We start from the raw sequence: 56475 nt of genomic DNA, 5'->3' as shown, positions 1-56475 counted from the left end.
CGGGTTGAGCATCTCTGCCCAGATCGCCTGTCGGAACGCGCGCCGCGGATCGACCGGCTGCGATGCCGGCAAATGCAGGTCGTTATTCTTCTCGAACAAGGCGCGGACGCCGAGCACGATCAGGTAGATCACGCCGGCGTATTTGACGATCGAGAACGCGAGCGCCGAGGTCATCAGCACGGCCGAGAGGCCGAACGTCGCCATGGCGGTGTGGACGAGGTCGCCGAGCGCGATGCCGAACCCGGTCGCGACGCCGACGCGCGGTCCGCCGGTGACCGAACGCGCGAGCACGAGCAGCACGGCTGGTCCCGGGATCAGGAACAGGCCGAGCACGACGGCGGCGTAGGTGAGGAGGGTGGTGATGTCGATCATGAAACGTGTCCCGGATGTCAGGATGCAGGGATGGCGACCGCCGCGAAGCGTGGCTTCGGATCAAGCATCAGCTCAGCGCTTTCGACAATGCGCATTTCCTCGGTTGCTCGCTCCGCCGTGCGCACCAGCACGCCGTGGATGCCTGACGCGGCATGGCTGAGCGCCTCCGGCGTCGCCAGGCCACGCACGCGGGCGGCGACGAACAGCGCGGCAAACAGGTCCCCGGTGCCGGACGGGCTGATCGGCACGCGCGGGGTGCGCACGCGCCAGGCGCAAGTCTTGTCGGAATGAACGCGCTCGATCGCCAGCGTCTCGATCTCGCCGTCGGGCGTGCCGGCAAGCTCGGCGCTGGTGATGACGATGGTCGCAGGCCCCCGCGCCATCAGCGCGCGCTCGCCTGCGCGATGACGTCATCGGTCGTCGTCACGCGCGCGCCGCAGAGGAATTCGAACTCGAAATGGTTGGGCGTGATGATGTCGGCCAGCGGACAAAGCTGATCGCGCACCAGCGGCGGGATGTCCGATCGCACGAACATGCCGCGATCACGGTCGCCGAGCACGGGATCGCAGCAATAGAGCAGGGCCGGGTTTTCCGCTTTTGCGCGGGCGACGAAGTCGGCGACGTCCAACGCGATGTCGGCCGAGCCGAGATAGCCTGAGAGGATCATGCTTGCGCTTTCGATCGCGCCGCGCTCCTCGATGCCGCGCAAGAGGTCGGCGACCAGCTGCACATCGAGCACCCGTCCGCGGATCGTCGGATAGCCCGGCCGGTTGCTGAGCAGCGTGGTCGGCACCGCGACGACGTCGATACCGTGCAGCTGGATCGGAAAGGTGGCAGCGCTGTTGCCGACATGGCCCCAGGCGACCTGTGACTGGATCGAGATGACGGTCATGTCGTCCGCATTACCCGAACAGCGCGGCGTAGATCACGTAGAGCCAGCCCAGGATACCGTGGATGATCGCCCACAGGATCGAATGGTTGTTGGTGTAGGAGATCGCAATCGCCAGCGCCGAGCCAAACCCCACGCCGTATTTCGCGCCCTCGACGCGGACGCCATAATATCGATTGCCGTTCATGGTGATCCTTCCAGCGAGAGGGCGTGAGATGGACGACAGCGTAACCCGCGAGTTGGCGCGAGTTCAACGGCGGATGTCAGCCTTCGAGCTTCGCGATGCTCTATGCGACCGTCATCCTGAGGTGCGAGCGGAGCGAGCCTCGAAGGATGTGCGGCCCCACTCTGGCCGATTCATCCTTCGAGGCTCGCCGAGGAGGCTCGCACCTCAGGATTGCGGGGATAGAGCGCAGCACTCATCGGCATTCTCGCGACACGATTTGTTCGAGTCTTGCCTTTCGTTTCGCCCTCTCTCGAACGGAGGGCGCAGGGAAAGCCGGGTGCAAGCGCCAAGCGGAATATTTTCTTAGTGCGGGCTTGACGTTCTTGCTGATTTGCCGGTCCGGGTTGTTTTTTGTCGCAGCTCTCGCACCGGATTTGACTTGCGCGGAGGCCAACTCGGTTGCGGTCGCCCGGGCCTCCGGTCCCGGCGGTCACGCTTCGATCAATCGAATGTGTCGGACCGAGCCGCAGGACAGGCAAATTCGCTGCGTCGTCGCGGAATAATCCGGTCGTGCCGCCCGTCATGGTAGCAGCGAAAATGCTTCAGCAGGCCGGCGAGATGGTCCCATCCTGTTGAATCCAGCAGGAGATGCTCGATGACCACGATCAAACACGTCGCGGCCGGCTTGCTCGCCCTCGGCATGCTGACGACATCGGCCATGGCGCGCGAAGTCCCGGCCGGCCCATCCGCGTTCGTGAAGGGACATGCCGCGGCCGCCGGCCGCTGGGGCGGCGGACCGCCGCGCATGGCCGTGCCGCGCTACGGCGAGTTCGAAACGCTGCCCCGGGATCAGCCCGGCGGCGTCTGCGATCACGGCGACAATGCCATGATCTGCTGAGCCGGACGGTGCATGGCGGTGATCTCCGGCAAAAGTTGCGCTAGCTTCGCTGGGTCGTCTCCCTCCAGCCGCGAGCGCCGCCGCCATGCACATCCTCCGTCCCCAATTTCGCATCGAGGACGACCACGCGCTGGCCTTTGCGGCGGCGCGCGGCTTTGGCGCCATCGTCGCCGCCGATGCGCGCGGCCCGCGGGCATCCCATGTGCCGTTCGTGATCGCGCGGCGCGACGATCGCGTGATCGTGCAGATCCATCTCACCGCGAAGAATCCGCTGGTCGAGCTCGCCGACGATATCAGGCGTTTTCTGCTGATCGTCTCCGGTGACGACGCCTACATCTCGAACGACTGGTACGTCTCGCGCGATAACGTCTCCACCTGGCTCTATGAGGCGGTGCACCTGTCGGGCGTTGCGCATCTGCGCGATCACGGGGAGAACCGCGGCCACGGCGACGCGCTGCTCGCGGTCTCCGAGGCGCGGTTGCCGAAACATCCGTGGGACCTCACGCAGATGGAGCCCGGCAAGCGCGAACAGATGCTGGCAGGGATCCGGGTGATCGATATCGTCGTCGATCAGATCGAGGGCCAGTCGAAGCTCAACCAGCACAAGAGCGATGCAGACTATGTCGCGCTCGTCAACCGGCTCGCGCATGCGGAGGAGACCTCAAGCCACAGGCTGGCGGAGAAGATGCGCGCGCTGCGGCCGGAGCTTGCGTATGAGGGGGGACGGTAGGTGGGGCGGGTCAGCGAAGCGTAACCCGCCGCTCAGGTGTTGCGGACCGACGGCGGATTACGCTTGCGCTGATCCGCCGTACAAAGTCGATTGGTGTGGAGGCCGCAAACGTGTTGTTAAGATTTGCTTCGCGCCGATTTTGTTCGATTCCGATTCGTTCTTTGCGAACAAAATGGAGTCGGATGGAGAACAGTTAGGGTGCGCCTTGCAGGAAGCTCGCGACCTCATCGTTGAATCGATCCGCCTGCTCGACGTTGAGGATGTGAACGCCGGGCAGCAGAACGAGCTTCGCATCGGGGATCGCCGCTGCGATCGCCTCGCTGTGACTGGCCCGCGTGACGGTGTCGCTCTCACCGCCGATGACCAAGGTCGGCGCTGCGATCAGCGAGATGATGCGGCGAAGATCGACATCGCGCAGTGCGGCGTAACAGCCGGCGAGGCCGCGCGCCGGGGTGGCGCGCACCATGCCGCGGAATTCGTCGACAATCTCGTTCGGCGCAGCCAGCATCGTTGCGGGAAACCAGTTGCGCATGAAGCCGTCTGCGATTGCGTTCATATCCGGGGCGGCCAGCACGGCGCGGATCTGGTCGTCGAACGGCAGCTCAGACGCGAGGTGGGGCGCGGTGTTCGAGAGGATCAGGCGATCGATGCGTTCAGGCGCGAAGATACCGAGCCACTGCCCGATGAAACCGCCGAGCGACAGGCCGAGGAAATGTGCGCGATCGATCTCGAGGGCGTCGAGCAGTTCGACCACGTCGCGGCCGAGCCGGTCCATCGAATAGGCGCCCACCGGCGCGTCTGAACTGCCGTGACCGCGGGTGTCGTAGCGGAGAATGCGAAACGACCGGGTCAGGGTGGGCATTGAGGGATCCCACATGTGCAGGTTGGTGGCGATCGAGTTCGACAGCGCGAGCACCGGCCGATCATCGGCACCGTCGATGCGGTACGCAATCCGGCAGCCGTCCGCCGTCGTGAAGTGTCGAACGCCGCTCATGTCGTCATTCCCTTGTGCTGGTCGAAGCCGACGGCTTCGCGTCGCGCCAGCCTAGGGCTCGCGCTCCGTAGAGAAAATTACTAAGATCGATCAGTCTCTGTAGGATTCATGGACAATGGATCGGATCAAGCTCCACGATCTGCGCTGCTTCGACGCGGTCGCGACCAAGGGCAGCTTCCAGGCTGCGGGCGCCGCCCTGAACCGCTCGCACCCGTCGGTGTTCGCGGCGGTCGCCCGCCTCGAACAGCAGCTCGGCCTCACGCTGTTCGACCGCAGCGGGTACCGCGTCGGGCTGACGGATGCAGGGCGGACGTTTCACGAACGCGCGCGGTTGACGCTGCGCGAACTCGATCTGCTGCAGACCTATGCGGACCAGCTTGTCGGCGGCGAAGAGGTTGTGCTGCGTGTCGTCATCGGTGACCTCTGCCCGCGGCCGCCCGTCCTGCAAATGCTCTCGGGATTCTTTGCCAAATATCCCAACACGCGCCTGCATTTGGAATATGAGGCTGTCGGGGGGCCTCTCGAGCGCTTGATCGATGATAACGCCGACCTCGTGTTTCATCGCGCGGACCCGTCCGATCCGCGCTTCGAACGGATCGAGCTCTCGACCACGGCCATGGTGCCGGTTGTCGCTCCCGGGTTTCTGCCATTCGCGTGGACGAAGCGGATCACTCCGGAGCAGATGCGCCCCTTCACGCAGTGCGTGATCCGTGACACGGCGCGGCGATCGTCGTCGGAAAGCTTCTTCCTGATCGACGGCGCCCATCGCTGTACCGTGCCGGATCAGATGATGAAGAAGGAGCTGATCCTGCATCGTCTCGCCTGGGGCCATCTGCCGGCGTGGCTGATCGAGGATGAGCTCAGGGATGGCCGACTGGTCAGCATCGCGGGCCCGAATTTTCCGGGTCGCGAGGAAAGTCTCGCGGCAATCCGCCATCGGCAGCATGCGCACGGACCTGTCGCGGAAGCGCTTTGGCTTCACCTTGAAGCGTGGCCGCTCACGCGGCGCGCAGGGCGGGTTAGCCAACGGATGCGCGCGAAGCGTCGCCGATGACGCGCGCGCCGTAGCGCGCCGGCACGACGATGTCGAGCGAGGGCGGATTACGCTTGCACTGATCCGCGTTAAGAGCGCATCCGCAGCAAGTTTACGCAAACGCGTTGTTAAGAATCGCTTCGCGCTGATTTTTCGATTCCGATTCGTTCCTCGCGAACAAACTGGAGTCGGATGGGGAACGTGGCTGTGATGCGAGTCGTCGCTTGATAGGTGAAGCGATCGACCGCAGTGCGCCCGAAATGCGCGGAGATATTCCATACCGGGAGCAAATATCCCATCTCGGTACAACATTAGCTGCTCGGACACGTCGGGCGCACACGTCTTCTTAATGCTTGAGCCGCGCCGAATTTCTCGATTCCGATTCGTTCCTCGCGAACAAACTGGAGTCAGATGCAGAACGGAGCTGTGGCGCGCGATGCGTTTCTCTGCTCCACTCGGTGGACACAAGAGAGATCGCACCGATGGCCAAGAAGACAGGCAAGAGGACAAGCAGGAAGACAGGCAAGAAGGCGAAAAAGCCCGCGTCGCGCCGGACGGTGCTGGCGATCGACATTGGTGGCACGCATGTGAAGGTCATGACCGACAAGGAGCGCATCAAGCGCGAATTCGAGTCAGGTCCAACTTTGTCCGCCACCGAGATGGTGCGGCAGGTCAAGGCGCTGACCAGGGACTGGTGCTATGATGTGATCTCGATCGGCTACCCCGGACCGGTGGTTCACAACCGTCCGCTGGCGGAGCCGCACAATCTCGGCCGCGGCTGGGCCGGCTTCGATTTTCACAGCGCGTTCGGCCGGCCCGTGAAGGTGGTCAACGATGCGCTGATGCAGGCGATCGGCAGCTATCAGGGCGGGCGGATGCTGTTTCTCGGCCTCGGCACCGGGCTTGGCTCCGCGATGATCGTGGAGGGCGTTTACGAGCCGATGGAGCTCGGTCATTTGCCCTATCGCAAGGACGGGACGTTCGAGGATTACGTCGGCGCCGCCGGCCTCGAGCGGCGCGGCCGGAAGAATTGGCGCAAGAGCGTCGACGACGTCATCGCGCGGCTGTCGGCGGCGCTGGAGCCCGATTACATCGTGCTCGGCGGCGGCAATGCCGACAAGGTCGACAATCCGCCACCGAAGGTGAGGTTCGGCGACAACGCCAACGCATTCGAGGGTGGCTTCCGGATGTGGAAGAGGGCAACGCGCAAGACGCTCGGTGCGCGTCGGTGAAACTGGAACCGCCACCAAATTGCCGCAACTGCCGAAGTTTCGCGCTGCTCGTCACCCCTGTTGCCGGAACTGATTGGGTGCGCCGCTCGTTTTATGCGGCATGACATCCCGTTCCATGAGGAGTGACTGATGCGAAGCTATATTATTCCCGCCATTGCGGCGTTGGCGATCAGCGCAGCGACGCCGGCGATGGCCTATGATTCCGGCAGCCAGATCTCGATGGAGGCAGCCCTCGACGTCGCGACCAATCTCGGCATCGTGACGGTGTCCAACACCCAGTTCCTCGGCGACGAGTGGGAAGTCGAGGGCCGTGACCGGCTCGGCCGCTGGATGCAGGTCGATGTCGATGCGCGGACCGGCGAGGTGCGCAATGTGGATCGCAGCTGGTAGCCGTATTCACCGCAGCGTGAGCGCCGGCGATCGGTCCTGATGTCATCGGGTAGGTGACATCGCGCACGCACGGCGTGGGTTACGGTTTTCGGACGGCCGGCGGCGCAGGGCGCACGCCGGCCGTTCGTTATCCAGAGTGTTCGACGCAGTGTTTTGGCGGAATGGCACAAAGGTGGAGTATGCTTGCGGCAGATTCTTATGGATCAGCCGATGCGGCGATCCCTCGAGACAAGGAGACTAGCCGTGGTCAAACCGTTTCCGTCCAGAACCCACATCGGCAACCACCTGCTGCATCCGGAAACCCAGATGCTGAACTACGGCTACGATCCGCAGCTGTCGGAGGGCGCCGTCAAGCCGCCGGTATTTTTGACCTCGACCTTCGTGTTCAGGACCGCCGAGGACGGCAAGGACTTTTTCGACTTCGTCTCGGGCCGGCGCGAGCCTCCGGAAGGCATGGGGGCGGGACTGGTCTATTCGCGTTTCAATCATCCGAACAGCGAGATCGTCGAGGACCGGCTCGCGATCTATGAGCGCACCGAGAGCTGTGCGCTGTTCTCCTCCGGCATGTCGGCGATCTCGACCACGGTGCTGGCTTTCGCGCGGCCCGGCGACGTCATCCTGCACTCGCAGCCGCTTTATGGCGGCACGGAGACGCTGTTCAGCAGGACGCTGGCGGGGTTCTCGATTCAAGCCGTCGGCTTTGCCGACGGCCTCGACGAGACCATCGTCCGCGCTGCTGCCGACGAGGCCATGAAGAAGGGCCGCGTCGCGATGATCTTCATCGAGACGCCGGCCAATCCGACCAACGGCCAGGTCGATATTGCGCTTGTCAGGCGCGTCGCCGACGCGATCGGCAAGGCGCAGGGTTTTACCCCGATCATCGCCTGCGACAACACGCTGCTCGGGCCGGTGTTTCAGCGCCCGATCGAGCACGGCGCTGACCTCTCGCTGTACTCGCTGACCAAATATGTCGGCGGCCATTCCGACCTGATCGCGGGCGCGGCGCTCGGCTCGAAGAAGCTGATGAAGGACGTCAAGGCGCTGCGCGGCGCGATCGGCACCCAGCTCGATCCGCATTCCTGCTGGATGATCAGCCGATCGCTGGAAACGCTCAGCCTGCGGATGGAGAAGGCCGACCGCAATGCGCACATCGTCGCCGACTATTTGCGCGACCATCCCAAGGTAGCCGAGGTGCATTATCTCGGCCATCACGACGCGGCGTCGCCGGCGGGGCGTGTGTTCGCAAGCCAAAGCTCTGGCGCCGGCTCGACCTTCTCGTTCGACATCGTCGGCGGGCAGGCGGCGGCGGAGAAATTCCTCAACAGCTTGCAAATATTCAAGCTCGCGGTGAGTCTCGGCGGCACCGAGTCACTCGCGAGCCTGCCTGCGACGATGACGCATTCCGGCGTGCCGGCCGACATCAGGAAGAAGATCGGGGTGCTGGATACGACGATCCGGCTCTCGATCGGGATCGAGCATCCGTCCGATCTGGTCGCCGACATCGCGCAGGCATTGAGCAGGGTGTGAGCAAACGCACAGGGCAGGAGAAGCGGCACGTTGAGGATGCGGTCCGCTCATCCGCCGACGCTTGCTAAGCCTTCTTCACGAACTCGGATTTCAGGTTCATCGCGCCGATGCCATCGATCTTGCAGGCGATGTTGTGTCCATCGCTCCCCTCGGTGAGGCGGATGTTCCGGACCTTGGTGCCACCCTTGACGACCGATGACGAGCCCTTGACCTTGAGATCCTTGATCACGATGACGCTGTCGCCGTCCGCCAGCGGATTGCCGTGTGCATCACGCACGCTTGCCTCCTGCGAGGCTACCGCGATCGCCTCGCCGCTCCATTCATGGGCGCATTCCGGGCAGACCCAGAGAGCCGCGTCCTGATAGGCATGCTCGGAATTGCATTTCGGGCAGTTCATGGCCGCGTCCATCGTTGAGATCGTCTCCGTCGTGACGGGCGCACCGTAGGGGTGCACGCGGGCAAAGCAAGAAAAAACCGTCGCGTATGCGGCTGAGCGGCGAGCGCGCAGGACGGACCAGCCAGACTTGAGCCAGCTAAATCTGTGCCTTGAGCGCGGTGGCCAGGAAATCGATGGTGGCGCGGACGCCGGGCAACATGCCGCGGCGGGACGGAAACACGAGATGGATGATGCCTTCCTTGGCGCTCCAGTCCGGCAGAACGCGGACCAGTTTGCCTTCGCTGAGCGCGTCCTGACATTGAAGCTCGGGCAGCAGCGCGATGCCGAGCCCGGCCTGGGCCGCGTGAATGAGGATGGTGAAGTCACCCGCGGAAATCTTCGGCTCGACGGCGACCGAGGCCTTTTGCCCGCGCGGGCCTGACAGCTCCCATGTCCGCGGGCCCGGCGTTTCCGTGGCATCGAGGATCGGCAGCCCGGCAAGATCGCCCGGCGCCTTGGGCGTGCCGTGCTCCCTGAGCAAGGCCGGGCTCGCGACCAGCAGCCTCCGACTGGTCCCGATCCTGCGCATCTGCATCTCGCTGTCGGTATCGAGGCTGTCGCGGATGCGAATGGCGACGTCGACCTGCTCCTCGATCAAATTGATCGGCCGGTTGGTGATGAGGAATTGCGCCCTGAGGCGTGGATATTTGGCAAACAGCTCGGGCAATTTCGGCGCCAGCGCCCGCTGGACGCCGACCGGGCAGCCGATGCGGACGAGGCCCTGCGGCTCGGACTTCATCCGCAGGGCGACTTCGTCGACCGCCTCGGCGGCGTCGACCACGGTCTGCGCATGGCGGTAGACGTCGCGGCCGATCGCCGTGATGCTCAAGCGGCGCGTCGAGCGTTCGATCAGGCGAACGCCGAGCTGCTCCTCCAGCAGCGCGACATGGCGGCTGATCCTGGACTTCGGCAGGCGGAGCGCGCGTGCCGCGGCCGAAAACCCCTCGTGCTTGACCACTGCCGCGAAGAAATAGAGGTCGTTGAAGTCCCGCATGAAAGGCGCTGCCAGGTCAATTCCGCCCGCATCGGGCGGGACCAGATCATTCATCCGCATCATAGTTCCCTTCGATTTTCAACGTCGAATCGCCGCCTGTCGACCGGAAAGCCGTTCGACGGGCAGCGCGGCGGCGCCCGGCGTGCCGCCATGTCGGGCGCGATATCGGCGCGCCGCTGGGTCTGCGGATGGCCGGCGAGGGCGCCTCGCGAGCGGCTTCACCAGCCGTCGTCCAGGCTCGTCTTCGGCGTTGCGATGTCGCCATCGTCCTCGTCGTCGTCCCGGATGGCCGGCGTGAGGCAGGCGTGCTGGAAGCTGCGCAGGGCCTTGATCAAATTGTTCATCAGGATATCGCACATGGTCCGTCTCCTTCGATGCAAGGGATCATAGGCGCGACCGACCAGCCGCATTAGCCGATGTTTGTCAGACGGAGCGTTCCACAGACTGAACGACGCTGCGTGATCCCGGCGCTGCGTGGTCCGGCGCGCCGTCGTCGCATGCCACGCGATCGTTCTTCTGATGGAACGATCCGTCTGAAACTGGACGACTAATCGATCGGCGGCTGCGGGGCGATAACAGAGACGAAGCGGACAGCAAGACGGTTCGCGACCGGCGAGGCCACGGACGGTGGGGCGCCGCATTCATCCACGCAAGAAAGGTGCACGACCATGAGCGCTACCAATTATCTTCCCTTCGCCGGCCGGCTTCTGATCGGCCTCCCGTTCGCCATGAGCGGTCTCAGCAAGCTCGGCGCGTATGCGGCCACGACTGGTCTGATCAGTGCGGTCGGCCTGCCGTTTCCGCCGCTCGCCTTTGCGGTGGCGGTCGCCGTCGAGCTCGGCGGTGGCTTGCTGCTGATTGCCGGCTATCAGGCCCGCGCCGTGGCGCTGGCTCTGGCGGTGTTCTCGGTCGCGACCGCGATCGCGTTCCACAGCAATTTCGCCGACCAGAACCAGATGATCCACTTCCTGAAGAACGTGATGATGGCGGGTGGACTGCTGCAGATCGCAGCGTTCGGCGCCGGCGCGCTCAGCCTCGACAACCGCGCCAAGCAGGTGGCGCCGCAAGCCGTCGCTGCGCATTGAATGGCGCGAGTTGGGCGGGTTAGCGCCAGCGTATGACGCAGTAAGACTAATCCGCCCTACGCTTGCGGCTTGATGCCGCCGGCCTCGGCGATCAATTCGAACGATCGCAGCCGCTTCTGGTGATCGTAGACGTCGGACACGATCATCAATTCGTCGGCGCCGGTCTCCGCGACCAGCGCATCGATCCCGGCACGCACCGTCTCGGGCGAGCCGATAATGGAGCGGGCGAGCATCCGCATCGCCTGAACCTTCTCGGATGGCGACCAGTAGGTCTCGATGTCGTCGATCGGCGGCTGGCTGAGGCCGCGCGCGCCGCGGAAGATGTTGGTGAACGACATCTGCTGCGTGGTGGCAAGCCGCCGCGCTTCCGCGTCGGTGTCGGCGGCGATGATGTTGACGCCGACCATGGTGTAGGGATGCTGCAGCTGCTCCGACGGCTTGAACCGCGCGCGATAAATCTGCAGCGCCTGGATCAAGAGCTCGGGGGCAAAGTGCGAGGCGAAGGCGTAGGGCAGGCCGAGCTCGCCGGCCAGCATCGCGCCAAAGTTGCTCGATCCGAGGATCCACAGCGGCACGTCGGTGCCGGCGGCCGGCACCGCCTGAATGCGTTGGTTGGGGCCGGCGGCGGCGAGGAAGGCCTGCACTTCGAGCACGTCCTGCGGAAAGTTCTCGGCGGATTCGGGCGTCCGGCGCAATGCGCGCAGGGTGAGCTGATCGGTGCCCGGCGCGCGGCCGAGGCCGAGGTCGATCCGGTCGGGAAACAGCCGCGCCAGCGTGCCGAACTGCTCGGCAATCACGTAGGGCGCATGGTTCGGCAGCATGATGCCACCGGCGCCGACCCGGATGGTCTTCGTTCCCGCCGCGATATGCCCGATCACCACCGACGTCGCGGCGCTCGCAATGCCCGCCATGTTGTGGTGCTCCGCCACCCAGATCCGGCGATAGCCGAGCGCCTCGGCATGGCGAGCGACATCGCGCGCATTGTAGAGCGCACCGCGCGCGTCGGTCTCTTCGGTGACGCGGACGAGGTCAAGGATGGAGAGGGCGGCCACGGCGACTCCGGAATGCTGGGGACGGGGAGCCGATGGTATCTGGCTGTGTCCAGGTGGATGCGAAACGGCGCGGGTAGCCGGTTCATGCAGATGCATATGGATACTGTCCGCGTGCCGGTCAATCTGCCGGATGCGACCGAGGTATTGCTACCGACGAAGCAAGGCCAGGAGTCCCAAAATATCGAAAACAACCCCATGCAAAGGAGCAGGTTGCCGCCGCGACCCGGAAAAGCGACTTGACGCGTCGGGCAAATCAGCGATACATTTCCATTATTCCGAAATAATGCGGGCGCCCGCCGTTCGCCGGCCACCGCCGGCGAAGCGTCGCGTCACGCCCCAGACAATTGCGGCGGTGGCCGCGGTCGCGATCAGATGCTTCAGGGTGTGGCCGCTGACGAACTGAAGCGTGTTTGCGATCTGATGGTCGAGCACCTCAGTGATCTTGGCCACGACGTACAGCGCCATCGCGGTGGCGAAGGCGATGCGCTCAGCGCGCGGCGCGCGATGAATCGATTGCCAGAGCGGGATCAGGATGAGCGGCAGCACCTGCAGCAACAGATACGGTCGCAGGTCGCCCGCGCCGTGCCTGTCGGTCGTGACCCACCATGCGACGCTGGCGGCGGCGTAAAGCGCGAGAGCGATCGCCTCGATGTTCGTCTTCGCTTCCGGTTGCGTGTCGCCGCGGACGCCGATGAGAAGGCCGGCGCCGGCGAGCGCGATCGGCAGCATGTCCCAGGTCAGCCGGCCATTGCCGGGGGCAAGGTGAAAGAACGCGGAGCCGAACGCGGTCAGCAACAGCCCGATCAGGAACAGGCGATAGCCCGGCCATCCGGCGCGGAGCCGGTCGCTGTCGCGGTGGGGCCGCAGCGCCAGCCAGCCAGAGATCGCGACCAGGGCGAAGCCGATGTTGGACAGCACGTCGCCTGCGTGGGGGAGGCCGAAGACGGCCGAGTGGTCGGCGAAATCATTGTAGTGGGGCGGCTGCGCGATACGCCCGTGCACCGCGAATGCCGCAATGATGCCGATCGTGATGATCGTCGGGGCGCATTTCATCCACGGCTTCACGGGCCGATCGGGCCCGGTCAATCCGTCCATCCGGAAGGTCGTTTGCATCGTCGGCTCCAACAAAAATGAACAATGTTCAATAATAGCCAGAAAGATGAGCAATGTTCAAATTCTTTTTCGTGACGAGGCTTTGGCTTTGAGCGTGGCCGCAATTGAGTCATAGGCAGAGGCCGCTCGTTGCAGCCGCCTCTGTGATCTCAGTCGCGCGACGTGCGAAAGCATTGCACCCGACGGCCGGCGGTCCACATCTTGGTGAATTGAGTGGCTGATCGTGCGGGTCGAGCAGCGTCGAAAAGGCAAACCGATGAGGCTGGCGGATTTCGTCCCTAAAGCAAAACGGTCCTTCGCCGATGCCGTCACGTGGGCGGTGGCTTACGTTTGTGCCGAGGCGTTTGGGTGGGCCGGCGGTTTTCTGATCGTGTTGGCGGGAAGCTTCAGTATCTACGCTGGCCTGGCCGTACTTTTATGTCTTGCGCTGTTTGTCACGCTGATTGTGCGGCGAGAACTCAAACTGGACATCAGAGCCCTCGATGATCCCGGCGACAATCCCCGTGCGAACCGATTGGTCGGCAATGCATCCGCCAGCGCCTCAATCGGAACGCATCGGCGCGCGCTTCGCCCGGCCGCCCTTCGCTCGAACAGTCGGATGACCCGCGCGCTCGACGCGTTGGAAGATATGGCAGTTCGATTTGCGATCGAATTTTCCAAATCCGTCGCAATCATCATCGCACTGACGCTGGGGATGGGCTTTGTCGCTGAAGTGGTTGCGTTCGTTCTGTCCGACCGGGATGTCAGCGGTGCCTTCGGTTCTGGTCTGGCCGGAGTTGCCGGCGGCGTGTTTGGCTTGGTCCTCGCCGTCGTGATCGTGCTCAGGCGCATTGCCGATATCGAAGACTGATCGGGCGCTTCCGGCGTTTGCGCCATACCACAGGGGCGGCTTGCGCGCAGGGCGTCTTGGCGAAGCGCCACATGCCGAAAATGTGCTGATCGGCGGCTTACGCCCGCGTCCGATCCACCCTACCTTCGCTCAGCGCCCACCACACAGCCGCCGATCCAAATCCGGAGCGAGACCCATTCCTCAACTCATCTTTGGCCTGACCAGCCTGCTGATCCTGGCCCGCTTCATCTGGCCGCTCGACTGGCCGCTTCCGGCAAAGATCGTCGCAGCGTTGCTGGTGCTGGTCGCCTTGCAGTTTCACCGCTGGAACAGGTGGTCGTCGGGATCGGAATTCTCGCCGGAGTTTCCGCGTCCGGTGGTCGTCCTCTTCAACTGGGCGTTCGGTGCGATCGTGCTGCTGGCGCTGCTGCAGCTGGCGCTCGATGCTGGGCTATTGGTCGCAGCCCTGATCCACGGCGGCTTCGTCGGCGCGCCTGACGGCGTCCGCTACGCACTTGCTGCGCTCGCGGCCGCAGCCGCCGCGATCGGCGTCCATCAGGCCATGCGCATTCCGCCGCTCAGGGATGTCGAAGTCGGCATAAGCGGGCTTCCGCGCCAGTTCGACGGCTACACCATCCTGCAACTGACCGACCTGCACATCAGCCGGCTGTTTCCTGCGCCGTGGGCGCGCGAGGTCGTCGCGCGATCGAACAAGCTCGGCGTGGACCTGATCGCGATCACGGGCGACCTGATCGACGGCACCATCGATGCGCGGCGCAAGGACATCGCGCCGTTGCGGGATCTTGTGGCCGCCGACGGCGTCTACGTGATCTCGGGCAATCACGAATATATCTTCGGCTACGACGGGTGGATGGCGCACTACGAAGCGTTGGGCCTGCGCTCGCTCGAGAACGGGCACATCGTGCTCGAACGCGGCTCCGGCCGCCTGGTGATCGCAGGAATTACCGACCGCGCGTCGCGGCACCGAGGGCATTCCATCCGCGACCTTGCCGCGGTGCTCCGACGGCGCCCCCAAGGGCGCGCCCATCATCCTGCTCGACCATCAGCCGAGCGACGCCCGCAACGCCGCCGCGCTCGGCGTCGCCCTGCAACTCTCCGGACACACGCATGGCGGAATGATCCTGGGGATCGATCGCCTCGCCGCGCGCGCCAACGCAGGCTTCGTCTCGGGCCGCTACGACGTCGATGGGATGACGCTCTACGTCAACAACGGCACCGCGCTATGGCCGGGTTTTGCCTTGCGGCTCGGCCGCCCGTCCGAATTGACGCGGATCACGTTGCGGGTGGCGGGCGACGCGTGAGCCAGCAGCGAAAGTGAAGAGGCGCGCGATGAAGCGTTGCGAAAGAGAAAGTCAGGCGCGAGGCTCCAGTTGCTCCCCATTGAAAATATGAAGCATCCCTGCAAATCCCGGATGATCGGCCTCCACGACGTAACGCACCGCACCGGCGCGAGTCGTAAAAACTGAAACGATAATGCCGGGATACTCATAACCGGCACGCTTCCTGACAAGATCGCCGACTTTGAAAGACTGGGACATTGTTCCTCGTAAAGTTGCGAGCGGCCGTTGCTGAATCACTCAAGTAAGCTGCCATGATAGCAGGTCACAACGGCATGTCCCGGGCATCAAAGGTCAGCAGCGGGTCATTTCCGACGGCAGGTGAGACGCCGCGGAGCGCGCGCGGCTTAAGACATTGGTCATCTCTTTGCTTTCATTTTCACGACCTCATTCAGCAGGAGGCACCATGTCTGACATCACCATTCCCGGCGGAAAAATTCGCTCCTTCGTCGAGCGGATCGAGAACCTTGACACTGAAATGGCGGAACTCAGCGAACAGAAGAAGGAAGTCTTCTCGGAGGCGAAGGGCGAAGGTTTCGACGTGAAGATCCTCAAGGAGATAATCAAGCTGCGCAAGCAGGACCAGGACGAGCGCGACGAGCGTGAATCACTGCTCGATCTCTACATGCGCGCGATGGAAACCGCGCCGGCAGAAGAAAAGACCGCGAAAGCGGCCTGACGTCTGCGGAGGCAGCAGGGCGGGTTGGCGACGTGTCCGCGGTAGCTCATTGAGCGAAGGCGGAAGCGCAACCCGCCGCGACCGCTGCCAGCGAAGCGGCGGATTACGCCGGAGCCTGTCATCGGGCCGCGCTACGCGCGGACCCGGTAGGCTCTCCGCCCAGCGCTTGCTTTGAAGGCTGCAAGTCCGCTTTCGGAAGGTGAGCCGACCTGGGCAAGGCGCGCCGCCACGGTCGGATTTTGACCCAAATGTATGGTCCGGCCGCGCGTTGCAAGAAGATTTGGTCGAGCTGGCGATGAGCGGTCTTGCATCAATGTATCCGGCCTCTGATCGGAGCGTGTGGTGCTCCGGGCCATCATGGATATCAGCGCGCGTACGTTCTCGTTAGCGGACAGGCCTCGATCGGGCCATTCGGGTCACCAGTGTTCGCACGCGCTCGGAAGACCGAACCTCCATCTCGTCTCATCCTCTCGCAGACCTCGGCTGGAAGCTGTTGATAGGTTACGTCATCGCTTGCTCCTCAAATTGCTGAGTTCCTTTGTTCGAGCCAGGGGCCGTTCCTTCGTCCCGACCTTGCAGAACGTCGATCGCGTCGCGCGCAGGGGCGGTCAAGGCCGGCCGTCGCGCCTGACTTGCGGCGGGCTCTGGCGTCGCCAGGCTGCGCCTTGACCGAGCCGAGCACGGCGCGAGGATCAGGCGGGTCGGACGCTTGTCTCGTCGGTCCTCGTCAGCTCGAAGGCGCGTCCCTTAGCCAGCACCGCCCAGGCGATCCGGGCAAGCTTGTTGGCGAGCGCGATCGCCAGAACGTTGTGGTGCAACCGCCTTTTGGCGGCTTCGATCCAGGATTTGAGCCCGTAACGTTCCCAGTCCTTTATCCTGACCAGCACAACCCATGCCGCCTGCACGAACAGAACGCGCAGGTAGCGATTGCCGCGTCTGGAGATTTTGCCGAGGATGGTGCGGTCTCCGGTCGAGATCTGCTTGGGCACCAGTCCGAGCCAGGCGCCGAAGTCGCGGCCTTTGGAGAATACGTCTCCAGTGCCGATCGCAGCCACCATGGCGCTGGAGATGATCGGCCCGATGCCGGGCACCGTCATCAGGCGCGAACATGCCTGATCTTGACGGGCCAGTGCTTCGATCTCGCCGGATAGGCCATCGATGCGCTGATCCAGCCGGCGCCAGTCGCCTGCCAGCTCCTCGATGACGCGCAACATGCGTGGCGACAGGGCATCGGTGCGCGTCGCAAGGATGGTGGGCAGTTCCGTGCGCAGGAAGCCGATACCCTGGCGCACGGCGATCCCGCGTTCCAGCATAAAAGCGCGAATCTGGTTGATGATGCCAGTGCGTTGCGACACCAGCCGCTCGCGCACCCGATGCAGCGCCTGCAGATCGAGTTGCTCCGCGGTCTTGGTCGCCACGAACTTCATCGTCGGACGCTGCACGGCTTCGGCAATCGCTTCGGCATCGTTGAAGTCGTTCTTCTGTCCCTTGCTGTAGGGGCGAACATATTTGGCCGGCATCAACCTGGCATCGTGACCAAGCGATGCGAGCTTGCGGCTCAGGTGATGTGCGCCGACGCAGGCCTCCATGCCGACCAGGCAGGGCGGTAAGTTGGCGAGCCGCGCTTCCACTTGGCCACGCGACCACTTTTGCCGTAGCACGATGGCGCCGCGCGCATCGTGGCCCACGACGTGGAACGAGTTCTTACCGATATCGATGCCGATCACGGCGAGTGCGGTATTGGGTGTCTCAGACATGGCGTGCTCCTTGTCTTTGGCGCCCCTTGCCAGCTTCGCTTGCTGGCAGGGCAGGAGCACGGCCGGACCATCCCATTATCGGACATCAGTCGTGAACAAGGTCGCACAGTGGACTGACATGGCACCGACGCCAGCATATGCCGCGCTTCGTCCCAAAGCGGCTTCATGCTATAAAAATGGATCGTAGCAGCACAATGCTGCACGGGGACCGTATGAAGATTGGTGACCAAGTTCGAGTACAAGGGATGACCGGTCTAGTAGTGGCGCTAATCTCTGAAGGTAAGTTCGCCGAAAGTCACCCGGCCGAGCACTGGGCGCGCTTGAACACGGGAACGCTTATCCTGACCGATGAAGCTGGCCTGATCCATTATCCGACCTTCGACGGCATCGTTGTCGAGAAGCTATCGAAATGAACTGCGTCCGTTTGCGGCCCAAAGCAAACGCTAGCAGGTCAGTGTTTGATGCCATCCAGATCGGGATGATCTTTATATATATTATCCCGAAGCATGGTGTCTATCAGAGCGATGATATCGGCCACCGGGGTCTTCAATCTGAGAAACTCATCTGTTGGCGAGGCGTCCTTGGCGAGCGTGAGCGCCGAGGACAACTCCTCAATGGCCCGCTCTGCGTGTTGATTAAATCTTGCGGCTGACTTCGCGTCCATAAGGCCATCTCGTTCTCTTGCGGGAAATACTCTATCCATCTCAATGAGCATGACCAGATATCTTTGGCTTACGACTCTAAACGTAGGGTCAGGGGTTAAAGGACCATCTGAGCGAATATAGAAAGCTTGAGCAATCTGGTGATGTCTGAGTTTGGCCCATCGCGTCAGTTGGCGCAATGCAGCGACATGTCCGGAGTTGAGGGTAGACCAGAAATAGCTGGCTGACTGCAAAGACGAATGAGCGGCTCAGGATTGCTGCTGTGCAAACGCAGCGCTGAATCCCATTTCGCCGGTCGCATTTCCCTGCTCTAATCAGATCGTTGCAAACCGCGGGCGTGGTTCTGAGCCACAGCCAATGCGGCGACTTTGATTGCTCGGCGCAAATTATACTTTAGGGAGATCAGTCATGAGAACCTTACTAGCGAGTGCCGGTTTAGCGCTGTTGTTGGCCTTGGCAACGGAACCAAGCGTCAGCGCTCAGGAGGCTCCTGAATATTTGAAGCAGACACTTCCCGAGCAGGTCCTGAAGCCGCATTGGGACGAGCAACTGGCTGTGATGGATCCCAAGGGAGCCTTGGACGCGAAGACCAAGCAACTCATTGCGCTCGGTGTGGCAGCACAAATTCCGTGCGTCTATTGCGTTTACGGTCACACCAAATTGGCGAAAGCCGCTGGCGCGACCGATGCTCAAATCAAGGAGGCCATCGCAACCGCCGCGCTGGTCCGTTTCAACAGCACGATGCTGCAAGGCGCGGGTTACGACCTTCAGAAACTCCAACAGGAAGTCGATAGACTGACCGCATCGAAATAGCCTTGGCAAGTCGCCCGCATGAGCGAAGTGATATGCGGGATTGACCTTGCGACCTGCGCGCAGCTCCCGGATGTCGCGGAGCCTGCCATCGGGCGCGCGTTCGCGCGACCCGTTGGCTGATCCGCCTTACGCTTGCTGAGCAGCCCCGCCAGATAGCCGGCGCATCATTTCCTTGATCTCAATTCGGACGCTTTTGTGCGGCGATGGTTGTCGAAAGACGCTAGGCGGGGTGATCTGGACGTGGTGATGCTTTCGCGAAGGCTTGTCATTGTTGCGGCCATGCTCGTGCTCGGGACCTTGTCGGCCCGCGCGCAGCAAAGCACCGAGTATGATGCGTGCATGGACAAGGCCGAAGGGGTGTCGACGAAGATGCTCGATTGCGGCAAGGCCGAAATCGACAAGTGGGACACCAGGCTCAACGCCGCCTATCAAGCCCTTCTCGCCAAGTCGAAGGGCGAGGCGCACGCGCAATTGCAGGTCGAGCAGCGGGCCTGGCTGAAGCATCATCTCGGTGAAACCCATCGCCTCGCCGCGGACCCCGACAACGGGTCCGTCGCGTTCCTCGACTCCCAGGCGTTCGAATTGAAGGACATCACCGACCGCACGCTGCTTCTTGAAAAGCGTGCCCACGCCTTGCGATAGACGGTGCCGTTTTGCGAGCAGGGCGGGCGAGCGACTTGTCCGCCGTAGCTCACTGAGGGCAAGGCGGAAGGGTAACTCGGCGGGACTGTTGCGGGCGAAGTGGCGAATTACACCTCCGGTTGATCCGCTTTGCGCATTGCTAGTCACATGCGGGTCAGCCCGCCGGTAAGGCCATCGATCGCCCAGTCACAGCTACGCCTGCCGCCTGATGTCCGCACGCAGCCCGTGTGGCTCTCCCAGAGCACGGGTGGCCTACCTACTAAGGGACGATTTGATGCATTGCACGTAGAAGTGGCGGCAGCAACGGTTGGATGATATCAACCAGGCTAACCCCACGACAGATGGGACAGGGGGCCTCATTTGGCAAAGCGTACGATCCAAGATTCGGAAATCGCCTTGATCAAGGCGATGCTGGATCGGGGAATGAAGAACAAGGACATCCAGTTCTATTTCAACCGTCCAGAAAGGTCGGTCAACTCCGGTCGAATTTCGACTATCCGAACAGGCGCCTATAGCAACTCCGGCAAGATTCTTGCCGCTTCCTCCGATGAGCTAGACCGCTTTTTAGAGCGTTTCGCGTCACAAGAGCGAAACCAGAGTTCACCGAGTGACGATCATGATGTTCGCAAGTTCTTTCGACGGGAGAGCGATTCTCTTTGGTATCTGCATCGAGGAGAAAGTGAAGAGTGCGAGTGCAAGCAGGATTTTGATCCGAAAAAGCTAACTCCCGTTGTGAGAGCGATTGCTGCTCTCGCGAACAACAGGGGTGGATATATCTTTTTCGGAGTGGGAAACAATCAGTGCCGAGTTGACGGGGCTGCGCGTGCGATCAGCAAAGAGATTTCCGCAGGAAAGTTGCGCGTTCCGAGGGCGCGAGAGGACGTTGCGCCATTTGCCTATGGTTTGACGGCGGTAACTGCGATGAAGGTGCCCCTCCAGGATGTACTTAATGCCCTGCAAGTCGGACGAGAATTGGCCGAGAGGGCGGGCGACAAGAACGCGCTTGGAGCAGTTTGTAAGGCGGTGTGTCGAGTTGATGAGTTGTTCTTCGGAAATGAAACGTTAGGTCCGGCAACCGAGCGAGCGGCGAGCGGCGAATGACGAACGAAACTCCTTTGGCAAATTCCAGATCGGATATTGACGCTTGCTATTGGTGCTCTAGCGCAAGCGAATATGCATGCCGTGTTCGCCGATCCGGGAAACGAGCATTGGGATTTTATCTCGGTGACGAACACCGCCCATGCCGGTGAGCTATTCTTAAAAGCAATAATCGCAAAGGAGCATCCGCTCCTGATATTCAAGGATTTGTTCAGCCTCGATGATAATCGGGCCGATGCGCTCGACCTGCTAAGCCTCATTAAGAGAGGTAAGACGCACGACTTTGAGAAGCTTCCGCAGGTGTTGTGGGTTACAACCGGCCAGCGTTTGCCCAACCCCGACTGTTTTGAACGTCTTCGCCGTGCGAGAAATTCGATTCAGCATTTTTGCGCACCGGAAGATGAAGATTTCCGCGCGCTGTCGTTAGAGTTTATCTATACGATTATTGATCCCTTGATACGGAAGAATTTTGATCTCTACGCGATACAATATCACGAAGATCATCACGTTGGTTATGACTATGTGGTCGGATGTGTTGTCCGACATAGACTGAAGTTCTCGATGCCGAGCGACTTTGACCTCGGAGAGATTCAGCTTCGCTATGAGCTTGAGGGGGCTGATGAAGAGTATCGTGCTTGGCTTGCTCAAGAATTGAGGAAGGTCGGAAAAGAGAGGTTGCTAGCAGAATGAAGGGCGGCCGATCGGCCGCCCTCCGTGGATACCCAAGTGCAGCGCCGGGCATAACGCGTCCCCTAGCGCATCTACAAATTATTGAAATCGCGAAACGCGGGTCCCGCACGACGAGGGGCGAGACGGTCCTTGTCGGGCAAAGCACGTCCCCTAAAATCGAACTCGTCGCCAATGCACGAAGCCCGGCCGGACCAAGGATTCTCGCGTCTAGCAATCAGCCATGAAAACGGTGGCGCCTGCTGCAAGCGCGCCGGAGTCGACCAGGTATTGCCTTTTGCGCCGTTTCAGTTCTCGCAGCCGCTCGGCTGGCTTGGAAGGCCCTTCGAAGAGCGGGATGACATGTTCAGGAAAGCGGGACCCACAACAGAAGTTGTGCCTGCCGCTCAACCATAGCGATCACGTACGCGATCTCTCTGTCAGGTATTCGGAGACGCTGCTGTCACAGGCTCAGCAAACCGTTGGCGTCTACACAACCGTCTTTCAAGCAATTTAGGGGCTGTTCTCCGACGCATTTGGCGCACGAAACGTGGCTTGGAAGCCAAGCTGCGCCTTCAAGACTAGGTCGAAGCTGGGGCGCGTCTTTCCGTCCTGGAACACCACGCCGTTCGGGCTGAAGGTGACCTTGTCCGGGTTGTTGTTCAGCGTCTGCCATTTGTACGATATAGCGACGATACCATAGGCCGAAACCGGCTTGACCTCTCCGGGGTCTGCCACGCCGTTGCCGTTGGCATCGCGCCACAGGGCGAGGCCGGCCAGTTCTTTGCCGGTCAAAATGCCGTCGCGGTCGTCATCGAGTGCGGCCAGCGGCGCGTATCCGTTGTTCCAAAACATCCAGAACGTGACGTTGCCGAACAATTGCCGGCCGCTGTTGATTTTGCCATCGAGCTTCGGGTCGCTAACCAGCCAGGCAGCTTTGGGGGTAATCCAGCTCCATTCGCGACCCAACCCGCTGCCGTCCACGTCGAACGTCACCCGCGCGTCGGGTGCTTCGAGGTCGGTGGTAGTGAGCCCATCGGCCAGCGGCACTGCGATGGGAGTGACCGGGTACGGCAGCTTTCCCATGGTGGCGGCGTGGTCCTTCAGCGTCTCGATCTCGCGCTTATCCTTCTCGGCGTCGAGAAGCGGGACGAGGTAAGAGGCGACTTCGCCGGTCAGCGTCCGCCCGCCGAGACCAACCATCGTCAGGCTCTTTTCCTTCTCCCAGGCGTCGGTTGCGATCGTTCGATACTGCTTCACCGCATCGTCCTTCCTGCCGGCCTGCTCGGTCAGCCAGGCGAGGCCGAGCTGGATGACAAGGTTATCCTTGTCCAGTTCCAATGCCTGCTTGTACGCTTTCAATGCGGCTTCCAGATGCGCCTGGGAGGCGGTACTCAAAGTGGGGTCAGCGGCAGTCGTTACCGTACCGAAAGGAACGGCCGGCGGCTGAACGCCATGGTAGGCCTTCGGTACCGTCAGTGGGTCGGACTTCTGGGCGTAAGCCATGCCATGCGCACGACCAAGGTTCAGCAACGCCTCGACGCTGGTAGGATCGTCCTTGGCGATCTTCTCCAGGTTTTCGATGAGCCTGGCGACCGGGATCCGCTCCTCTTCCACGCCCACCCACCTGCCGAGCGCCGGCGAGGTCGCGGCAAGGAAAACCACCAGCAACAGCAACCGCACGGCGCAACTCCGTCTTGTAAGGGAAGATGGTGGGCAATCTATCCGGTGCACACTGACGGCGCCAGGGTGTGGATGGTGCTTGTGCCGCATACACTGGTTAGTCGCGTGGTAGGAAGAGTGTTTGTCGCCTGCCATTGTCGGTCCATGGCCCTTCGGCGAAGTGGCAGCATCGCTCCGCGAGGTCCGCTTATTGAGGCAGGGCGGACAAGATTTGCTCAGGCTGAGTTCTTTGCATTTTGACCTGACGCGGACGAGGTCCACTAGCCGTTGCTGATCATCGCACCCCTCAGTAAGCTTGCCCTATTGGCAAAGGCAGGAGCGTCCCCATGAACAGACGTTATGCACTCGGGCTTTCCGTGACCGCGATGATTTTAGTTGTCGCCTTTCCGAACAAGAGCTTTTCTCAAGCAAAGTCTCTCAAAGAGAGATTGATTGGCACCTGGATTTACGAGTCCAGCAAGGCCACGCGAGAGGATGGTAGTGCTGTTGAGCGCCCGAAGTTACAAGGGGCCGTCACCTATACTGCCGAAGGCCGCTTCCATTTCATCACTGTGCGCTCTGATGCGCCCAAATATGCGTCAGGCGACTCTGCGCGTCCCTCCCCAGAGGAGGCAATGGCTATCGCATCAGGTGTCGTTGCTTATACCGGAACGTACACCGTTGACGAGAGTACAAAGACCATCCACGTCAGTATCGAGACAAGTTCATTCCCCAACTTGGTTGGAGCAGCAAATCAGCGCCGGATCGTGACATCCATCACCGACGATGAATTGAAGTTTACAAATCCAAGGACGCCGGCCGGCATCACATTGGAGCTGGTGTTCAAGCGGGCGAAATGAATGTCAGCAAGTCCGTTTATGGCCCAGGCCGTGTGACAACTTGGGGCGCACTGGCGCATTACGTGGCCGCCGAGCTTCTCATTCGGTGGAATCGACCTCCTGTCATCTCAGTGGCAACGAGGAGGTTCAAGTAGGCGCTGATTTGGTCGCGCAGAGGCGGGCCTCAGGCCCGCATCGCCTCCAGCAATCCGTCTACGCCCATGATTGTCATCACGCGCTTCATGTTGTAGGCGAGCACGGTGAGTGCCATCTCGGTGGCCACCTTTGGCAACCTTTTCGTGAGAAAGTGCGTTGCTCCCATCCAACACTTCATCGTACCGAACGGATGCTCCGCTGTCTGACGGCGGAGCCCCATTGCATTGGGGTTGTGGTCGAGCCGATCTTGAACTTTCTCCAGAACGGCCTCGTGCTCCCAGCGTGAGATGCGGCGCTCGGGGCCTGTCGTGCACTGAGCCTTTAGCGCGCAGGTTTTGCAGGCGCTTGTCCAATAGCGGCGCAGCGTCTTTCCGTCCTCTACGTTCGTATAGTGATAAGTTAGGCGCTCGCCGGCGGGACAGCGATAAACATCGTCGGCGGCGACATAGACGAAGTCCTGTTTGCCGAAGCGGCCAGCAGCTTTGGCGCCCGAAGTCATCGGCTTCGGCAACGTCACCGTGATGTCGGCTTCCTCGCAGGCCCTGATCTCCCCTCCATCGTAATAGCCGCGGTCTGCCACGACTTCGAGCGTCTCGACAGCCATCTCGTCGCGCGCCTGGCCGGCCATATTGGTGAGTTGGTGGCGATCGGTGCCCACGTTGGTCACCTCGTGAGCCACGATGAGATGATGCTGCGTATCGACCGCAATCTGCACGTTATAGCCAACGATCCCGGTGTCCTTGCCGCTTGTCGCCATCGAGCGCGCGTCAGGATCGGTCAGCGAGATCTGCTTGTCTTCGCTCTTCATCATCTCCGCATTGATCGCATCAAGCCGGACGGTCTCCTCCCTGAGCTTCTCGATCTTGCCCTTCAACTTCGCAACTTTCGCCGCCGGCACTGCGTCGCCGTGCCGATCGGCGGTCGCGAGCTGCGAGAGATAGCGGGCGATGCTCTCGTCGATCCGCTCCAGGCGCCGCTTCATCTTCGCCTCGGTGAAGTTCTTGTCCCGCGCATTGACGGCCTTGAACTTCGATCCATCAATGGCGACGCTCGCCGCAACAAGCAGATCAAGCTTGCGGCACAGCGCGACGAACGCGCGGCAGACCTCACGAATGGCCTTGCCATTGTCCTTGCGGAAATCCGCGATGGTCTTGAAGTCCGGCGCCAACTGCCCGGTCAGCCACCAGATCATCTCGATATTGCGCTGGCATTCCCGCTCCAGGCGTCGGCTCGACGGCACGCGATTGAGGTAGCCGTAGATATAGAGCTTCAGCATCATGCCGGGGTGATAGCTGGGTCGGCCGGTGGCGAGTGGCTGGACACCGACAAACCCGAGCCTGTCGAGATCGAGACCGTCGACGAACACGTCGACCGCTCGCACCGGGTTATCTTCGGTCACATAGTCGTCGAGCAGCGCGGGGAACAACGTGCTCTGTCCGCGATCAACCCCTTCCACGAATCCCGCCATCGCTCGTCCCCGCCGATTCATTGGAGAATAATAGCAGAGGCGGAGTTTTCACACGGCCTGGGCCCGTAGCTGACGATCCTTTCGTCCATCCTGGATGCCGGCTCTTCGAGGAAAAGCGGACATAAGGTCCGGTCGATCGAGGTTCGTCCTCGACTCGCTACAGCTGAAACGAAAAGCCCCGCCGTCGCCGGCGGGGCTTTTTTGGATCTCAGACTAGGGGACCTACTTTACCCCGATTAGGGGACGTACTTGTAGGGGACCAACTTTACCCACGGCTGCACCAAGTCTAGGGACGATGCCGATCCTCGTCTACTGCCTCACGAACACCCCGTCGTGCTGCCGCACGTATCGCACTTCATGCAGGTCCCGTTCCGCACCAGCGTGAAGTTGCCGCACTCCGAGCACATCTCGCCTTCGTAGCCTTTTGCCTTCGCTTCGGCGCGACGCTCGGCCTTGGACGGGGCGGCGGCCGCGGCGGTGCCGGGCTTGCTCCAGTTCAGGGCCTCGAGCTTCTCGGTCGGCGAGAGGTCGTGGCTGACCTCCTGCTTCAGGGCGACTGCGCCTTCGATGGTGTCGGAGGCGCCGCGCGCGGTTGCGCCGTGCGAGGCCAGCGACGTGACGCGGCTGCCGCCGGCGGGGGCGTTGTCGGCGCTCGCGCTCACCGCGGCCGAGCCGCCGCGCATGACGACGAGGTTGTCGGTGCGCGAACGGGTCAGGCCCTTCGAGACGTACTTGGTCGCCTGGTGCTGGGCGGGGGCCTCGTCCGGCTCCTTGCCTTCCTCGACGCCCTTGCCGAGCGCGTCGAAGCCCGACTCGTTCGGATCAACATGGGCGAGGTCGAAGCGGCTCATGTAGCTCACCGCGAGCTCGCGGAAGACATAGTCGAGGATCGAGGTCGCGTATTTGATGGAGTCGTTGCCCTGCACCGGGCCCGCGGGCTCGAAGCGGGTGAAGGTGAAGGCGTCGACATACTCCTCCAGCGGCACGCCGTATTGCAGACCGAGCGAGACCGCGATCGCGAAGTTGTTGATGAAGGAGCGCAGCGCCGCGCCTTCCTTGTGCATGTCGATGAAGATCTCGCCGAGCCGTCCGTCGTCATATTCGCCGGTGCGCAGGTAAACCTTGTGGCCGCCGACCACCGCCTTCTGGGTGTAACCCTTGCGGCGATCCGGCATCTTCTCGCGCTCGCGCATCACGATGATGCGCTCGACCAGCTTCTCGACGATCTTCTCCGAGACCTGGGCGGCACGCGCCGCCATCGGCTTCTCGTAGAGCGCTTCGACCGCATCGTCCTCGTCCTCATCGTCGGAGATGAGCTGCGAGTTGAGCGGCTGCGACAGCTTCGAGCCGTCGCGGTACAGCGCGTTGGCCTTCAGCGCGAGCTTCCACGACAACAGGTAGGCGGACTTGCAGTCCTCCACCGTGGCGTCGTTCGGCATGTTGATGGTCTTGGAGATCGCACCCGAGATGAACGGCTGGGAGGCCGCCATCATCCGGATGTGGCTCTCGACCGAGAGATAACGCTTGCCGATCTTGCCGCAGGGATTGGCGCAGTCGAACACCGGATAGTGCTCGGCCTTCAGATGCGGGGCACCTTCCACCGTCATCGCGCCGCAGATGTGTACGTTGGCGGCCTCGATCTCGCGCTTTGAGAAGCCGACCGCCGAGAGCAGGTCGAAGCCCGGCGCGGCGATGGCCTCGGAGCCGATGCCGAGCGTATCGCGGATGAAGTCTTCGCCGAAGGTCCACTTGTTGAAGGCGAACTTGATGTCGAACGCGGTCGGCAGCGCCTTTTCCACCTTGGCAATGGCTTCATCGGTGAAGCCCTTTGTCTTGAGGGTCGAGGCGTTGATGCCAGGCGCATTCGACAGCGAGCCGTGGCCGACGGCATAGGCCTCGATCTCCGCGATCTCGCTCTCGCGATAGCCGAGCGCGCGCAAGGCCGCCGGCACCGCCTGGTTGATGATCTTGAAGTAGCCGCCGCCGGCGAGCTTCTTGAACTTCACCAGCGCGAAATCAGGCTCGATGCCGGTGGTGTCGCAATCCATCACGAGGCCAATGGTGCCGGTCGGCGCCACCACGGTCACTTGCGCGTTGCGATAGCCGTTGACCTCGCCGAGCGCCAGCGCGTCGTCCCATGCGAGCTTGGCATGCGCGACGATGTCGGCCTGCGGGCACGACTCGTGGTCGAGCGCCACCGGATTGACGGCGAGCGCCTCGTAGCCGCGGCTTTCGCCGTGCGCGGCGCGGCGGTGGTTGCGGATCACGCGCAGCATGTGGGCCGCGTTCTTCTTGTAGCCCGGGAAGGTGCCGAGCTCGGCCGCCATCTCGGCCGAGGTCTTGTAGGAGATGCCGGTCATCACAGCGGTCAGCGCGCCGCAGAGCGAACGGCCTTCCTTCGAGTCATAGGGCAGGCCCATGGTCATCAGCAGGCCGCCGATATTGGCGAAGCCGAGGCCGAGGGTGCGGAACTCGTAGGAGAGCTCGGCGATCGCCTTCGACGGGAACTGGGCCATCATGACGGAGATTTCGAGCACGATGGTCCAGAGCCGGCAGAGGTGCTCGTAGGACTCGATGTCGAACCGCTTGGTGGTCGAGCTGTAGAACGTCAGCAAATTGGCGGAGGCGAGGTTGCACGCCGTGTCGTCCAGGAACATGTATTCCGAGCACGGATTGGAGGCGCGGATGTCGCCGGACGCCTTGCAGGTGTGCCAGTCGTTCATCGTGGTATTGAAGTGCAGGCCGGGATCGGCGGAGGCCCAGGCGGCGTAACCGATCTTCTCCCAGAGGTCGCGCGCCTTCAGCGTCTTCGTTACCTTCTTGGTGGTGCGGCCGACCAGGTTCCAGTCGCCGTCGGTCTCGACCGCGCGGAGGAAGTCATCCTTCAGCGACACCGAGTTGTTGGAGTTCTGGCCGGAGACGGTGAGGTACGCCTCGGAATCCCAGTCGGTGTCGTAGATGTCGAACTGGATGTCCTTGTAGCCCTGCTTGGCGAACTGGATGACGCGCTTGATGTAGTTATCAGGCACGAGGCTGCGGCGCGCGAGCTTGATCTCGCGGCGGAGCGCCGGGTTCTTCTCGGGATCGAAGCAGTCGTCGCCACTGCCTTCGCAGTTCACGCAGGCCTTCATCACGGCCTTGAGGTGCTTCTGGTTGATCTTGGAGCCGGTGACGAGGGCGGCGACCTTCTGCTCCTCCTTCACCTTCCAGTCGATATAGGTCTCGATGTCGGGGTGATCGGCATCGACCACGACCATCTTGGCGGCGCGGCGCGTGGTGCCGCCCGACTTGATCGCGCCCGCGGCGCGGTCGCCGATCTTGAGGAAGCTCATCAGGCCGGACGAGCGGCCGCCGCCGGACAGCTTTTCGCCTTCGCCGCGCAGGCTGGAGAAGTTGGAGCCGGTGCCGGAGCCATACTTGAACAGGCGCGCCTCGCGCACCCAGAGGTCCATGATGCCGCCCTCGTTGACGAGGTCGTCGCCGACGCCCTGGATGAAGCAGGCATGCGGCTGCGGATGCTCATAGGCCGACTTCGACTTGGTGAGCTTGCCGGTCTTCCAGTCGACATAGTAGTGGCCCTGGCCGGGACCATCGACGCCATAGGCCCAATGCAGACCGGTGTTGAACCACTGCGGCGAGTTCGGTGCGACCATCTGTTTTGCCAGCTGGAAGCGCAGCTCGTCGAAGAAGGCCAGCGCATCTTCTTCCGTGGAGAAGTAGCCGCCCTTCCAGCCCCAATAGGTCCAGCAGCCGGCGAGGCGATCGAACACCTGCTTGGCCGAGGTCTCGCCGACGATGCGCTCGTTCTCGGGCAGCAGGCTAAGCGCCTCGGTGTCCGGCACCGAACGCCACAGCCAGGACGGCACGGTCTCTTCCTCGACCTTCTTCAGGCGCGCGGAGACGCCCGCTTTACGGAAATACTTCTGCGCCAGCACGTCGGAGGCGACCTGCGACCAGAACTCCGGAACCTCGACGTTCTCGGCGCGGAACACGACCGAACCGTCCGGGTTGCGGATCTCAGATGTGGTCAGGCGGAAATTGATCCCGGCATAGGGGGATTGTCCGCTGGTGGTGTTGCGTCGTTCGATTCGCATGGTCGAGCCCCGTCTCTTCTTCTGCCCGGTCCCACGTTATTCGCAGGTTGCCGGAATGTTATCTGTTCGCGGACTCAGGGAAAACGCGTCAGCACGCCTCCCGTCATCCGCAGCTCAGCCGGTGGACCCGGCCTGTTTCTCTCATCCGCCCGGCGCCGGTTTGACCCGGCCCTGGCGGCGGCACGATCCCGGCGTGGACACCGATGTTTCGGGTCCTCCGGGTCATGCATTCAACGCCCCAAACGCTCACGCGACACGTCACGCGTACGCTTCTCGTGGGCCGGTTACGGCCTCTGTTTCCGGGTCCTTCTCGGCCCGTTCTGTCGTCCCAACGGCGGCCCAAAATCAGGGCAGACAAGCCCTTCACCCGCGGCCCGAAGGCCTGGCGGAGTGGTCATTTTGGAACCCTTGTGGGAGCGACCGGCGGGGACCCAAACACACTCGCGCCGAACAGGTTGAAAGCTAGGCCATGTCCGTTGCGCCCGTCAAGGACTAGTACGAGTTTCTGAATCAAACACTAAATATGGTGGAAGGAGGGGGATAACAGGGGGCGGTGCCGCGCCTGTGATCGAGCCAACTATCGGTGAGTCCTCAGGGATTCCCAAGCCAAAAAAATTCGCTCCGCCTGTGGATTGAAGGTTCGCCCCGCTGTTCACAGGCGAAGTTTTTATTCGCCGTGGCGGATTGAATTTTGGGGACTCACGTAGGCCTACGGGCAAAGTATGGATCAGGCATGTCAGAGGCGTGATGGTCGGGCGACAAAATCGCGGGCAAGCTGCGGCCGACTCACATCCTGTTCACACCCTTGCCGGGTTCCATGACAGACCAGAAGCCTTCCGCGCGGCCGCGCCTTGCGCCCGCCGGCCTGATGTTCCTCGCCATCACCTCGGTGGGCTGGGGGTTCAACTGGCCGTCCACCAAGTTCCTGCTCAGCGAGCTGCCGCCGCTGACCCTGCGCGGCATCACCGGCGTGATCGGCGCCGTGCTGCTGGCCGCCCTCGCGCTGCTCCGCGCCCAAAGCCTGCATGTCGAGGCAAGGCTGTGGCCGCGCCTCGTGCTGTATGCGGCGCTCAACGTCTCCGGCTGGATGGTGCTGATGGGGCTCGCGCTCTTGTGGCTGCCGGCGAGCGAGGCCGCATTGATTGCCTACACCATGCCGGTATGGGCCTCGCTGCTGGCCTGGCCGGTGCTCGGCGAGCGGCCGACGTGGCTGCGGACCATCGCGCTGGTGATGGCGTTCGCAGGCCTTGCCGCGATCATGGGCGGCAACGGGATTTCCGCGAGCAAGGAGAAGCTGCCGGGAATCATCATGGCGCTCGGCGGCGCGTTCGGCTTTGCGCTCGGCACCGTGCTGGCGAAGAAGTATCCGCTGGTGATGCCGCCGATCCCGGCCGCGGCCTGGCAGATCGGGCTCGGCTGCCTGCCGATCGCGATCATCGGCCTCCTGATCGAGACCACGCATCTCGATCGCGTCACGACGGTCGGCTGGTGGCTGCTGGTCTATTCGACGCTGATCCAGTTCTGCGTCGCCTATGTCGCGTGGTTTGCCGCGCTCGCCCGCTTGCCGGCCTCGGTGGCGGCGATCGGCACCATGGCGGTGCCTGTCATCGGCGTGATCGCCTCCGCCGGTCGCGCTGCACGAGCCGCTCGGGCCGACCCAGATCACAGCACTGCTGTTTACGCTGGCCGGCGTCGCGCTGGCGACGCGGTGATGGCCGGCCAACGATGGCCCTTTGCCAGTTAGGGCTTGGCGCCGATCTTGATATGGATCGCGTCGGGGCTTTCTTGATTGTTCGGGATCTGTTTCGCGAAGGCGGTCAATCCCTCGTTCCGCATGGCGTGCAGAAGGACGGCGGCTGGCTTACCGGCCGCTCCCCAGTCCGACTGCCGCGATTCGACGATCTGGACTTCGACTCCCTTGAGCACGACGATGCCGGCCGCCGGCTTTCCTGGCGGGATATATCCGGAGCCCTGCGCAACCGCCTGCCTCTTCCAGCCGGCGGCATCGAGCGCCGCTCCAACGTCTTCCATCAGGGTCACGGCTTCGGGGTCGAGCTCGACCGAGAAATCGAACGGCGTGCCGCGAAATTCCTTGAGAGCATCGGCAAGCCGCTGTTGGGATGCGGGGCCGAAACTCCTCGGGCTATCAGCCCAATATTCCAGACCGCAGCCGAGCAGGACGAGAACGGCAAATGTGATCGCCAATCCTCGCTCCCAGGCGCCTTTGGAAATCCCGAGCACCAGGAGAGCGACTTCGCCGCTCAAGCCTATCAGAAGCAGGATCTCTCCGATCTGCCTCAGCCAGCTGAAGAGGACAAGCGAAAATGCTTCGGTATGTAACATCACGTTCTCCAGGTCGCAGGCTGGCTGGCGGTTCCGGGGACCACATCATTCGCAGCCGGTCGGGTGGCGTTGGAAAACGTGGGGCAGGGACGGAGGTATCGACGAGCTGCCGGATGGCGGGACGTGTTCTCCCGGCAACCGGCGCCCGCGGGCATCGTGAGGCCCGCCGCGCGGGCCTGCGCAAGACCACCGCATTTCGCCCTACTCGCCGAGCGCCTGCTGCAGCATGCTGGCGAGCTGCGCCTTGCGATAAGGTTTTGCCAGCAGCAGCACGCCTTCGTCGAGGCGGCCGTGATGCACGATCGCGTTCTCGGTATAGCCCGAGGTGTAGAGCACCTTGAGGCCGGGCCGCCGCTTTCTCACTTCGTCTGCGAGCTGGCGGCCGTTCATGCCGCCGGGCATGATGACGTCGGTGAACAGGAGGTCGAACTTCTCGCCCTTGTCGACCAGCGCCAGCGCGGCGCGGGCGTCGGGCACGGCAATGGTCTTGTAGCCGAGGGCGCCGAGCTGCGTGACCACATAGTTGCGCACCAGCTGGTCGTCTTCGACGACCAGGATGACTTCGCTGCCGCGCCGCGGCGGCTCCGGCGCGGGCGCCTCCACCTCGACCTGACCGCGGGCAGGGGGCAGATAGAGCTTGATTGTGGTGCCGTGGCCTTCCTCGCTGTAGATCTTGATATGGCCGCCGGACTGCTTGACGAAGCCGTAGACCATGCTCATGCCGAGGCCGGAGCCCTTGCCGACCTCCTTGGTGGTGAAGAACGGCTCGAACACCTTGTCCTGCACTGCGTGCGACATGCCGGTGCCGGTGTCGCTGACCGCGAGCAGCACGTAACGGCCCGGCGTGATGTCGGGATTGACAGCCGCATAGGCGTCGTCGAGCACGATGTTGCTGGTCTCGAACAACAGCTTGCCGCCGTTCGGCATCGCGTCGCGGGAGTTGATCGCCATGTTGAGCAGCGAATTGGCAAGCTGCGACGGATCGATATGAACGCTGGCGACGTCGGGCGCGAGCACCTGATCGATCTCGATCTGCTCGCCCAGCGTCGGCCGCAGCAGCTTGGCGATATCGACCACGGTGCCGTTGATGTCGACGGTGCGCGGCTCCAGCGGCTGGCGGCGGGCGAACGCGAGCAGATGCTGGATCAGCTCGCGGCACCGCTCGGCGGCGCGGTCGATCAGCTCGGCGGTTTGCGCAAGCGTCGGCTGGCTGCGCAGGCTGTCGACCAGCGTCTCGGTGGTGCCGGTGATGACCGTCAGCATGTTGTTGAAGTCGTGCGCGACGCCGCCGGTCAACTTGCCGATGGCGTCGAGCTTCTGCGCCTGCTGGAGCTTGTGCTCGGTTTCGCGCGAGGCGGTGATGTCGTGATAGATCAGCGCCGCGCCGGTGATGGTGCTGTCGTCGTCGCGCAACGGCCGGCCCGACACCACGAGGTGAATCGGAGGGGCGCCACGGACCGGCTTGGCGACGAATTCCAGCCCGTCGAATTCCTCGCCGCGCAGCGCCCTGGTCGACGGCATGTCGTCGGCCCGCATCGGCGTGACGCCGTCGGCCTCGAAGACGTTGCTGAGGTCGCGCAGCTGGCGGACCGTCATGCCCGGCTTGTAGCGCAGCATCTTCTCGGCGGCCGGGTTCGAGAGCAGCACGGTGCCGCTGGTGTCGATGACAAGCACCGCCTCCGCCATGCTGCGGAACGTGGTTTCCATCACCGAGGTGGAACGGCGGAGCTCTTCGAGCGCGGTGCCGAGATCCTTGGTGCGTTCGGCCACCTTGCCCTCAAGCGACAGGTTGGTTGCCTTGGTCGCGCTGAGCGCGCCCTGCAGTTCGCGGCTGGCGCGCCGGGCCGCCAGCGTCAGTGCGACCGCGAGCAGCAGGATCATCACCACGCCGGCAAGGTCGACCGCCAGCAACAGCCGACCGTTGGTCTTCGACTGTTCGGTGCGAATCCCGAGCAGGCGGCGCTCCTCGGTGACCAGGCGGTCGAGCGCCGCACCGACCTTGTCCATCAGCGCGCGGCTCTCGCCCGCGGAGATCAGCGCCGCAGCGCCGGCCGTGTCGCCCGCCGTGCGCAACCTGATCAGTTCGGCACCGAGCGCAATGGCGCGCTCGACCTGTCCCTTGGTCCCCGCGATCAGTTGCGCCTCGTCCGGGGCCGACTTCAACGCAGCCATCAAATCGTCGAAGGCGGCGGTGAGGGTGGTGCTCTGCTCGCGAAACTCGTCGGCGAAGGAAGCATCGCCCGTCAGCGCGAACCCGCGCGCCGCGCTCTCGACGCCGCGCGGCAGCGAACGCGCATCCGAAATGCGCTTGAGGATGGCGAGTGCGTGATCGACCGAATCAATCTCGCTGCGCGACTTGACATCCAGCCCGATCGACGCCGCGCTGATGACGAGGAGGATCGCAAGGCCGCTGCCGAGGATGAGACGCTGGGAAGCCATCGACGATTAGTACGAGCAATTATTTGGAAAGACGAGCAGAAGGAGCGGACTTCGCAAGACATTCGTTAACGGCGGCAATCAGCGCCTGCGGGGTAAACGGCTTGCGCAGGCAGGCTGACGCGCCGAGTTCGATCGTCATCCGCAGGAAATCCGGCGCACGGTCGGCATTGGCGAAGGCATAGCCGGACATCGCGATCACGGGAATATCGGGCGCACGCTCGTGGAAGACGCGGATCGCCTCGAAACCGCGCATATGCGGCATGAAGACGTCGACCAGCATGACGTCGAACGAAGCCTTGTCCAGCGCGCGCATGCCCGCTTCGCCGCCATCCGCGACGGTGACGTCGAAGCCCTGGCGCTGCAAACACACCTCGATGGCAACGCACACCATCGGATCGTCATCGACCACGAGAACGCTCGGCACGATGCATCCTCTTCCTGCGGCCTCGCGTGCCGGCGACTCGCTTGGCCCGTCTGCCGATTAAGGCGGAACCTAGATGGAAAGTCTGTATCATAGAATGCATATGCTGTTTGCTGACAAGCAGATTTCCAGCTAGCCCTGACACCATCACTTGTATTTGTCCGCCCACATTACGACGGGTCCATGACCGCAGTTCCACTCGCCGGCCGCGCCCCGCTGTCACCGCTCGGCCTCGCATTCCTGGTGGTCGCGTCGACCGGCTGGGGTCTCAACTTCCCTATCATGAAGTTCCTGCTCACGGAGTGGCCGCCGCTTTCGTCGCGCGGGCTCTGCGGCGTGGTCGGCGCGATCGCACTCGGTCTGGTAGCGGTCGCACGGGGCGAGACGCTGCGCGTACCTGACGGCATGTGGACGCGGCTTGCGCTGGTGTCGACGCTTTCGATCGGCGGCTGGGTCGCGTCGATGGGCCTGGCGCTGATCTGGTTGCGGGCCAGCGAGGCGGCCGTGCTCGGGATATCGATCCCGGTGTGGGTCGCGCTGGTGGCCTGGCCGGTGCTCGGCGAGCGTGTGTCGTTGCCGCGTGCGCTCGCGCTTGGCGTGGCGCTTGCCGGCATCGCCGCGCTGATCGGCGGTGGCGGTCTTGACGCGAGCCTCGGCAAGTTGCCGGGCATCCTGTTTGCGCTCGCGGGCGCGCTCTGCGTCGGGCTTGGCACGGTGCTGACCAAGTTCTTCAAGCTCGCAATGCCGCCGCTGTCGCTCGCGGCCTGGCAGCTCGCGATCGGCTGCGTGCCGATCGCGATCGCCGGCGTCCTGATCGAGCAGCCGCAGCTTGCTGCGCTGTCGCAGTTCGGCTGGGCGTCGATGATCTACATGACGCTGATCCAGTTCTGCCTTTGCTATGTCTGCTGGTTCGCGGCGCTGGAGCGGCTGCCGGCGGCGACCGCGTCGATCGGCACGCTGCTGGTTCCTGTCGTCGGCGTGCTGGCGGCCGCGGCCATGCTTCGCGAGCCGCTCACCACGAGCGACATCGCGGCGCTCGTGGTGACGTTCGCAGCCGTCGCGGTGGCGTTGCGGACATGAGACTTGCACACATGAAAAAGGGCGGCGTTGCCGCCGCCCTTCGCCAACTCAGGCATTGAGGCGTTACGGGCAGGGGTGCCGCAGGCCGTCAAAGCCGAGATAGGTGCCCGAACCCGGGTCGTACGACCTGTAGCGCTGCGCGCAGTAGCTCGCGTCGCCGCCCGGAGCGGCCTCCACGGCGACAGGCGCACTGTCGTCGTAATAGCCGTAGCTGTCGTCATAGTAGCCGTATCCGGGGCCATAACCGCCGTAATACGCGCCCGAGGCGAGCGCTCCGCCGACGACTGCGCCCGCAACCGCGCCCGGCCAGAAGCCGCCGCCGCCACGGTGATAACCGCCGTGCCAGCCGCCACCGCCGCCGCGCCAACCACCGCCGCCGCCGCCACCGGCCCACTGGCCGCCGCCACCACCGCCATGCCAGCCGCCGCCCCCGCCGCCCATCGCAGCACCACGGCCGCCGCCAAAGCCACCACCGCCGCCGCCGCCGACATGGCCACCGCCACCGCCGCCGCCGCGCGCACCACCGCCACCGCCCATCGCGCCCATCTGTGCGGCAGACTGGGCGAACGAGACGGTCGGCGCCACAGCCAACGGCAGCGCAAGCGCCAGCGCCGCGGCGGTGCTCAGAACCTTCATATTGATCATTTTGGACTCCATTGAATCGGACAATGTCTAACCATCTCTGCGATCGGACGTTCCTGCGCTCGACATTGATTGTCCGTCATCTTTGCTTGACCGGCGGCGCATGTATGGCGGGTGAACAAAACTCCCCGTGACCGCGTCATTTGGTCGCCAAAGGGCCCGTCACCCGGGCCTATTCCGGGAGTGCCGGGCTACCTTGGCGGCGGCTGGACATTTGGAGATTCAGGTGGCATCAGAGCCGGACTGCCTCGAACCGACCGGCCACGCATGAAACAATTCCTGCTGAAATTCTTCACCTGGTGGAACGGCCAGACCTTTGGCACGCAATTGTGGACCTCGCGCTACGGCGAGCTGGTGGGCGAGGACGAGCAGGGCAATCGCTACTACCGGACCAAGGGCGGCGAGATCGATCCGACGCTGCATTTCGAGCGCCGCTGGGTGGTCTATAACGGCTATGCCGAAGCGTCCCGGATCCCGGCCGGCTGGCACGGCTGGCTGCATCACACGGTTGATGTGCCCCCGACCGAGGAGACGTACGCGCCGCGGGAATGGGAAAAGCCGCATCTGCCGAACATGACCGGCACCGCACAGGCCTACCGTCCGTCCGGCTCGACGCTGGCGAGCGGCCGCCGCCCCAAGGCGACCGGCGACTATCACGCCTGGACGCCCGGAAGCTGAGCTTCACGCATTGTTGTTTCTGCCGAGCGTGTGCGTAACGCCGCGCGTGCAGCGCACGCGCGCCTGTGGACAACGGTAACAGCGGGGACAGGTGCGCCGCATCCCATGCTGGCCGCTTGCGCCGGGCACGTCTTCGCGGCTCAATGAAGCCATCTTACGGAGATGGGAGACCATCGCGTCGGATCGGGCTCCAGATCGCGACTGTCCCGATGTGCAGCGGCCTCCGAGTTGGATGCGGCCGGGAGATAGGCCCCCGGTGCAGACGTCCTGAAATCGCCCGCAAATGTGAGGCTGCCGTGAGACAGGAAGGGCCGCTCGGGAAACCGGGCGGCCTTTTTCTTTGCGGAGCTGCTTTAGGTTGAGCTGCAACGGCGTTGAAGTGCACCTCTCCTTTGGGAGAGGTCGATTTGCGCAGCAAATCGGGTGAGGGGTTACGGCCTATCGAGGGAGCAAGAGCCCTCACCCGGATTGCTTCGCAATCCGACCTCTCCCCGACGGGGAGAGGTGAACCGAAAGCGCGGCAAGCCAATTCAACCAAAACTCATCCCGCTTTAGGACAGCCGTGCCGCAGCGCGGCTCATCAATTCGCCCCGGCGCGCGTGTGCGGGTCCCATCCGCTCCTTCATGAAGGCGAGGATCTCGGCCGGTGCGGTATCGGGCGAGCCGGCATTGAACGGCGGGGCCGGGTTGTATTCGAGCCTGAGCTGGATCGCTTCCGCGGTCTTGCGATCGACGAGTTCGGACACCAGCGTCAGCGCGAAATCGATGCCGGCCGTGACGCCGCCGCCGGTGAAGCGGTTGCGGTCGACGCAGACGCGCGTCTTGGTCGGGATGGCTCCGAAGCCCGCCAGGAAATCGATCGCACTCCAATGCGTGGTGGCGCGATAGCCCTGCAGCAGACCGGCGGCGCCGAGCACCAGCGAGCCCGTGCAGACCGACGTGACGTATTTCGCTCCCGCGGCCTGCTTGCGCAGGAAGGCGAGCATCTCCTCGTCGCCGACCATGTCGTCGGTGCCGAACCCGCCGGGCACGCAGATCACGTCGAGCTGCGGGCAGTCGGCAAAGGTCGTGGTCGGCGTCAGGACCATGACGGAGTCGGTCGGAACTGGTTCGATCCGTTTCCAGATCAGATGCACATTGGCGCCGGGAACCGAGGAGAACACCTGCAACGGCCCGGTCAGGTCGAGCTGTGTCACCTTCGGGAAGACGAGCAATCCAATCTGCAGGGGTTCGGACATCGGAGGTCTCCAAATAGCGCTTGACGGAACCACGATGCCATGGTGGCCTCTTGTCCAAAATGGCGTAATTCCCTCATTTTCGGACGTTGGAGCCGCCTCCGGTGATTCGGCGTTGCGAGGATTTTGCAGATGATCGGCATCCTGATCTTTCCCGACTTCCAGCTGCTCGATGCGGCCGGCCCAATCGCGGCGTTCGAGATCGCGGCGCGCTTCGCCAACAACCCGCCTGATATCAAGACGATCGCGGTGAAGGCCGGGCCGGTGCGCTCTTCGTCCGGCGTCGAGATGCTGGCGCGCGGCTTAAAGCCGTCGGCGGCGATCACGACGCTGATCATCGCGGGCGGCAACGGCGTGCGCACGCCGGCGACCTGTCCGACCACGCTGTCATTCGTGCGGCGGATGGCGAGCCGCGGCATCCGCGTCGCCAGCGTCTGCTCGGGCGCCTATGTGCTGGCCGAGGCCGGCCTGCTCGACGGCCGCCGCGCCACCACGCATTGGCAGCGCACGCCGCATTTCGTGAAGACCTATCCGAAGGTCAGGCTCGAGCCGGACCAGATCTTCGTCCGCGACGGCAACATCTGGAGCTCGGCCGGAATCACCGCCGGCATCGACCTCGCACTCGCCATGATCACCGAAGACTACGGCGACGAGGTCGCGCAGAACACCGCGCGGCAGCTCGTGCTGTACCATCGGCGCAGCGGCGGGCAGTCGCAGTTTTCCTCGCTGCTGGAATTGAAGGCGCCGAGCGGCCGGTTCGGGCCGCTGCTCGCCTGGGCGCGCGAGCATCTCGACGCGCCGCTGACGGTCGAGGATCTCGCCGACAAGGCCGGGATGAGCTCGCGGCAGTTCACCCGCGCCTTCATCGCGGAGACCGGCACCACGCCATCGAAAGCGGTTGAACGGTTGAGGATCGAAGTCGCGCGGCAGCGCGTGCAGTCGTCGGGCGAGGCGATCGAGCGCGTCGCCGAGATCACCGGCTTCCGCGATCCGGAGCGGATGCGCCGCGCCTTCATCCGCGCCTTCGGCCAGCCGCCGCAATCGCTGCGCCGGGCATCGCGCGCGGGGTAGGTCGTGGACTTGCGGAAACTCCGGCGCGTTGTCGCAAGGAAGGGCGATCATTCCGACGGCGAAGCGAACACAGCCGCCGATGAGCGAACGTCGCCAAACTCACCGGCGCTGCCGGCAGAGGCAGTTTGAGTTTGGGACAAGCTCGTTGTCCGATCTCGCACGATCCATGCGGTCCTTGCACTGATGAACCGGCGCGAAGGTTCCCGTGACCCACGTTAGGTGGGCGTTGGGGACCCGAGGAGGTTCTACATGACAAAGCATCGAACGATTACCGGGTTCGTGGCCGTCGCCCTGCTGGCTGTCACTGCAACCGCCGCGACGATCAGGTCGCACCTGCCCCGGACCGAGGGCGTTGTCGTCTCCGACGCGGACGCGCTCCCGGCTAAGGATTTCAGCGACCGCTGGTCCCCGATTTCAGCTTTGCCTCCGGCAACGGACATGGCTGAGCGCGCACCTGACGTGCGTTAAGCCGGTCACCGACGCATTCGCGGACACGCCGCGCACAGAGTTTACCGCAGCACAAAGGCCCCGCCGAAGCGGGGCCGGATGTTGAATGACTTGAGTTTGAACGACTTGATCTCAAACGACTTGGTCGCGAATAGAACTAACGGTTCCGCCGCGCCGGAATAGCGCAGCGATTCACCTTACACACACGCTGAAAATCCACGGATGGCTGAGCGCGAAACGTGCCCGAGCCGAAATATCAGTTGCTCAATGTGTCGGTCGCGATCTTCTTCTTGAGTGCTTCGCAGGTGTTCCTGACCTCCGTGGTCATCAACGAGACGGCTTCGATCTGCAGGAAAAAGCGCTTGCCCTGATCGCGGTAGCCTGCAGCGAACTCCTTGATTTCCGCGATCATGTCATGGACACCCGCCACCATGACCTCGCAGTTCTTGGCGGCCAATTGCAGTTCCGTTCCAAGGGCCTCGATCTCTTTCACCGCTGCTTCGTATTCGCGCACGACCGCCTCGGCCGACAGCTTGCCCACCTCGTTGACGCCGTTGCGGTGCTCGACGTAGTCCGGCATCGGTGAGAGAGGCCGAATGTTGCTGCGTGGGCGATGCGTACTCACCGTGTCGATTTCGCCCTCGGTCGTTTCCATCGGGGCGCGGGCGAGGACTTCTGCACTAACACTCATGCGAACGCTCCATAAGTTGTTACGGCGAATGGAGTTTAGCAATGTCAACGGATTTGTCTCGCTTTTCCACAAGTTTGAAGCAGTCCGATTGTGCGTCGCAGCACGACGAATCCCATGCCACAATCGCTGCGCCGGGCATCGCGCGTGGGGTAGCGAGGCGTCGGGGGATCGGGTTCGTTTGCCGTCCGCGAAGCGTCAGGGATGCGCCGTCGCCCCTTGGCGCTGACGACGCGCGTAGGCCGCGCCCCAACCGAGCCCAAGCAGCGCCGCGGCGAGCGAGCCCCCGAGCACGCCCAGCTTTGCCGCGTTGAGCAACGCCTCGTCGGGGAAGGCGAGCATGGCGGTGAAAATCGACATGGTGAAACCGATTCCGGCCAACAGACCGATGAGGCAGACGCCGCCCCACGTCATGCCGGGTGCGAGCCGACAGCGCCCCGACTTGACCGAGAGCCAGGTGGCACCGACCACACCGACCGGTTTTCCCACGGCAAGGGCAAGCCCCACGCCCAGCATCACGGATTGAGGTCCGGCAGCGAGGCCGGAAGCTGTCAGGCTGATGCCGGCGTTCGCCAACGCGAACAAGGGCATGATGCCGAAGGCGACCCAGCCATGCAGCGCCGTCTGCACGCGCACGACGGGTGGCAACATCTCGCGATGCGCGACGTGGAGCGTGCGGCGCCGTGACCTGAGGCGATGGATATCCTTCCAGGCCGCGTCGCCGTCGCGCAACTCCGCGACCACGCGCGACACCATTTGCAGGGGCGGCTCCCGCAGCGGCATCGGCCGCACCGGGGTCATCAGGCCGAGCACGACACCGGCAAGGGTCGGATGCGCTCCGCTCATCAGCAGCCCGGTCCAGACCAGCGCGCCCGGCGGAACGTAGGCGAGGGCGGAGCCGACGCCGATCCGCTGAAGCCCGACGACCATCAGAATGCCGAACGCCGCCACGACAAACCCGCTCAACTCCAGTCCGCCGGAGTAGACGAAGGCAATGATCAACACCGCGATGACGTCGTCGATGATCGCGAGCGCCAGCAGGAACACCCGTAGATTGACCGGGATCGATCGTCCCAGCAAAGCGAGCGCGCCCACGGCAAAGGCGATGTCCGTTGCCGTCGGTACGGCCCAGCCCTGGCCGCGCACGGGATCGGCATTCAGGCCAATGTAGATGAGTGCCGGGGCGATGACGCCGCCGGCTGCCGCGATCACGGGCAGCATCGCCTGGTCGAACCTGCTCAGCGCGCCTTCATGTATCTCGCGCCGAATCTCCATGCCGACGACGAGGAAGAAAATCGTCATCAGCCCTTCGTTGATCCAGAAATGCAGCGATCGGGAGCTGACGAAGCCGCCAAATCCGATCGAGAATTGCTGGTGCCAGAGCGCGTGATAGCTGTCGGCGAAAGCAGAATTGGCCCAGATCATTGCAGCGGCTGCCGCAGCCAGCAGTACGCCGCCGCTGACGGCTTCGACATGCAGGAAGCGCTGGAGCGTGGCGAACGCCTGCTCGGCAAGTCGTTGGGCTCGCGGCAGGTCCTGGGCGGGCAGTCGGTGATCCATCGGGCGCACGCAGTCCGCGTGGTGGCCCGACCATCGCTTTACCTGTCACTGCGGCATGCAGTTGACACCCGCGGCCGGTTTTGCACGGCGACAGGCATAGGGCAACCCTGTTCTCGGGCCTGCGACCGTTTGGCATATCGCCGCGAGCCGAAACCGGAACATGGTGCCTTCGACCTCCTGCCCGAGGCTGGTGGTCAGAGCCAGGTCGTGAGCGCGCCGAGTTGGGTTGCGGCACCGAAGATCAACAGGACCGCGATGCACGCCGGCAGAGAATACGGGGTCCGATCGTTGTCTTGCGACATGGCAGCACCAATCCGGGAGGGATTTCCCATGCGCGCGAAAGCTGCGCTGATCACCTGATCGAATATCAGAGCGACCGCATAGGAATGCTAGACGAACGGCGGAGGCGCGTTATAGGCGCGGAATAAGTGTCAGCCCTGGTCGGCTTCCAGCAGCCCGAGCTTCGAGGCAAGCCAGCGCGTGGTGGAGGCCTGGATCAGGATGGTGGTCAGGATCGCGACGGAAGGTGACGGAGGCGATCATCTCCGCTCCCGGCGCCTTCATGCCGAGCATGAGGCCGGCGAGCGCGGCGGGGATGACGCCGGTTTCGCGGGTCCAGCACATGAACAGCAGTTCCGCGAAACTCCAGCGCGCGCGGCGGTCGGGCAGCGCGCACAGGAAGACGGTCGCGGGGCGCGCAAGAAACATCAACACCAGCGTGACTGCCACGCCACCAATCCAATACTGCTGCATCAGGGCAAAATTGACTTGAGCACCCAGCAGAATGAAAATGAACAGACGCAGAATGAAGGCCGTGGTCAGCACGAACTCATCGAGCTTCTGCGCTTCGCCCGGCTCCATCTGGAACCCGAAACGTTCCTTGTTGCCGAGCATGATGCCGAACACGAACACGGCCATGAAGCCGGATGCATGCATGCCCTCGGCGGCGAAATAGGCGCTGATGACGGCGACGACGGTCACCACCGGCGCGTATTCAGCAAGGAATGCCCACTTCTCGTGAGCGATCAACAATGCCGCGAGATAACCCAGCGTGATGCCGGCGACGATACCGATGGCGGAATGCGTCACCAACTCGAATAAGGTGGCGGAGAGCGAGAACGCGCTGCCCGTCGCCATCCCCAGAAGGCTGAAGGTGATGATTGCCCCCACGGCGTCGTTGAACGCGGACTCGCTCATCACGGTCTGCGCAACACGGTCCCTGATGCGAACCTGGCGGAAGATCGGTACGAGCGTCGCCGGATCGGTCGAAGCGAGCGTTGCCGCGAGCAGGAACGCCACGACCGCGGGAACGCCGAGAATGAATTCGGCCGCCAGTCCCGTGATGGTCGCAGTGATCACGACGCCCGCCGTCGCGATCACCGCGATCGTGATCCAGACCTGTTTCAGCACGGCGAGCCGCAGCGTCGCACCGCCGTCGAACAGGATGTAGCTTGCGCCGAACAGCAGAATGATCTGGTTCAGCGCGGAATCGGCTGCGATATCGACAAGTCCAAGGGCATGCGGGCCGATCAGGATGCCGACGATGAGGAATACCGCGACGTCGGGAATCCTGACCTTCTGGGCGAAGAGCGCCGCGACTGTACCGATCGCCAAGACCAGACCGCAGGAGAGCAGCGTGTGCCTGGCGATTTCGATTGAGGAGGACACTAGCCCTGTGCCTTCAGCCAGGCGCTGATCTCGGTCACCGCGACATTGGCCTGATTGAGCAGCTTGCCCATGGTGAAGAAGCCGTGGAACTGGCCGGGGAAATGCCGGTAGGTCACGGGCACGCCGGCATCCCTGAGGAATGTCGCATACTCGTCGCCTTCGTCGCGCAGCGGATCGGCGCCGGCGGTCAGCACATAGGCCGGCGGCAATCCGGCAAAGTCTTTCGCGCGCGCGGGCGAGGCGCGCCAGTCGCTGTCGTCGGCGTCGCCGAGATAATGGTTGCCGAACCAGCCGATTACCGAATGCGTCAGGAGGATGCTGGTCTCGGGCTCGCGATGCGAGGGATGCTTTCGGCGCGAGAAATCGGTCGCGGGATAGACGAGCAGTTGGGCGGCGAGCTTCGGTCCGCCGTCGCGGGCGGTGAGGGCAACCACGGCCGCCAGGTTGCCGCCGGCGCTATCGCCGCCGACGATCAGGCGCGAAGCATCGATGCCGAGATCCCCAGCATTGGCGGCGACCCATCTGGTCGCGGTGACGGCGTCGTCCACCGCAGCAGGGAAGCGGTGCTCGGGCGCCAGCCGGTAATCGACTGAGATCACGACCAGCTCGCCCTCATGGGCAAGCTTCTGGCAGACCACCTCATGGGTATCGAGATCGCCGATCACCCAGCCGCCGCCATGGAAGAACATCAGGCACGGCGCGAGCCCGTCTGTCTTGCGCAGCGTCTTCGGCGTGTAGATGCGGGCCGGGATCGCGCCGTGCGGCGCCGGGATCGCAAGCTCGTTGCTTGAATCAAGCGCCGGCGGCTCGGGATTGGAGACGATGCGGGCGGCCCGATAATATTCGCGCGCTTCCGGTGCGGTCAGCGATTCATAGGCGGGGCGGCCGGCCTCCTGGAAAGCCTTGTAGACCGCGGCGGCATCGGGATCGAGAACGACGGGCATAGGGCAACGAACCTTCTTGTGATGCTGAATTGAAGCGTCAGGCGGCGGTGCGGCCGCCGTCGACGGTGTAGGCGGAGCCGGAGACGTAGCTCGCCTCGTCGGAAGCGAGGAAAGCGACGATCGATGCGACCTCGCTCGCGAGGCCGAGCCGGCGTGCCGGGATGCGGTCGACGATCTTCTCGACCGGGGGCGGCGCGTTGCCGCCGGAACGGCCCTGCAGGATGGTGCTCAGCATCCGGCTCTCGATCATGCCGGGGCAGACGCAATTGACCCGCACGCCGGTGCCGCTGCATTCCCAGGCCGCGCTCTTGGTCAGCCCGATCACGGCATGCTTGCTGGCGCTGTAGACCGCGATCATCGGCGATCCCATCAGGCCGGCGATCGAGGCGGTGTTGATGATGCTGCCCTTGTTCTGCTTCAGCATCACCGGCAGCACATATTTCATGCCGAGGAAGACGCCGACGACATTGACGTCGAGCACCCGGCGAAAGCTCTCCAGCGAATATTCCGGGATCGGCCTGATGTCGCCCTCGATGCCGGCGTTGTTGTAGAAGGCGTCGATGGTGCCGAAGCGGTCGACGGCGGCGCGGACATAGTCCTTGACCTCGTCCTCATCGGTGACGTCGGCGGCGATCGCGAGGGCCTCGGCCGAGGCGGGGAGGTCCTTGATGGCGGCCGCAAGATCGGCCCCCTTGCGGTCGACTGCGACAATCCGCGCCCCGCGCTCTGCAAGCAGTTGGAGCGTGGCGGTTCCGATGACGCCGGCAGCCCCGGTGACGACGGCAACCCGGCCGTCGAGCCTGATGCGATCTGGCATGTTTGGGTTTCCTCTGGCTGGTCCGGTTCGATCCGGATTTTCCTGTTTTCACGCGGTGCCGCGCGCCTTCAGCGTGAGGACTATCACACGTGTTCCCAGGAGTGACTAGAGGGTGACCAGAGGGTGGCCAGTGCCTGGCGGAGGGCCGGGGACGGGCGTCCGCGCGCCCTTTCCCCGCCGTATTCGGCGTGTTAACCGGTGGCCTGCGAGCGGCCGATATCAAGGTAAACTGTCGCGAGCCCGATTCGCCCTTTAAAGCCCGCGAGATGCTTCGAACCATTGCCCTGACTGGCTTTGCGGCCTTGGTTGCCGCCTCAACCATCTCGCTTGCGCCGCCCGCGCGCGCGCAGATCGGAACGATTTTCTCCGATCCCGCGCCGCGTCCGCCCGGCTCGATTCCGCGTGGCCAGGTGGCGCCTCCCAGCGACGACGACGAGGAAGTGCCGGAACTGCCGCGCGGGCGCCTGTTGCCGACGCAGCCGCGGGCGTTGCCGCCGGGCCAGGCGGTGCCGCCGCCCGGCAGCGTGCAGTCGCAGCCTTTGGCGCCGCCGCCCGGTAGCACGGTCGCTCCGCCCGGCGTTGCCGTGCAGCCACCAGCAGCCCGGCGGTCCCGCCGTCGCCAACACGCCGCCCGGTGCCAATCCGCTGCCGGGCCTGCCGCCGGGGCAGCGTCAGCCCAAGGGGACGCCGCAGGGCGCGCCACAGGGCACCCCGCCGCAGACGCCTGCCGCGTTGCAGCCGGGCGACGAGGTCGTGCAGGAGCCGCCGTCGACCAAGATCACCAACAAGAAGGCGAGCTTCTCCGGCCTCGACAAGATCACCGGACGCATCATCAATTTCGACGAGGATATCGGCGAGACCGTGCAGTTCGGCGCACTGCGGGTGAAGACCGATGCCTGCTACACCAGGCCGTCAACGGAAGCCGCCAACACCGACGCCTTCGTCGAGGTCGACGAGATCACGTTGCAGGGCGAGGTGAAGCGGATCTTCTCGGGCTGGATGTTCGCGGCGAGCCCCGGCCTGCATGGCGTCGAGCATCCGATCTACGACATCTGGCTGACCGACTGCAAAGGGCCGGACCAGACCATCGTGACCGCCGCGCCCGATCCGCCGAAGGCGCCGACGCCGCCTCCGCCGCCGGCCCAGAAGCGTGCGCCGCCGAAGCAGGCCGCGCCGCGTCCGCCGCCGCAACCGCTGCCGCAATACCAGCAGCAGCCGCCACCTCCGCCGCCCCAGCAGCAGCGACCGGGCGGATTGTTCGGCGGATTGTTCGGGAATTAGTCTCGGTCACGTTCGCCCGGATTGGCGCTTCATCCGGGCTACATGCTACGGCGCAGTCATACATCAATTGCGCGCGGCGATGATCGCCAGCGCGTCGGCACCCTTGACCGGCTGCGTTGTGTCGAGCTCGCAGAAATCCGCAGGCGCGCCTGAGATCGCCTTGTCGAGCAGCGCCCGATAGCGGCGGCGCGAAATCTCCACCGCACCGAACGTCTTCAGATGCTCGGTCACATACTGCGTGTCGAGCAATTCGAACCCGCCCGCGATCAGCCGGGCCACCAGATGCACCAGCGCGACCTTCGACGCGTCGCGCGCGGTGTGAAACATGCTTTCGCCGAAGAAGGCGCGGCCGAGGCTGACGCCGTAGAGGCCGCCGACCAGAATGTCGTCCTGCCAGACCTCGACGCTGTGGCAATGGCCTGACGCGTGCAGCCCGACATAGAGATCGCGGATGCGCTTGTTGATCCAGGTGTCGTCACGGCCGGGCTGCGGCGCCGCGCAACCGGCGATCACGGCCTTGAACGCGGTATCGACGGTGACGGTGAACACATCCGAGCGCACGGTGCGCGCCAGGCGGGAGGCGACACGGAAGCCGTCGAATGGAATCACGCCGCGCAATTCCGGCTCGACCCAGAACAGCGTCGGATCGTCGGCGCTCTCCGCCATCGGGAAGATGCCGCAGGCATAGGCGCGCAGCAGCACCTCGGGCGTGATCTCGGAGGAGGCGGAGTCGCGTGAGGTCATGCCGGCGAAGATAGCAAAGCGCGGGCGGTCTTGCGATGGGGCCTGCCACGGGGTCGCGACGTGTTGACGAAACGCGCCGGTTCCTCCACAAGCCGCGCCATTCCGCCGCAGTTTCCCGAGACGGACTGCGCGGCCATGCTACATTGCCACAAAAGATGGCGCCGCCGCCGGGACATGGCGGCTTGCGCGCCCGACAATCAACACAGGTGAGGGGGACGCTGCATGAAACCGTCATGGCGGACGTTTGCGCCGTTGCTGGTCTGGCTGGTGATCTATCTGGTCCCGGTGCCATCAGGGCTGAACGCCAATCAGTGGCACTATTTTGCGGTGTTCGCCGCCGTCATCACCGGGCTGATCCTCGAATCGATGCCGGTCGGCGCGGTCGGCCTGATCGGCCTGACGGTCGCCGGGGTCGGCGGGTATGTCGAGCCCGACCCGAACAAGTCGCTGCGCTGGATGCTCGCCGGCTTTTCCGAGAGCACGGTGTGGCTGATCGTCGGCGCCTTCGTGTTTTCGATCGGCTACCGCAAGAGCGGGCTCGGCCGCCGGCTGGCGCTGCTCTTGGTGCGCGGGCTTGGCCGCCGTACCATCGGGCTCGGCTATGCGGTGGCGTTCTCCGATCTGGTGCTGGCGCCGGCGACGCCCTCCAATACCGCACGCTCGGGCGGCACCATCTATCCGATCGTCAGCAATATCCCGCGCATCTACGGCTCCGAGCCCGGTCCGACCGCGGGCAGGATCGGTACCTTCGTGATGTGGACCGCGTTCGCGACCACGGCCGTCACCAGCTCGTTGTTTCTGACCGCGCTGGCGCCGAACGCCGCCGCGCTCTCGATCGCCAAGAAGCTCGTCAACATCGAGGTCGGCTGGTCGCAATGGTTCATCGGCTTCGCGCCGCTCGGTATCCTTCTGCTGCTGCTGGTGCCGCTGCTGAGCTACGTCATCTGCCGGCCGGAGATCAAGGAAAGCCCGGAGATCGTGACCTGGAGCGAGGGCGAACTCGCCAAGATGGGGCCGCCGTCGCGGCACGAATGGGTCATGGCGGTGCTGGTGCTGCTCGCGATGTTCCTGTGGATTTGCGGCTCCAACCCCAATATCAGCGTGCCGCTGCTCGGCTCGAACTTCATCAACGCGACCACGGTGGTGTTCGTCGTGATCTCGCTGATGCTGCTCACAGGCGTGATCGCGTTCGAGGACATCGTCGCGGAGAAGAGCGCGTGGGAGGTCTTTTTCTATTTCACCTCGCTGCTCACGCTGTCGTCTGGTCTCAACGAGATCGGCTTCATCAAATGGGTGGCCGAGGGTTATGCGAAGCCGCTCTCCGGCACGTCGCCGCTGGTCGGGATGATCCTGCTCGTCACATTCTTCTTCTGGATCCACTATTTCTTCTCGAGCATTACCTCGCATACCGCCGCCGTGCTGCCGGTGGTGCTCGCGGTCGGCTCCAGCATTCCCGGCCTGTCGGTGCAGACCCTGATGCTGCTGTGCGTCTATTCGCTCGGGCTGATGGGGGTGATCTCGCCCTACGCCACGGGACCGGCGCCGATGTATTACGGCAGCGGCTATATCGGCAAAGGCGACTTCTGGAAGTTCGGGCTGATCTTCGGCGTAATCTACTTTGCCGGATTGTTGCTGATCGTGTTGCCCTGGCTACAGATGATCGGGTAAAATAGCCACAATCCAGCGAGAAACAGCGGCCGATCGGGAAGGAGGACTTTCCTTTCCGATTCTTAACGCGCTTTGTCTGACGGAAGCGTCCAAAATGCTTCCTCGAATGTGGCGCGCGGATTTCAGGGGACACATAGAGCCGCACCGGCTCATTCGTGTTTCTTCGTGGGCAAGTTATGGACCAGCATATCAAGGACCCGTCTATCGTGGCGCCCGAGCAAACCAGGCGCCCGTCGCGCGGGCGAGGGTTTCTGACAGGGTGTGTCGTGCTGGCGGTGCTTGCCGGCATCGTCTGGTGGACGCGGCAGCAGGCCGCGCCGCCGCAGGCCGGCGGCGGGCGCAACGCCGGGCCGATGTCGATCGTGCCGGAGGCCGTCGGCAAGGGCGATATCGGCGTCAGCCTGAATGCGCTCGGCACCGTGACGTCGCTCGCGACCGTGACGATCAGAAGCCAGATCAGCGGCTACCTGATGAAGATCGATTTCAAGGAGGGCGATGAGGTCAAGAAGGGCGACCTGATCGCCGAGATCGATTCGCGTCCCTATGAGGCGACGCTGGCGCAGGCCAAGGGACAGCTCGCCCGCGACGAAGCGCAGCTGAAGGGCGCCCAGGTCGATCTCACCCGCTATCAGAACCTCGCCGCGCAGAACGCGGTGCCGCATCAGCAGCTCGACACCCAGGTCGCGCTGGTCGCGCAGTATCAGGGCACGGTCGAGGCCGACCGTGCGTCGGTGAAGTCGGCCGAGGTAAATCTGCAATATTGTCGCATCGTCTCGCCGATCAACGGGCGGGTCGGACTGCGCCAGGTCGACCTCGGCAATTACGTGACGGCGGGCGACACCAACGGCCTTGTCGTGATCACGCAGCTCGAGCCGATCAGCGTGCTGTTCACGCTGCCGGAGGACAATCTGCAGGCGGTCGCGAAGCGGTTGAAGGAGGGCGCGGTGCTGCCGACGGCGGCCTATGACCGCAGCGGCGCCAACAAGCTCGCCGAGGGATCGCTGCAGACCTTCGACAGCCAGATCGATGCGACCACCGGCACGATCAAGCTGCGCGCCCGGTTCGAGAACGACAAGCGCACGCTGTATCCGAACCAGTTCGTCAACATCCGCCTGCTGCTCGACACCCACAAGGATGCCACGACGATGTCGACCGCCGGCATCCAGCGCGGCGTCCCCGGCACCTTCGTCTATCTCGTCAACGCCGACAGCACGGTCTCGGTACGGCCGGTCAAGATCGGCGTCACCGACGGCGACCGTGTCGAGGTGCTCTCGGGGCTTGTGCCCGGCGATCGCATCGTGATCGACGGCGCCGACAAGTTGCGCGAGGGCGCCAAGGTGGTGGTGCGCTCCGCCGCCGATGCCGCGAGCCCGGGCGGCGCGGCCAAGGGGACGGCGAGCGGCGCGGCGAATGGGGTCGCCAAGGGTGACGGCAAGGGAGATGCCAAGGGCGGCGCCGATCCCGACAAGGCGGGAGGCGGCAACCACAAGGGTTCCGCGGACGGGCCGAAGAAATGAACCCGTCGCGGCCATTCATCCTGCGGCCGGTGGCGACGACCCTGATGATGATCGCCATCATGCTGTCGGGCATGCTGGCGTTCAGATTCCTCCCCGTCGCGGCGCTGCCGGAAGTCGACTATCCGACCATCCAGGTGCAGACCTTCTATCCGGGCGCCAGCCCCGACGTGATGACGTCGTCGGTGACGGCGCCGCTCGAGGTGCAGTTCGGCCAGATGCCGAATCTGAACCAGATGAGCTCGGTGAGCTCCGCTGGTTCATCCGTGATCACGCTGCAGTTCGGCCTGTCGATCTCGCTCGACGTCGCCGAGCAGGAGGTGCAGGCCGCGATCAACGCCGCGGGCAATCTGTTGCCGTCGGACCTGCCGGCGCCGCCGATCTACGCCAAGGTCAATCCGGCTGACGCGCCGATCCTGACCCTCGGCCTGACCTCGAAGACCATGCCGCTGACGCAGGTGCAGGATTTCGTCGACACCCGGCTGGCGCAGAAGATTTCGCAGCTGCCCGGCGTCGGCCTCGTCAGCATCAGCGGCGGCCAGCGGCCCGCGGTGCGGATCCAGGCCGACATCCGCAAGCTCGCGGCCTACGGCCTCAACATCGACGATCTCCGCACCACGCTCGGCAATGCCAACGTCAACACGCCGAAGGGCAATTTCGACGGCGCGATGCGCGCCTACACCATCAATGCCAACGACCAGATCCGCAATGCCAGCGACTATCGTTCGCTGATCATCGCCTACAAGAACGGCTCGCCGGTCCGTCTCAGCGACGTCGGCAACGTCGTCGATGGCGCGCAGAACGACAAGCTCGGCGCCTGGATGAACGAGACGCAGGCGATCATCCTCAACATCCAGCGCCAGCCCGGCGCCAACGTGATCTCGGTGGTCCAGGGCATCAAGGACCTGTTGCCGCAGTTGCAAGCCACGCTTCCGGCCGCGATCGACCTCAACATCCTGACCGACCGGACCATCACGATCCGGGCCTCGGTCCGCGATGTCGAGTACGAGCTGGCGCTTGCGGTGGTGCTGGTCGTGCTTGTGATCTTCGTGTTCCTGCGCTCGACCCGCGCCACGCTGATCCCGAGCCTGTCGGTGCCGCTCTCGCTGGTCGGCACGCTGGGCGCAATGTATCTGTTCGGCTTCAGCCTGAACAATCTGTCGCTGATGGCGCTGACGATCGCGACCGGCTTCGTGGTCGACGACGCCATCGTCGTGATCGAGAACATCTCGCGCTATATCGAGGAGGGCGAATCTCCACTCGAGGCGGCGCTGCGCGGCTCCGAGCAGATCGGCTTCACCATCATCTCGCTGACGGTGTCGCTGATCGCGGTGCTGATCCCGCTGCTGTTCATGGGGGACGTGGTCGGCCGTCTGTTCCGCGAATTCGCCATCACGCTGTCGGTCACGATCCTGATCTCCGCCGTGGTGTCGCTGACGCTGGTGCCGATGGCCTGCGCGAAACTCCTGAAGCCGGAGAGCATGACGCGCGAGAACACCTTCCAGCGGCTCAGCCGGGAAGGCTTCGACTATGTCATCGCCATCTACGCCCGGATGCTCAACTGGGTGCTGGATCGCCAGACGTTCGTTCTGTTGATCGCGCTCGCCACCTTTGGTCTCACGGCGCTGCTCTACGTCGTCATCCCCAAGGGCTTCTTTCCGGTGCAGGACACCGGCGTGATCCAGGCGATCTCGGAGGCGCCGCAATCGGTGTCCTATGCGGCGATGGCCGAGCGGCAGCAGCGGCTCGCCAGCGCGATCCTGAAGGATCCTGATGTCGAGAGCCTGTCGTCCTTCATCGGCGTCGACGGCACCAACACCACGCTCAACAGCGGCCGCATCCTGATCAACCTGAAGCCGCATGAGCAGCGCAAGGCCGGCGTTTCGACGGTGATGGACCGGATCAAGGCGAGCACCGCAGCGCTGACCGGCATCACGCTCTACATGCAGCCGGTCCAGGACCTCACCATCGAAGGCACGGTGAGCCGGACGCAGTATCAGTTCATCCTGCAGGACGCCGATCCGAACGAGCTTGCGGAATGGACGCCGAAGCTAGTCGACAAGCTCAGGGAATTGCCGGAGCTCAGCGACGTCACCAGCGACATCTCCGCGCAGGGACTTTCGGTGTTCGTCGACATCGACCGCGACCAGGCCGCGCGGTTCGGCATCACGCCGGCGACGATCGACAACGCACTGTACGATTCCTACGGCCAGCGCATCGTCTCCACCGTCTTCACCAATTCGAACCAGTACCGCGTCATCCTCGAGGCCGATCCGTCGCTGCAGAACTCGCTGGATTCGCTGTCGTCGATCTATCTGCCGTCATCGGTGGGCTCGACGCCGGTGCCGCTGTCCGTGATGGCCAGGATGCGGGTCGAGACCGCGCCGCTGCAGGTCTCGCATCTCGGCCAGTTCCCGTCGGCAACCGTCTCGTTCAACCTGGCCCCGGGCGCCTCGCTCGGCGGCGCGGTCACCGCGATCAAGCAGGCGCAGGCCGAAATCAACCAGCCGCTCGGCATGATCACGAGCTTCCAGGGCGCGGCGCTGGCGTTCCAGTCGTCGCTGTCCAACCAGCTGTTCCTGATCCTGGCCGCGATCATCACGGTCTATATCGTGCTGGGCGTGCTCTATGAGAGCTTCATCCATCCGCTGACGATCCTCTCGACGCTGCCTTCCGCCGGCATCGGCGCGCTGCTGGCGCTGATGATGGCCGGCCAGGATCTCACCATCATCGCGATCATCGGCATCATCCTGCTGATCGGCATCGTGAAGAAGAATGCGATCATGATGATCGACTTTGCGCTCGATGCCGAGCGCAACGAGGGCAAGCCGCCGCGGGAGGCGATCTATCAGGCCTGCTTGTTGCGGTTCCGGCCGATCATCATGACGACGATGGCAGCGGTGCTCGGCGCGCTGCCGCTGATGCTCGGCAGCGGCGCCGGCTCCGAGCTCCGGCATCCGCTCGGCATCTCGATCGTCGGCGGCCTGCTGGTGAGCCAGATGCTGACCCTGTTCACGACGCCGGTGATCTATCTCTGGTTCGATCGCCTGGCGCTGCGGTTTGCCGGGCGGGCGGACGAGGTCGGCGAGGCGAGCGGGTCGCGTTGAGCCATGGTTCCGTCAACGCCCTTTATCCGCCGGCCGGTCGCAACCACGCTGTTGACGTTCGGGCTTGCGGCGGCCGGCCTTGTCGCGTTCTTCAAGCTGCCGGTGTCGCCGTTGCCGCAGGTGGATTTTCCGACCATCTCGGTGCAGGCGACGCTGCCCGGTGCCAGCCCGCAGGACGTCGCGACCACGGTCGCCAGCCCGCTTGAACGGCATCTCGGCCAGATCGCCGATGTGACGGAGATGACGTCGTCGAGCTCGGTCGGCTCGACCCGGATCACGCTGCAGTTCGGGTTGAATCGCGACATCAACGGCGCGGCGCGGGACGTGCAGGCCGCAATCAATGCGGCGCGGGCCGATCTGCCGACCAGCCTGCGCAGCAATCCGACCTACCGCAAGGTCAATCCGGCGGACGCGCCGATCCTGATCCTGACGCTGACGTCGGACACGCTGACCCGCGGCGATCTCTACGATGCCGCCTCCACGGTGCTGGCACAGAAGCTGTCGCAGGTCGAGGGCATCGGTGAAGTCGTGGTCGGCGGCAGCTCGCTGCCCGCCGTGCGCGTCGATCTGATCCCCCAGGCGCTCTACAAATACGGTATCGGTCTCGAAGACGTCCGCGCGGCGCTGTCGAGCGCCAACGCCCACAGCCCCAAGGGCGGCATCGATGTCGGCGACCAGCGCTACCAGGTCTACGCCAACGACCAGGCCAACAAGGCCGACGACTACAGATCGCTGATCGTGGCCTATCGCAATGGCGCCCCGGTTCACCTCTCCGACGTCGGCGAGGTCGCCGACGGCGTCGAGAACCTGCGCAATGCCGGGCTTGCCAACGGCAAGCCGGCGGTGCTGCTCATCCTTTACCGCCAGCCGAACGCCAACATCATCTCGACCGTCGATCTGGTGAAGGGGCTGATGCCGCAGTTGCAGGCCTCGATTTCGCCGGCGATCGACATCGGCCTCGCGGTGGACCGCTCGACGACCATCCGCACCTCGCTCCGCGACGTCGAGCGGACGCTGGTTCTGGCGGTGATGCTGGTCATCATCGTGGTGTTCGCGTTCCTGCGCAATTTGCGCGCCACCTTGATTCCGGTGGTGGCGGTCTCGGTGTCGCTGGTCGCAACCTTCGGCGCGATGTACCTGATCGGCTACAGCCTCGACAATCTGTCGCTGATGGCGCTGACGGTCGCGACCGGCTTCGTGGTCGACGACGCCATCGTGGTGCTGGAGAACGTCACCCGTTACATCGAGGAGGGCCTGAGCCCGCTCGAGGCGGCGCTGAAGGGCGCCAACGAGGTCGGCTTCACCGTGCTGTCGATGAGCATCTCGCTGATCGCGGTGTTCATTCCGATCCTGATGATGGCCGGCATCGTCGGGCGGCTGTTCCGCGAATTCGCGATGACGATCTCGATCTCGATCCTGATCTCGCTCGCGGTCTCGCTGGCGACCACCCCGATGATGTGCGCCGTGCTGCTCAAGCCGGACCGCGGTGGCCACGGCCGGCTCTACTGGGCCAGCGAGCGCTTCTTCGAGGCGATGCTGAACTTCTACCGCAGGACGCTGACCGCGGCGCTGCAGCATCCGCTGTCGGTGATGCTGATCCTTGCGGCGGTGTTCGGCCTCAACTTCTATCTCTACGACGTGATCCCGAAGGGCTTCTTCCCGCAACAGGACACCGGGCGGCTGGTCGGCTCGATCCAGGCCGACCAGAGCGTGTCGTTCCAGCTGATGCAGCAGAAGCTCGCGCAGTTCGTCGGCATCATCCAGAAGGATCCGGCGGTGGAAACGGTGGTCGGCTTCACCGGCGGCGGCCAGACCAATTCCGGCTTCGTGTTCGTCTCGCTGCGTCCGCTCGACCAGCGCAAGATCGGCGCCGACGGCGTGATTTCACGCCTGCGCCGGGAGATGGCGGTGGTGCCCGGCGCCAGCCTGTTCCTGCAGGCGGTGCAGGACATCAGGGTCGGGGGCAGGGCCTCGAACGCGCAGTATCAGTACACGCTGCAGGGCTCGACGCTGGAGGAGCTCAATGACTGGACGCCGAAGATAGCGGCGGCCCTGCAGCGCGATCCGAACCTTGCCGACGTCAATAGCGACCAGCAGAACAAGGGCCTTGAATCCGACCTCGTGATCGACCGCGATGCCGCGGCCCGGCTCGGCATCACCGTGAGCCAGATCGACAACACCCTCTACGACGCCTTCGGCCAGCGTCAGGTGTCGACGATCTATGTCGCGCGCAACCAGTACCACGTCATCATGGAGGTCGCGCCGCGCTACTGGCAGAACCCCGAGACGCTGAAGGACGTCTACATCAGCACGTCGGGCGGTTCGGTCGGGGGCTCGCAATCGACCAACGCGGTGGCGGGCACCGTCGTAGCGCCGGGAACCTCGAGCGCGGCCAGTTCGGCCAATGCCCAGGCCGCGCGCAACCAGGCCACCAATTCGATCGGCTCGACCGGGAAGGGCGTGGCCTCGACCGGGTCGGCCGTCTCGACCAACA

Annotated in this window: 50 protein-coding genes and 3 pseudogenes (2 of these 53 cut by a window edge); 26 read left to right on the top strand and 27 right to left on the bottom strand. The window is 63.9% G+C overall.

Features of this window, described 5'->3' with window-relative positions; translation table 11 throughout:
* The 4 genes in view from ACVWW1_RS12230 to ACVWW1_RS12215 are tightly spaced (at most 17 nt apart) and all read right to left on the bottom strand, a layout consistent with a single transcriptional unit that may run on beyond the window.
* On the bottom strand, nucleotides 1–372 hold the 5' portion of the coding sequence (locus ACVWW1_RS12230; RefSeq protein WP_456655940.1) for a LysE family translocator. It extends 255 nt beyond the left edge of the window; only the first 372 of its 627 coding nucleotides appear in the window; the start codon lies at nucleotides 370–372; its stop codon lies beyond the left edge, outside the window.
* Between the two features lie 17 nt (nucleotides 373–389).
* Complete coding sequence (locus ACVWW1_RS12225; protein WP_456655939.1) at nucleotides 390–755, bottom strand: hypothetical protein; 366 nt, start codon at nucleotides 753–755, stop codon at nucleotides 390–392.
* Entirely contained in the window at nucleotides 755–1264 is a 510-nt protein-coding gene (gene pdxY / locus ACVWW1_RS12220; RefSeq protein WP_456655938.1) for a pyridoxal kinase, read from the bottom strand. Before pdxY ends, ACVWW1_RS12225 begins: the two co-directional genes overlap by 1 nt.
* Before the next feature lie 10 nt (nucleotides 1265–1274).
* Entirely contained in the window at nucleotides 1275–1448 is a 174-nt protein-coding gene (locus tag ACVWW1_RS12215; protein ID WP_166204622.1) for a hypothetical protein, read from the bottom strand.
* Nucleotides 1449–2082: 634 nt separating this feature from the next.
* Here ACVWW1_RS12215 and ACVWW1_RS12210 point away from each other — a divergent pair.
* Both ACVWW1_RS12210 and ACVWW1_RS12205 read left to right on the top strand, forming a co-directional pair.
* Nucleotides 2083–2325: a hypothetical protein gene (locus ACVWW1_RS12210; RefSeq protein ID WP_176531687.1), complete on the top strand. Its 243-nt coding sequence runs from the start codon at nucleotides 2083–2085 to the stop codon at nucleotides 2323–2325.
* Nucleotides 2326–2410: 85 nt separating this feature from the next.
* The gene (locus ACVWW1_RS12205) at nucleotides 2411–3055 is read left to right on the top strand and encodes an FMN-binding negative transcriptional regulator (RefSeq protein WP_456655937.1); all 645 of its coding nucleotides are present in this window, start codon (nucleotides 2411–2413) and stop codon (nucleotides 3053–3055) included.
* 193 nt (nucleotides 3056–3248) lie between these two features.
* On the opposite strand, the gene ACVWW1_RS12200 is transcribed toward ACVWW1_RS12205, so the two are convergent.
* A complete protein-coding gene (locus ACVWW1_RS12200; protein WP_456655936.1) occupies nucleotides 3249–4049 on the bottom strand; it encodes an alpha/beta fold hydrolase in 801 nt (266 codons plus the stop codon).
* A 115-nt stretch (nucleotides 4050–4164) separates the two neighbouring features.
* Here ACVWW1_RS12200 and ACVWW1_RS12195 point away from each other — a divergent pair, with 115 nt between their 5' ends.
* The 4 genes from ACVWW1_RS12195 to ACVWW1_RS12180 all read left to right on the top strand — a co-directional run bounded on the left by ACVWW1_RS12195 (nucleotide 4165) and on the right by ACVWW1_RS12180 (nucleotide 8231).
* Entirely contained in the window at nucleotides 4165–5103 is a 939-nt protein-coding gene (locus ACVWW1_RS12195; protein ID WP_456655935.1) for a LysR family transcriptional regulator, read from the top strand.
* 461 nt (nucleotides 5104–5564) lie between these two features.
* Nucleotides 5565–6314 (top strand): ROK family protein, encoded by a 750-nt coding sequence (locus ACVWW1_RS12190; protein WP_456655934.1) that lies wholly within the window; start codon nucleotides 5565–5567, stop codon nucleotides 6312–6314.
* A 129-nt stretch (nucleotides 6315–6443) separates the two neighbouring features.
* Nucleotides 6444–6704, top strand: coding sequence for a PepSY domain-containing protein (locus tag ACVWW1_RS12185; protein WP_092113648.1), 261 nt, complete (start codon nucleotides 6444–6446; stop codon nucleotides 6702–6704).
* A gap of 243 nt (nucleotides 6705–6947) precedes the next feature.
* On the top strand, nucleotides 6948–8231 hold the full coding sequence (locus tag ACVWW1_RS12180) for a cystathionine gamma-synthase family protein (RefSeq protein WP_207839245.1): 1284 nt from the start codon (nucleotides 6948–6950) through the stop codon (nucleotides 8229–8231).
* 64 nt (nucleotides 8232–8295) lie between these two features.
* Here the strand turns inward: ACVWW1_RS12180 and ACVWW1_RS12175 are convergent, their stop codons facing one another.
* From ACVWW1_RS12175 to ACVWW1_RS12165, 3 genes are all read right to left on the bottom strand, one after another.
* Complete coding sequence (locus ACVWW1_RS12175; protein ID WP_456655933.1) at nucleotides 8296–8640, bottom strand: zinc ribbon domain-containing protein YjdM; 345 nt, start codon at nucleotides 8638–8640, stop codon at nucleotides 8296–8298.
* Between the two features lie 124 nt (nucleotides 8641–8764).
* A complete protein-coding gene (locus tag ACVWW1_RS12170; RefSeq protein WP_456655932.1) occupies nucleotides 8765–9721 on the bottom strand; it encodes a LysR family transcriptional regulator in 957 nt (318 codons plus the stop codon).
* Between the two features lie 158 nt (nucleotides 9722–9879).
* Nucleotides 9880–10020: a hypothetical protein gene (locus tag ACVWW1_RS12165; protein ID WP_171947553.1), complete on the bottom strand. Its 141-nt coding sequence runs from the start codon at nucleotides 10018–10020 to the stop codon at nucleotides 9880–9882.
* 309 nt (nucleotides 10021–10329) lie between these two features.
* Between ACVWW1_RS12165 and ACVWW1_RS12160 the strand changes: the two genes are divergently transcribed.
* Complete coding sequence (locus ACVWW1_RS12160) at nucleotides 10330–10746, top strand: DoxX family protein (protein ID WP_456655931.1); 417 nt, start codon at nucleotides 10330–10332, stop codon at nucleotides 10744–10746.
* 56 nt (nucleotides 10747–10802) lie between these two features.
* Here the strand turns inward: ACVWW1_RS12160 and ACVWW1_RS12155 are convergent, their stop codons facing one another.
* Nucleotides 10803–11798, bottom strand: a complete 996-nt coding sequence (locus tag ACVWW1_RS12155; RefSeq protein ID WP_456655930.1) for an LLM class flavin-dependent oxidoreductase — start codon at nucleotides 11796–11798, stop codon at nucleotides 10803–10805.
* Nucleotides 11799–12068: 270 nt separating this feature from the next.
* Complete coding sequence (locus ACVWW1_RS12150; RefSeq protein ID WP_456655929.1) at nucleotides 12069–12911, bottom strand: hypothetical protein; 843 nt, start codon at nucleotides 12909–12911, stop codon at nucleotides 12069–12071.
* Nucleotides 12912–13134: 223 nt separating this feature from the next.
* Here ACVWW1_RS12150 and ACVWW1_RS12145 point away from each other — a divergent pair, with 223 nt between their 5' ends.
* A complete protein-coding gene (locus tag ACVWW1_RS12145; RefSeq protein ID WP_456655928.1) occupies nucleotides 13135–13761 on the top strand; it encodes a hypothetical protein in 627 nt (208 codons plus the stop codon).
* 175 nt (nucleotides 13762–13936) lie between these two features.
* Nucleotides 13937–15062 (top strand): annotated as a pseudogene (locus ACVWW1_RS12140) (metallophosphoesterase).
* Between the two features lie 51 nt (nucleotides 15063–15113).
* On the opposite strand, the gene ACVWW1_RS12135 reads toward ACVWW1_RS12140, so the two are convergent.
* Nucleotides 15114–15299 (bottom strand): hypothetical protein, encoded by a 186-nt coding sequence (locus ACVWW1_RS12135; protein ID WP_162136641.1) that lies wholly within the window; start codon nucleotides 15297–15299, stop codon nucleotides 15114–15116.
* Between the two features lie 205 nt (nucleotides 15300–15504).
* Between ACVWW1_RS12135 and ACVWW1_RS12130 the strand changes: the two genes are divergently transcribed.
* Nucleotides 15505–15777 carry a DUF2312 domain-containing protein gene (locus ACVWW1_RS12130; protein WP_456655927.1) on the top strand — a complete coding sequence of 91 codons (273 nt, stop codon included), beginning with the start codon at nucleotides 15505–15507 and terminating at the stop codon, nucleotides 15775–15777.
* A gap of 692 nt (nucleotides 15778–16469) precedes the next feature.
* Here ACVWW1_RS12130 and ACVWW1_RS12125 read toward each other — a convergent pair.
* A complete protein-coding gene (locus tag ACVWW1_RS12125) occupies nucleotides 16470–17534 on the bottom strand; it encodes an IS110 family RNA-guided transposase (RefSeq protein ID WP_456655926.1) in 1065 nt (354 codons plus the stop codon).
* A 212-nt stretch (nucleotides 17535–17746) separates the two neighbouring features.
* Between ACVWW1_RS12125 and ACVWW1_RS12120 the strand changes: the two genes are divergently transcribed.
* Nucleotides 17747–17947, top strand: a complete 201-nt coding sequence (locus ACVWW1_RS12120) for a hypothetical protein (protein WP_456655925.1) — start codon at nucleotides 17747–17749, stop codon at nucleotides 17945–17947.
* A gap of 38 nt (nucleotides 17948–17985) precedes the next feature.
* Here the strand turns inward: ACVWW1_RS12120 and ACVWW1_RS12115 are convergent, their stop codons facing one another.
* On the bottom strand, nucleotides 17986–18249 hold the full coding sequence (locus tag ACVWW1_RS12115) for a hypothetical protein (RefSeq protein WP_456655924.1): 264 nt from the start codon (nucleotides 18247–18249) through the stop codon (nucleotides 17986–17988).
* 355 nt (nucleotides 18250–18604) lie between these two features.
* On the opposite strand from ACVWW1_RS12115, the gene ACVWW1_RS12110 reads away from it, so the two are divergent.
* The 4 genes from ACVWW1_RS12110 to ACVWW1_RS12095 all read left to right on the top strand — a co-directional run bounded on the left by ACVWW1_RS12110 (nucleotide 18605) and on the right by ACVWW1_RS12095 (nucleotide 21439).
* Nucleotides 18605–19009 (top strand): carboxymuconolactone decarboxylase family protein, encoded by a 405-nt coding sequence (locus tag ACVWW1_RS12110; protein ID WP_456655923.1) that lies wholly within the window; start codon nucleotides 18605–18607, stop codon nucleotides 19007–19009.
* Nucleotides 19010–19255: 246 nt separating this feature from the next.
* On the top strand, nucleotides 19256–19651 hold the full coding sequence (locus ACVWW1_RS12105) for a lysozyme inhibitor LprI family protein (protein ID WP_456656662.1): 396 nt from the start codon (nucleotides 19256–19258) through the stop codon (nucleotides 19649–19651).
* 360 nt (nucleotides 19652–20011) lie between these two features.
* Nucleotides 20012–20752, top strand: a complete 741-nt coding sequence (locus ACVWW1_RS12100) for an ATP-binding protein (RefSeq protein ID WP_456655922.1) — start codon at nucleotides 20012–20014, stop codon at nucleotides 20750–20752.
* Between the two features lie 36 nt (nucleotides 20753–20788).
* The gene (locus ACVWW1_RS12095; protein ID WP_456655921.1) at nucleotides 20789–21439 is read left to right on the top strand and encodes a hypothetical protein; all 651 of its coding nucleotides are present in this window, start codon (nucleotides 20789–20791) and stop codon (nucleotides 21437–21439) included.
* Between the two features lie 489 nt (nucleotides 21440–21928).
* Here ACVWW1_RS12095 and ACVWW1_RS12090 read toward each other — a convergent pair whose 3' ends face one another.
* Nucleotides 21929–23098, bottom strand: coding sequence for a tetratricopeptide repeat protein (locus ACVWW1_RS12090; protein ID WP_456655920.1), 1170 nt, complete (start codon nucleotides 23096–23098; stop codon nucleotides 21929–21931).
* Between the two features lie 326 nt (nucleotides 23099–23424).
* Here ACVWW1_RS12090 and ACVWW1_RS12085 point away from each other — a divergent pair, with 326 nt between their 5' ends.
* The gene (locus tag ACVWW1_RS12085; protein WP_456655919.1) at nucleotides 23425–23937 is read left to right on the top strand and encodes a lipocalin-like domain-containing protein; all 513 of its coding nucleotides are present in this window, start codon (nucleotides 23425–23427) and stop codon (nucleotides 23935–23937) included.
* A gap of 163 nt (nucleotides 23938–24100) precedes the next feature.
* Here ACVWW1_RS12085 and ACVWW1_RS12080 read toward each other — a convergent pair whose 3' ends face one another.
* A complete protein-coding gene (locus tag ACVWW1_RS12080; protein ID WP_456655918.1) occupies nucleotides 24101–25540 on the bottom strand; it encodes an IS1182 family transposase in 1440 nt (479 codons plus the stop codon).
* A 317-nt stretch (nucleotides 25541–25857) separates the two neighbouring features.
* A complete protein-coding gene (locus ACVWW1_RS12075) occupies nucleotides 25858–29634 on the bottom strand; it encodes a vitamin B12-dependent ribonucleotide reductase (RefSeq protein WP_456655917.1) in 3777 nt (1258 codons plus the stop codon).
* Nucleotides 29635–30451: 817 nt separating this feature from the next.
* Between ACVWW1_RS12075 and ACVWW1_RS12070 the strand changes: the two are divergent.
* Nucleotides 30452–31346: pseudogene (locus ACVWW1_RS12070) on the top strand (DMT family transporter).
* Between the two features lie 28 nt (nucleotides 31347–31374).
* On the opposite strand, the gene ACVWW1_RS12065 reads toward ACVWW1_RS12070, so the two are convergent.
* The 3 genes from ACVWW1_RS12065 to ACVWW1_RS12055 all read right to left on the bottom strand — a co-directional run bounded on the left by ACVWW1_RS12065 (nucleotide 31375) and on the right by ACVWW1_RS12055 (nucleotide 34840).
* Nucleotides 31375–31977, bottom strand: coding sequence for a hypothetical protein (locus ACVWW1_RS12065; protein ID WP_456655916.1), 603 nt, complete (start codon nucleotides 31975–31977; stop codon nucleotides 31375–31377).
* A 201-nt stretch (nucleotides 31978–32178) separates the two neighbouring features.
* Nucleotides 32179–34416 carry a CHASE3 domain-containing protein gene (locus tag ACVWW1_RS12060; RefSeq protein ID WP_456655915.1) on the bottom strand — a complete coding sequence of 746 codons (2238 nt, stop codon included), beginning with the start codon at nucleotides 34414–34416 and terminating at the stop codon, nucleotides 32179–32181.
* 19 nt (nucleotides 34417–34435) lie between these two features.
* Complete coding sequence (locus tag ACVWW1_RS12055) at nucleotides 34436–34840, bottom strand: response regulator (protein ID WP_176531664.1); 405 nt, start codon at nucleotides 34838–34840, stop codon at nucleotides 34436–34438.
* Between the two features lie 180 nt (nucleotides 34841–35020).
* On the opposite strand from ACVWW1_RS12055, the gene ACVWW1_RS12050 reads away from it, so the two are divergent.
* On the top strand, nucleotides 35021–35917 hold the full coding sequence (locus ACVWW1_RS12050; protein WP_456655914.1) for a DMT family transporter: 897 nt from the start codon (nucleotides 35021–35023) through the stop codon (nucleotides 35915–35917).
* Nucleotides 35918–35980: 63 nt separating this feature from the next.
* Here the strand turns inward: ACVWW1_RS12050 and ACVWW1_RS12045 are convergent, their stop codons facing one another.
* Complete coding sequence (locus ACVWW1_RS12045; protein WP_456655913.1) at nucleotides 35981–36562, bottom strand: BA14K family protein; 582 nt, start codon at nucleotides 36560–36562, stop codon at nucleotides 35981–35983.
* 264 nt (nucleotides 36563–36826) lie between these two features.
* Between ACVWW1_RS12045 and ACVWW1_RS12040 the strand changes: the two genes are divergently transcribed.
* The gene (locus ACVWW1_RS12040) at nucleotides 36827–37237 is read left to right on the top strand and encodes an NADH:ubiquinone oxidoreductase subunit NDUFA12 (protein ID WP_176531661.1); all 411 of its coding nucleotides are present in this window, start codon (nucleotides 36827–36829) and stop codon (nucleotides 37235–37237) included.
* 551 nt (nucleotides 37238–37788) lie between these two features.
* Here the strand turns inward: ACVWW1_RS12040 and ACVWW1_RS12035 are convergent.
* Nucleotides 37789–38475, bottom strand: coding sequence for a DJ-1/PfpI family protein (locus tag ACVWW1_RS12035; RefSeq protein ID WP_456655912.1), 687 nt, complete (start codon nucleotides 38473–38475; stop codon nucleotides 37789–37791).
* Nucleotides 38476–38604: 129 nt separating this feature from the next.
* Here ACVWW1_RS12035 and ACVWW1_RS12030 point away from each other — a divergent pair, with 129 nt between their 5' ends.
* Nucleotides 38605–39543: a GlxA family transcriptional regulator gene (locus ACVWW1_RS12030; RefSeq protein ID WP_456655911.1), complete on the top strand. Its 939-nt coding sequence runs from the start codon at nucleotides 38605–38607 to the stop codon at nucleotides 39541–39543.
* Nucleotides 39544–39792: 249 nt separating this feature from the next.
* Complete coding sequence (locus ACVWW1_RS12025; RefSeq protein ID WP_456655910.1) at nucleotides 39793–40011, top strand: hypothetical protein; 219 nt, start codon at nucleotides 39793–39795, stop codon at nucleotides 40009–40011.
* A gap of 235 nt (nucleotides 40012–40246) precedes the next feature.
* On the opposite strand, the gene ACVWW1_RS12020 is transcribed toward ACVWW1_RS12025, so the two are convergent.
* From ACVWW1_RS12020 to ACVWW1_RS12000, 5 genes are all read right to left on the bottom strand, one after another.
* Nucleotides 40247–40681, bottom strand: coding sequence for a hypothetical protein (locus ACVWW1_RS12020; protein WP_456655909.1), 435 nt, complete (start codon nucleotides 40679–40681; stop codon nucleotides 40247–40249).
* A 195-nt stretch (nucleotides 40682–40876) separates the two neighbouring features.
* Entirely contained in the window at nucleotides 40877–42238 is a 1362-nt protein-coding gene (nhaA, locus tag ACVWW1_RS12015; protein ID WP_456655908.1) for a Na+/H+ antiporter NhaA, read from the bottom strand.
* A 411-nt stretch (nucleotides 42239–42649) separates the two neighbouring features.
* A complete protein-coding gene (locus ACVWW1_RS12010; RefSeq protein WP_456655907.1) occupies nucleotides 42650–43906 on the bottom strand; it encodes a cation:proton antiporter in 1257 nt (418 codons plus the stop codon).
* Nucleotides 43906–44850 (bottom strand): alpha/beta hydrolase, encoded by a 945-nt coding sequence (locus ACVWW1_RS12005; RefSeq protein WP_456655906.1) that lies wholly within the window; start codon nucleotides 44848–44850, stop codon nucleotides 43906–43908. Before ACVWW1_RS12005 ends, ACVWW1_RS12010 begins: the two co-directional genes overlap by 1 nt.
* Nucleotides 44851–44887: 37 nt before the next feature.
* A complete protein-coding gene (locus ACVWW1_RS12000) occupies nucleotides 44888–45667 on the bottom strand; it encodes an SDR family NAD(P)-dependent oxidoreductase (RefSeq protein ID WP_456655905.1) in 780 nt (259 codons plus the stop codon).
* A gap of 266 nt (nucleotides 45668–45933) precedes the next feature.
* Between ACVWW1_RS12000 and ACVWW1_RS11995 the strand changes: the two are divergent.
* Nucleotides 45934–46948, top strand: a pseudogene (locus ACVWW1_RS11995) (DUF2155 domain-containing protein).
* A gap of 63 nt (nucleotides 46949–47011) precedes the next feature.
* Here ACVWW1_RS11995 and aat read toward each other — a convergent pair.
* Nucleotides 47012–47692 (bottom strand): leucyl/phenylalanyl-tRNA--protein transferase, encoded by a 681-nt coding sequence (gene aat / locus ACVWW1_RS11990; RefSeq protein ID WP_456655904.1) that lies wholly within the window; start codon nucleotides 47690–47692, stop codon nucleotides 47012–47014.
* A gap of 222 nt (nucleotides 47693–47914) precedes the next feature.
* Here aat and ACVWW1_RS11985 point away from each other — a divergent pair, with 222 nt between their 5' ends.
* The 4 genes from ACVWW1_RS11985 to ACVWW1_RS11970 all read left to right on the top strand — a co-directional run.
* Entirely contained in the window at nucleotides 47915–49360 is a 1446-nt protein-coding gene (locus tag ACVWW1_RS11985; RefSeq protein ID WP_456655903.1) for a DASS family sodium-coupled anion symporter, read from the top strand.
* Between the two features lie 176 nt (nucleotides 49361–49536).
* A complete protein-coding gene (locus ACVWW1_RS11980) occupies nucleotides 49537–50877 on the top strand; it encodes an MdtA/MuxA family multidrug efflux RND transporter periplasmic adaptor subunit (protein WP_456655902.1) in 1341 nt (446 codons plus the stop codon).
* Nucleotides 50874–53981, top strand: a complete 3108-nt coding sequence (locus ACVWW1_RS11975) for an MdtB/MuxB family multidrug efflux RND transporter permease subunit (protein WP_456655901.1) — start codon at nucleotides 50874–50876, stop codon at nucleotides 53979–53981. Before ACVWW1_RS11980 ends, ACVWW1_RS11975 begins: the two co-directional genes overlap by 4 nt.
* A gap of 3 nt (nucleotides 53982–53984) precedes the next feature.
* Nucleotides 53985–56475 carry the 5' portion of an efflux RND transporter permease subunit gene (locus ACVWW1_RS11970; RefSeq protein ID WP_456655900.1) on the top strand. 794 nt of this gene lie beyond the right edge of the window, so the window shows 2491 of its 3285 coding nt (coding positions 1–2491); it begins with the start codon at nucleotides 53985–53987; the stop codon falls past the right edge of the window.

Source organism: Bradyrhizobium sp. JR3.5 (assembly GCF_054057015.1).
The sequence above is the reverse complement of the archived record's forward strand: the minus strand, read 5'-3'. Positions and strand labels throughout refer to the sequence as shown.

Coding starts and splice junctions, on each gene's coding strand:
- ACVWW1_RS12110 (WP_456655923.1), top strand. CDS start 18,605: ATGAGAACCTTACTAGCGAGTGCCGGTTTAGCGCTGTTGTTGGCCTTG.
- ACVWW1_RS12165 (WP_171947553.1), bottom strand. CDS start 10,020: ATGTGCGATATCCTGATGAACAATTTGATCAAGGCCCTGCGCAGCTTC.
- ACVWW1_RS12115 (WP_456655924.1), bottom strand. CDS start 18,249: ATGCTCATTGAGATGGATAGAGTATTTCCCGCAAGAGAACGAGATGGC.
- aat (WP_456655904.1), bottom strand. CDS start 47,692: ATGACCTCACGCGACTCCGCCTCCTCCGAGATCACGCCCGAGGTGCTG.
- ACVWW1_RS12030 (WP_456655911.1), top strand. CDS start 38,605: ATGATCGGCATCCTGATCTTTCCCGACTTCCAGCTGCTCGATGCGGCC.
- ACVWW1_RS12200 (WP_456655936.1), bottom strand. CDS start 4,049: ATGAGCGGCGTTCGACACTTCACGACGGCGGACGGCTGCCGGATTGCG.
- ACVWW1_RS12170 (WP_456655932.1), bottom strand. CDS start 9,721: ATGCGGATGAATGATCTGGTCCCGCCCGATGCGGGCGGAATTGACCTG.
- ACVWW1_RS12105 (WP_456656662.1), top strand. CDS start 19,256: ATGCTTTCGCGAAGGCTTGTCATTGTTGCGGCCATGCTCGTGCTCGGG.
- ACVWW1_RS12195 (WP_456655935.1), top strand. CDS start 4,165: ATGGATCGGATCAAGCTCCACGATCTGCGCTGCTTCGACGCGGTCGCG.
- ACVWW1_RS12025 (WP_456655910.1), top strand. CDS start 39,793: ATGACAAAGCATCGAACGATTACCGGGTTCGTGGCCGTCGCCCTGCTG.
- ACVWW1_RS12000 (WP_456655905.1), bottom strand. CDS start 45,667: ATGCCAGATCGCATCAGGCTCGACGGCCGGGTTGCCGTCGTCACCGGG.
- ACVWW1_RS12075 (WP_456655917.1), bottom strand. CDS start 29,634: ATGCGAATCGAACGACGCAACACCACCAGCGGACAATCCCCCTATGCC.
- ACVWW1_RS12185 (WP_092113648.1), top strand. CDS start 6,444: ATGCGAAGCTATATTATTCCCGCCATTGCGGCGTTGGCGATCAGCGCA.
- ACVWW1_RS11985 (WP_456655903.1), top strand. CDS start 47,915: ATGAAACCGTCATGGCGGACGTTTGCGCCGTTGCTGGTCTGGCTGGTG.
- ACVWW1_RS12125 (WP_456655926.1), bottom strand. CDS start 17,534: ATGTCTGAGACACCCAATACCGCACTCGCCGTGATCGGCATCGATATC.
- ACVWW1_RS12060 (WP_456655915.1), bottom strand. CDS start 34,416: ATGGCTTCCCAGCGTCTCATCCTCGGCAGCGGCCTTGCGATCCTCCTC.
- ACVWW1_RS12120 (WP_456655925.1), top strand. CDS start 17,747: ATGAAGATTGGTGACCAAGTTCGAGTACAAGGGATGACCGGTCTAGTA.
- ACVWW1_RS12190 (WP_456655934.1), top strand. CDS start 5,565: ATGGCCAAGAAGACAGGCAAGAGGACAAGCAGGAAGACAGGCAAGAAG.
- nhaA (WP_456655908.1), bottom strand. CDS start 42,238: ATGGATCACCGACTGCCCGCCCAGGACCTGCCGCGAGCCCAACGACTT.
- ACVWW1_RS12005 (WP_456655906.1), bottom strand. CDS start 44,850: ATGCCCGTCGTTCTCGATCCCGATGCCGCCGCGGTCTACAAGGCTTTC.
- ACVWW1_RS12225 (WP_456655939.1), bottom strand. CDS start 755: ATGGCGCGGGGGCCTGCGACCATCGTCATCACCAGCGCCGAGCTTGCC.
- ACVWW1_RS12210 (WP_176531687.1), top strand. CDS start 2,083: ATGACCACGATCAAACACGTCGCGGCCGGCTTGCTCGCCCTCGGCATG.
- ACVWW1_RS11980 (WP_456655902.1), top strand. CDS start 49,537: ATGGACCAGCATATCAAGGACCCGTCTATCGTGGCGCCCGAGCAAACC.
- ACVWW1_RS12050 (WP_456655914.1), top strand. CDS start 35,021: ATGACCGCAGTTCCACTCGCCGGCCGCGCCCCGCTGTCACCGCTCGGC.
- ACVWW1_RS12205 (WP_456655937.1), top strand. CDS start 2,411: ATGCACATCCTCCGTCCCCAATTTCGCATCGAGGACGACCACGCGCTG.
- ACVWW1_RS12045 (WP_456655913.1), bottom strand. CDS start 36,562: ATGATCAATATGAAGGTTCTGAGCACCGCCGCGGCGCTGGCGCTTGCG.
- ACVWW1_RS12085 (WP_456655919.1), top strand. CDS start 23,425: ATGAACAGACGTTATGCACTCGGGCTTTCCGTGACCGCGATGATTTTA.
- ACVWW1_RS12150 (WP_456655929.1), bottom strand. CDS start 12,911: ATGCAAACGACCTTCCGGATGGACGGATTGACCGGGCCCGATCGGCCC.
- ACVWW1_RS12215 (WP_166204622.1), bottom strand. CDS start 1,448: ATGAACGGCAATCGATATTATGGCGTCCGCGTCGAGGGCGCGAAATAC.
- ACVWW1_RS12160 (WP_456655931.1), top strand. CDS start 10,330: ATGAGCGCTACCAATTATCTTCCCTTCGCCGGCCGGCTTCTGATCGGC.
- ACVWW1_RS12020 (WP_456655909.1), bottom strand. CDS start 40,681: ATGAGTGTTAGTGCAGAAGTCCTCGCCCGCGCCCCGATGGAAACGACC.
- ACVWW1_RS12175 (WP_456655933.1), bottom strand. CDS start 8,640: ATGGACGCGGCCATGAACTGCCCGAAATGCAATTCCGAGCATGCCTAT.
- ACVWW1_RS12035 (WP_456655912.1), bottom strand. CDS start 38,475: ATGTCCGAACCCCTGCAGATTGGATTGCTCGTCTTCCCGAAGGTGACA.
- ACVWW1_RS12080 (WP_456655918.1), bottom strand. CDS start 25,540: ATGGCGGGATTCGTGGAAGGGGTTGATCGCGGACAGAGCACGTTGTTC.
- ACVWW1_RS11975 (WP_456655901.1), top strand. CDS start 50,874: ATGAACCCGTCGCGGCCATTCATCCTGCGGCCGGTGGCGACGACCCTG.
- ACVWW1_RS12130 (WP_456655927.1), top strand. CDS start 15,505: ATGTCTGACATCACCATTCCCGGCGGAAAAATTCGCTCCTTCGTCGAG.
- ACVWW1_RS12135 (WP_162136641.1), bottom strand. CDS start 15,299: ATGTCCCAGTCTTTCAAAGTCGGCGATCTTGTCAGGAAGCGTGCCGGT.
- pdxY (WP_456655938.1), bottom strand. CDS start 1,264: ATGACCGTCATCTCGATCCAGTCACAGGTCGCCTGGGGCCATGTCGGC.
- ACVWW1_RS12065 (WP_456655916.1), bottom strand. CDS start 31,977: ATGTTACATACCGAAGCATTTTCGCTTGTCCTCTTCAGCTGGCTGAGG.
- ACVWW1_RS12040 (WP_176531661.1), top strand. CDS start 36,827: ATGAAACAATTCCTGCTGAAATTCTTCACCTGGTGGAACGGCCAGACC.